This window comes from Streptomyces yaizuensis (assembly GCF_034961445.1).
Lineage (GTDB): Bacteria > Actinomycetota > Actinomycetes > Streptomycetales > Streptomycetaceae > Streptomyces > Streptomyces yaizuensis.
Genome location: NZ_BSBI01000006.1, coordinates 1 through 57,671, shown reverse-complemented (window position 1 = coordinate 57,671; position 57,671 = coordinate 1). Strand labels below are relative to the sequence as shown.

Here is a 57,671-nt window from a genome sequence, read left to right as displayed (position 1 = left end):
ACCGCGAGCAGGGAAGCGCTGCGGGCGGCGGGCGCGGCACCGGCGCGGCGGATCAGCCCGCGCAGCCGGGCCACGACCTCTTCGAGGGCGAAGGGCTTGGTGACGTAGTCGTCGCCGCCGGCGGTGAGACCGGCAATCCGGTCCTCGATGGCGTCCCTGGCCGTCAGGAACAGCACGGGCACCTCCGGCCGCTCCCGCCGCAGCCGCCCCAGGACCGCCGTCCCGTCCATGTCCGGCAGCACCACGTCGAGCACCACCGCGTCCGGCCGGAACTCCCGCGCCACACGCAGCGCGCCCTCCCCGTCCGGCGCGCTGCGCACCTCCCACCCCTCGTACCGCAGGGTCATCGACAGCAGCTCGCTCAGCGCCTGCTCGTCGTCCACCACGAGCACCCGGACGGGGGCGCCGTCCGGCCCGAGCATCTCAGTACGCCCCTGGGGCGAGGTCGCGGTCATGCCGGCCACTCTGTTCCCCGGCCCTGAAAGCGACCTTGCGCGAGCCTGTGAATTCCCTGAGAAACCCACGTCCCGCCGCGCCCGCCGCTACTCGTCGCCACCCGCCGCTATCCGCCGCTGTCCGTCCATCCGGAACAGCCGGGCGGCGTTGTCGTGGCAGACGGCGCGGAGCCAGTCGTCGCCGAGGCCGAGCGCTTCGAGGGCGTGGAGCTGATGGACGTACGGATACGGGATGTTGGGGAAGTCGCTCCCCAGCAGCACCCGGTCGCCCAGCGCGGCGAGCCGGGGCCGCTCCGCCGGCGGGAAGGGCGCCAGCCGTTCGCTGAAGTCGGTGCAGGCCATCGTGGTGTCGAGGTGCACCCCCGGATGGCGCTCGGCCAGATCCAGGAAGTCGGTGTACTCCGGCATCCCCAGGTGGGCGACCACGATCAGCAGCCGGGGGTGGCGGGCGAGCAGCCGCGCCATGGGGCCGGGGCCGGTGTGCCTGCCGGGCACGGGGCCGGAGCCGCAGTGGGTGACGACCGGCACCCGGGCATCGGCGAGGAGCCCCCAGACGGGGTCGAGCGAGGGGTCGTTGGGGTCGTAGGCGCCGACCTGAAGGTGCGCCTTGAAGACTCGTGCGCCCCGGTCGAGGGCGGTTTCGACGTAGTCGGCGGCGCCGTCCTCGGGGAAGAAGGTGGCGGTGTGCAGACAGTCGGGGGTACGGGCGGCGAAGTCGGCGGCCCAGCCGTTGAGCCAGGCCGCCATGTCGGGTTTGTGCGGATAGATCATGGCGGTGAAGGCACGGACCCCGAAGGCCCGGAGGAGGCGTACCCGCTTCTCCTCGCCGTGGCGGTAGGTGATGGGCCACTCCAGGCCGGTGAGGGGGCCGGCGGCGTCGAAGTAGGCCCACACCTTGTCGAGGACGGGGCGGGGCATGAAGTGGGTGTGGATGTCGACGAGCCCGGGCAGCGCGAGCCGCCGCCAGAACTCGCCTACCTGCTGTACCTCGTCACCCGCGTTCTCATCACTCGCGTTCTCATCACCCGTGCTCTCACCGCTTGCGCTCAAAGGAGTGGCTCCGCTCCACGCATCCGACATGCAGGCTGTACCGCTCGTACCAGCGCTTGATCCCGGTCCGCTGGGCGGCCCGGTGCTCCAGATTCTGCCGCCAGACGGCGATGGACTCCTCGTCGCGGAAGTAGGCGACGGTGATGCCCAGCCCGCCGGGGTCGGCGGCGTGCTCGTACCCGAGGAACCCGGGTATCTCGCGGACGAGTTCCTCCAGATGGGCGGCGGTCTCCGTGTACCCCTCGGTGTCCTCGGTGAGGACGGAGGTGAAGACGACGGTGTAATAGGGGGGTTCGTGGGCGGGCACGGGGCGGACGGTGTGCTGGCTCATCCGGCCAGCGTGCGCGGCGCCGATGACCTTGTCCAAGCGTTTTATCCGGCCGCCCTGTCCTAGAAAAGACCGTCCTGGGCGGTGCCGGTGGCGCCGACACCGAGGTCGGCGGTGGGTACGGAGAGCGGGGCTCCGGGGTCGGCGCCGACGAGGGACCAGCCGGACAGGAGCCGGGTGTCGAGGACGACGACCTCGCCGTCGGCGGTCCGCAGATGCAGATCGGGCCCGGCGACGGCGAGCAGGGTCCCCGCGACGGCACCGCCGTCGACGAGTTCCCGGACGACACGGGTGGCGCGGGACAGCCCGGCGAGACCGAACACACCGGCATGGTCGACGGGTTCGTACGGCAGCGGCTCCAGGGTCTCGGGCCACCCCTCCAGCGCACGGGCCCGCCGGTGCGCGTCCCCGACCTCGGCGGCCCGCTCGCCGGCACCGGCGGGCAGGTCCGCGCGGACGGCCCGCTTCTCCGCGTACGGAATCCGGTCCGGCACCCCGAGCGAACGGCTCAGCAGCTCCTCGGTCCGGCGCGCGGCCATCAGCGGACCGCGCCCGAGCCAGCTGAAGACGACAGCCCCCTGCTCCAGCAGCCGGGCCGGGCCGCGCTCCTCGGCCGTGATGCCGACCTTGGCCATGCCGGGGCCGAACCAGGCGAGATAGACGCGGTAGACCCGGGGGTCGTCGGCGATCGTGTCGGCGGCGACGGAGTGCGCCCGGTCCAGCCGCGCGCACTCGGCGCACCGCGCCTGGGTGACCCGCCCGCCGACGGTCGCCGCCAGGGGACAGACATGGCCGCGCGCCCCGACGCAACTCCGCTCACCCTCCGCCCGGAAGCCCAGCGTCCGCCCGGTCGTGAGCGGACTGACCCGCCCGCCTTCCCAGCGCAGAACGGCCAGCCGCGTCCCCTGCGGCCATCCGATCCCGGAGCACCGCCATGCCATACGTACCTCCGGGCGCACTGCCGATCCAACCAGCCGAAAGCGGCGACAGTACCCGAGCCCTCGGCCCCGCCCCGGCCTCGTACACCGACTTCCGGCCGTTCCTGATCCGACCGCTCCCTGGGGATCCGCGCCACGACCCGGGCACTTCCACGGTATGCCCCTGGCCGAATCTCTACGTTCCCCCGGCACCTCGCCGGACGCAGCCCTTCCGCTACGGAAGCCTCCGCCTTTCGGCCGCCGCGGCTGCCGTACGGAGCTGCTCGCCCGCACCCTGCTCCGCGCGCTCCCGGGCACCCCGGGCACCGACCTCCGCCCCGCGCCCATTCCATTACCGACGGTCACTGTCGGGGAAGAGCCCGGCACCGGGCGACGGAGTGAAGACCAAGGAGGCCGGGAAGCGGGGAAGCCGGGAAGCACGCGCATAACGCGAGAGGCCCCGGAAGATCTTCCGGGGCCTCTCGGCTGGTGCACTCGGCAGGATTCGAACCTGCAACCTTCTGATCCGTAGTCAGATGCTCTATCCGTTAAGCTACGAGTGCTTGTGCTTCCCGGGCTTTTCTGCCTGGTCGGCGTTGCGGGAACAACATTACATGACCTGCGCCGTCACGCGAAATCCATTGCTCAGACCGCCTCTGACCTGCGGAAACACGATCTGCGCGGGGTCTGCGGAGCGGCCCGCCGCCGGATGCGCGAAAGCCCCGGGCGGGTGGCTCGGGGCTTTCGTGATCTTGCTGGCGGAGGCGGAGGGATTTGAACCCTCGATGGGCTTTAAGGCCCAAACCGCATTAGCAGTGCGGCGCCATAGACCGGACTAGGCGACGCCTCCAGCACCCCGCGCAGCCGCGCGGTGTGTGCAGATGATGACACAGTCAGGCTCCGTGTCACCAATTCCTTGCCCACGGTACTAGGTGCCCCGGCCACAGGGCAAAGCCCGGGGCCGGGGCGACACGCCCGGGGAAAGTGGGGCGGGGGTGAATCGAGAGGGCCCGGTTTCGCGTGGGGCGAAGGCGCAACGGAGGCGGGTGTGCCGCGTTAGACGGGGTGGCGGAGGACGCTCCGCCCGGACCGTGTCCGCCTCGTGTCAGGAGCCTCCCATGCTGCGCCGTCTCGCCCTCGCCGCGACCGTGTCCGCCGTCGCGCTGGCCACCGCCACGCCCCTCGCCGGAGCGATCCCCCTGCCCCCTCCCGGCGGCCCTGAGCAGGCCCGTGACCAGCTGACCCTCGTGGTCTCCGAGAGCGGGAACGCCCGGACCGACGGGCGGTACGAGCTGTCCTGCGGCCCGGTCGGCGGCACGCACCCCGACCGGGAGGCCGCCTGTGCGCGGCTGGACGAGCTGGCGTGGGCCGGGGAGGACCCGTTCATGCCCGTGCCCCAGGGCACGATGTGCACCCAGCAGGCGGGCGGGCCGGCCGCCGCGCGGATCACCGGGAGCTGGCGGGGACGGCCCGTGGATGCCGTCTTCAGCCGGACCGACGGCTGCGAGATCTCCCGCTGGCAGCGTTTGGAACCGATCCTTCCGAGCACCCGTTCCTAGGGCCCTGCTCAGGGCCCCGCCCAGGGCCCCGAAACGCCCGATGGTCACCGGGTGTCCACACAACCCCGTGATGAGCTACCCCTCATCCGCCGACCCGCCGTCACCCACTGCCCTAGAATCGCCTTCAGTGACAGCCGGGGACCCGAGGGGCAAGATGGGGCCCGCTTGTCCGCACACGCAGTAGGCCAGGGAGGAACCGTCGTCGTGAGCAGTCGGCCATCCCGGGGCGCTGCTCGCCTCGCAGCCATACTCGACGCCCTGCCTGACGGCCTCGTGCTGGTCAATTGCAACGGCACCGTCGTCAACGCCAACACCATCGCCCTGGAGCTGTTCGAGGCCCCCGGGACCGCGCTGGTCGGCCGTGGAGTGCTCGATCTGCTGCCCGTGTTCGACTCGCGGCTGATCCCCGGCTCCATGCGGCGGCCCGAGGCGACCGACGAGCGCGGCCGGACCCGGGCCACCCGGATGGTCGCGCGGCGCACGGACGGCACCGAGTTCCCCGTCGAAGTCACCAGCGCCGGACTTGAGGACGGCCGGGACGCCTACGCGTCGCAGCACGGCTACACCGGCGACGAGCTGCTGATGCTCGTCGTCCGCGACCTCTCGGGGACCCTGGACACCGAAGCCGAGCTGGCCCGTTCCCAGCGGCAGACCGAGATGATCCTGCGGGCCGCCGCGGAGGGCGTGGTCGGTACGGACACCGACGGCCGCGTGGTCCTCGTCAACCCGGCCGCCGCCCAGATCCTCGGCTTCCGCGCCAGCGACCTCGGCGGTCAGGAGCTGCACCCGCTGATCCTGCACTCCCGCGAGGACGGCAAGCCGTTCCCGTACGCGGAGTCCCCGCTCGCGGACACCCTGCGCTCCGGCCGCAAGCACCGGGTGCGCGGGCAGGTGCTGTGGGCCAAGAACGGTTCGCGGGTGCCGGTCGACCTGACCACCGCCCCGGTAAGGGACGGGGACCAGCTGGTCGGCGCGGTGATGACCTTCACCGACCGGCGGCCGGCCGAGTCGCTGGCCAAGCGTCACGCCGAGGAGCTGGAACGGACCACCGAACGGCTCAACGCCGAACTGGCCGACACGGCCGAACGGCTGAACGCCGAGATCGCGGAGAACGCCGAGCGGTTCGCGGCGGAGCTGGCGGACAAGTCCGAGCGGTACACCACCGAGATCGAGAAGCGCGACGAGCGGCACCAGGAGCTGGCCGCCCGGCACGAGCAGCTCACCGCCGTGCTCGGGGGGTCCCTGCGCGGCCCGCTGGAGGAGTTGCGTACGGAGCTGGGGACGCTCGCCGCCGACCCGGCGGGGCAGCTGTGGCCCGAGGCCAACCAGATCCTGCACCACCTCGCCGCCGGGTACGCCCGGATGACCACGCTCATCGACAACGTCCTCGGCTTCCAGCTGCTCGACACCGGTCAGGAACCCCTCACCAAGTCGAAGGTCCTGCTGGACGCGGTCGTCACGGCCGGCGTCGAGGGCGCGGTCGAGCTGATCGGGCCCGGCCGGGCGCAGTTCGCGGTGCACGCCCCGGCGATCGAGGCCGAGGTGGACGCCGGGCGGCTGGCCACGGCCCTCGCGCACCTGGCGGCGGACGTCGCCGGCGTGGACTCGACGGGCAAGGCCCGGCTGCTGCCCGACGGCGGCTATGTGGACTCCACCGTCGTGGTCGCCGCCGCCCAGCGCGGTGACGTCGTACGGATCGAGGTGCGCGGGCCGTTCGCCGGGGGCGATCCCGTGCACGAGCCCATCGTGCGCGGGATCGTCGAGGCGCACGGCGGGGTGCTCCAGACGCACGAGATGCCCGGAATGAGCGGCAGCGCGTACGTCCTTGAGGTGCCGTTGGGCGACGCTGCGGGCGCTCTCGTACCGGCACCGGAGGCCGTGAGCGGCGGGCCGGCGCCTGCCGTCCCCACCGTCCCCGGTCCCGACGCGGCTCTCCCGGGCGGGCCCGCGCTCACCGGCCCACCGGCCGTCGTGGCCGCCGGCGTGGTCGTCGCGCAGGGGCCGGGGACGGCCCCCGAGACCCTTCCCGAGCTGCTGCCGGAGTCCCTCTCGGAGGCCGGTGAGTCGCTGGAGCAGGACGCTCCGGTCGAGGCCGCCGTGGAGCAGGACGGACCGGTCGGAACGGTCGGCGAGGTCGGACTCGTCGGACCGGGCGTTTCCGTGGAGCCCATGGAGCCCATGGAGCCTGCGGCAGGTGCCGGGAGCGGGCGGCGCCGGGGCCGGCGCAGCTCGACCGACGCCTTCCTGGAGAGCCCCGTCTCGGCGGAGGGTTCCGCGTCGGGCGAGGAGTCCTCGCAGCCCACGGGGCGGCGCAGGGCTGTCACGGCGGCGGACGACACGGCCTCCGTGCCGTCGGTCCAGCTGCCGCCCGCGCGGCCTGCCGACCCCACGGCCGCCGTGCCGGACGCCGGCACCACGAGCGACGGTCCGGTCGGGACCGGGCCGGTGGGCACGCCCAGCGGTGGAACCGGTCGGCGCCGGGGCCGGCCGAGCCCCGCCGAGGGGTCCGCGGCCATCGGGACGGACGAGGAGAACGCCACCGACGCCGTCGTCACGGCGGCGGAGGGCGCGGCCGGGCGTGCCGCGCCGGGCCAGGCCGTACCGCCGGGCGGAGTTCCCCCACAGCCCACGCAGTCTTCGCAGCCCTCGCAGCCGCCGCAGTCTTCGCCGTCGCGGCCCGTGCCGCCGGGTGGCGTCGTACCGCCGCAGGCTCCGCCCGGAGCCCGGGGCCCGCGCCCGGTGTCCCCGCAGGGTGTGCCGCCGCAAGGTGTGCCGCCGCAGCCGGTGGCGCCCGCCGCGCTCGGCCTGCCGCAGCAGAACAGCGGCGGCCCGCAGAACGCCCTGCCCGCGCCGTCGCGCCCGGTGCCGCCGGCCGGCATGCCGCAGCCCCTGTCCCCCAGCACGCCCAGCGCGCCCGGCGCTCCCGGCTTCCCCCGGCAGAGCACCGGTACGCCTCCGGGCGACCGGCCCGTCCCGCCGCACGGCGGGGTGCCCGAGCTGTCCGCCGTGCCCGGCGGTGGCCAGGGCGCGGGGCCGGGCGGGGTCGACGCGCAGCAGGCCGGCCGTCGTACCCGGCGGGCGCTGGCGCCCGCGCCGGTGGAGCCCGCCGAAGCGCCCGGCGGGCCTCGGGTCGCCTTCGCACTGCCGCCCGCCGCAGCCGATCGGATGCCGGTCGCGCGGCCGTCGGCCGGGGCCGTAGACGCCTCGACGCCGAGCCGGCACGACGCCGTACGCATCCCTCCGGGCGCCGACCACACGCCGCCGGAGCACCACCCGCTGCCCACGGGCCGCCGTCGGGGACACCCGGCCGGGCCGCAGGAGGACACCAGCGGCGCGGGCTTCACCGCCGTACCCGACGAGATCGTGCCCGAGGACGCCGGGCCCACCGCCGCCACGGACACCGGGCCCGTCGGCATCGCACCCGCCGGCCCGGCACCCGCTGGGCCCGTACCGACCAGGCCCGTACCGGCCGATGCTGCCGGTGTCGTCGGTGCTGTACGCGAGGACACCGGTCAGGGCGTTCCGCCGAGTGCCCCGGACGCGCGGAGCACCGGTTCCGTCTCGCTGCCGCTGCCCGATCTCGAACCGCCGCACCCGGCCCCCGTGCCGCCCGGTGCCCGGCAGCCGCTGCCGGCCGAGGCCCCGCTGCCCCGGCCGCACCCCGCCGACGGCGGGCAGGGGCGGGCGTTCAGCGTCCGGACACTCGGCCAGGGTGTCCAGTCCGCCGCCCAGCAGACGGGTCCTCAGCAGACCGGTGCCGGTCCCCGCGCGCCCCAGGGCTCCTCGCCCGTACCGGCGCAGCGTCCCGCCCCGGCGGCCCAGCAGACCGGTGCCCAGCAGGCTGGTCCTCAGCAGGCCGGCGCAGGTCAGGCACAGCTGGGTTCGGGGCGTCGGCGCAAGCTGTCCACCCCGCCCGAGGGCGAGCGTCCCGAGCCGGCCGCCCGACCGCAGGGTCCGTCCGTGGCGCAGCCGTCGCAGCCCCATGCCTCCCGGCTTCCCCTGGAGCGTTCCGAGGGCCGGGCGTACGCGATCGGGGCGCCCGACGAGGACGCGGCGGAGGGCCCGGAGCCGCTGGACGGTCCCGGTGGCGCCGTCGAGGTCGCCAACCGGCCGCAGCCGCATCCCGTGGACGACGAACTGCCCCCGGAGCCGCTGGACAATCCGCGCAGGCTGCTGGTCTGGCCCGCGCCCGACGTCTCGACACAGCAGGCGCTGAGCGACCGCGGCTACCGGCCGGTGGTCGTGCACTCCCGCGAGGAGGTCGACGCGCAGATCGCCGCGTTCCCGGCCGCGCTCTTCGTCGATCCGCTGACCGGGCCCATCACCCGTACCGCGCTCCAGTCGCTGCGCCAGGCGGCGGTCGCGGCCGAGGTCCCGGTGCTGGTGACGGCCGGGCTGGGGCAGGCGACCCGGGAGGCGGCCTACGGCGCCGACCCGGCCGTCCTGCTGAAGGCCCTGGCCCCCCGCGACAGCGAACAGCACCCCTCCCGGGTGCTGCTGATCGAGGAGCACGAGGAGATCGCGCTCGCCCTCACCGCCGCGCTGGAGCGGCGCGGTATGCAGGTGGCGCGGGCGGGCGCGGACACGGACGCGGTGACGCTGGCGGCCCAGACACGGCCGAACCTGGTGGTGATGGACCTGATGCAGGTGCGCCGCCGCCGGGCCGGGATCATCGACTGGCTGCGGGCGAACGGGCAGCTGAACCGCACCCCGCTGGTCGTCTACACCTCGGCCGGTCTCAACCGCGCGGAGCTGCCCCGGCTCTCCTCCGGCGAGACCGTGCTCTTCCTCGCCGAACGCTCCACCAGCGCGGAGGTGCAGGCCCGGATCGTGGATCTGCTGGCGAAGATCGGGACGAATTAGCCCGCCGCCGGGCAACGGCTGAGGGCAGTGCACTTGTACTGCCCTCAGCCGTCGATGTTTCACGTGAAACCGACGCTGTCCGTGGCCGGTTCACCGGCTCGGCGACCCGCAGTGCGGACCGTTCAGAGCGTGGTCACGTCCAACTCCCCGTCCGCGTACTGCTTCCGGATCAGCTTCTTGTCGAACTTCCCGACGCTGGTCTTCGGTACCACCGGGATCAGCGTCCACCGTTCCGGCAGCTGCCACTTGGCGATCTTCTCGCCGAGGAAGGAGCGGAGCGCGGCGTAGTCGACGGTCGCGCCGTCCTTGAGGACCACGGCAGCCAGCGGCCGTTCACCCCACTTCTCGTCGGGCACCGCGACGACCGCCGCCTCGGCCACATCGGGGTGGCCCATCAGCGTGTTCTCCAGTTCCTGACTGGAGATCCACTCACCGCCGGACTTGATCACGTCCTTGGCCCGGTCGGTGAGGGTCAGATAGCCGTCGGGGCTGATCACCCCGACGTCGCCGGTCTTGAGCCAGCCGTCCGCGCTGAAGCGGTCCTCGGGCCTGATCGCCTCGGCACCCGCGCCGCCGTAGTACGCACCCGCGATCCAGGGGCCGCGTACCTCCAGCTCTCCGGCGGACGTGCCGTCCCAGGGCAGGATGTCGCCGTTCGGACCGACGAGCCGGGGCTCGACCCCCGTCGGGAACCGGCCCTGCGTGATCCGGTACGGCCACTGCTCCTCCGTACTGAGCCCGGCGGGCGGATGGGCCATGGTGCCGAGCGGGGAGGTCTCCGTCATGCCCCAGGCCTGACAGAGCCGTATGCCCAGCTTGTCGTACGCCTCCATGAGCGCGGGCGGACAGGCCGCGCCGCCGATGGTCACGGTCGTGAGGGAGGACAGGTCACGGGGGTGGGCGGTGACCTCGGCGAGCAGCCCCTGCCAGATGGTGGGGACGGCGGCGGCGTACGTGGGCCGCTCCCGCTCGATCATCACGGCGAGCGGGGCGGGCTGGAGGAAGCGGTCCGGCATCAGCATGTTGATGCCGGTCATGAAGGTGCCGTGGGCCAGCCCCCAGGCGTTCACATGGAACTGCGGCACCACGAGCAGCGCGGTGTCCCGGTCGTCCAGGCCCATCGACTCCTGCATGTTCACCTGCATCGAGTGCAGATAGACCGAGCGGTGGGAGTAGACCACGCCCTTGGGGTCCCCGGTGGTGCCGGAGGTGTAACACATGGCGGCGGCGCTGCGTTCGTCCAGCTCGGGCCAGTCGTAGGTGGTGGGCCGGCCGGCTATCAGCTCCTCGTACTCGTGTACCTGCGCTTCGGTGTCGGCGAGCAGCGAACGGTCGCCCGGACCCGACACCACGATGTGCTCGATCGTCGGCAGATGCGGCAGCAGCGGGGCCAGCAGGGGCAGCAGGGAGCCGTTGACGATGACCGCGCGGTCGGCGGCGTGGTTGACGATCCACACCAGTTGCTCGGCGGGGAGGCGCAGATTGAGGGTGTGGAGTACCGCGCCCATGGAGGGGACCGCGAAGTACGTCTCGACGTGCTCGGCGTTGTTCCACATCAGTGTGCCCACGACATCCGACTCGCCGATCCCGAGTTCGTCGTGGAGCGCGTGGGCCAGCTGCGCGGCGCGGCCGCCGATCTCCGCGAAGCTGCGGCGGTGCGGTTCAGCCTCTCCCGTCCAGGTGGTGACCTGGGACTTTCCATGGATCCTGCGTCCGTGCTCCAGAATCCGGCTGATCAGCAGCGGTACATCCTGCATGGTGCTCCGCACGGCGTCCTCCCGGTGGGCGCTAGCGCTACGTGGCAGTAGGGGTGTGCAGATTCTGCGCGCATACCATTTGGTATGTCACTACCTCTGCCCGAGCGCGTGCCACGGATGCCCACTGACCGACCGCCCTTGGCGCCTCCCACCGCCCGTGGCCGGACGGGCCGGGTCTGAACGGGCCGGTCGGAACGGTCGGGACGCGTCAGCGGGAGGTGTCAGCGGACGGGCGCCAGTTCCGGATCTTCGCGGAGCTTGCCCAGCGCCCTCGACACCGCGCTCTTGACCGTGCCCACCGACACCCCCAGCACCTCGGCCGTCTGCGCCTCGCTCAGGTCCTCGTAGTACCGCAGCACGACCATCGCCCGCTGCCGGTCCGGCAGCTTCATCACCGCGCGCCACATGGCGTCGTGCAGCACCTGCTGCTCCGCCGGGTCGGGCGCGGGCACGGTCTCCGGCTCGGGCAGCTCGTCACAGGCGAACTCGTCCACCTTGCGCTTGCGCCACTGCGAGGTACGGGTGTTGAGCAGGGCCCGGCGCACATAGCCGTCGAGTGCCCGGTGGTCCTCGATCCGCTCCCACGCGACATAGGTCTTGGTGAGCGCGGTCTGCAACAGGTCCTCCGCGTCACTCGGATTCGCGGTGAGCGAGCGCGCGGTCCGCAGCAGCACGGGCCCCCGCGCCCGTACGTACGACGAGAACGACGTGTAGCGAGCGTAAGACGCGTACCGTGCGTCGGCCCCGTGCGACTGAGGCGCCGGCAGCGCGGCCCTCGAAGCGTTTGTGCAGACTGGCGTGGTCATGGCCCCACGCTAGGAGCGGCAGTGGAACCTTCGGATCGCCCGGAGGGCCTGAAGACATGTCCGCCTCAGGTTGTACGGCCGGCACCGGCCGCACCTCCTGAAGGTGGACGGGACCCTCAGTGGTGAGGAGCCCGCGTCAGGGATGGCGGGCGGCCCCGGGGGCGCCGGGAAGCACGCCGTTCAACGGTGGATTCTGGCCACGGGGGCGTCCGCGAGGCTCCGTCCCACGGTCAGCCGGTGCCCGCCGTACTCCTCGGTCACCTCTCCCGCGTACTGGTGGATCCGTCGTTTGACCCGCCAGGCGTACGGGTGCAACGCCCGCTCGTCGTACAGCGAGGGCCTGTCGTTCCAGCGGGCGAACCACATCGCCGAGGGCAGGTCACCGGTACCGGCGCGGCGTGCGTGTTCCATGTGCTGTACGCCCGCGTCGGCATGGCTGCGCAGGCCGGGGACGTAGCCGTGGCGGCGCACCTCCCGGTTCCACGCGCGGACGTAGTCGAGGGTGACACCCCCGCATTTCGCGTCGCTCAGGTCGTACGACTTCAGGCTGACGTAGAGGGCGCTGCCCCTGGTGATTCCGAGCGCCCCCGCAGCGCGAATCGCCTCCTGGCCCTCCCTCTCGCCCTGGACGGCGGGAGCGTTTCCGATCACGTCCTGGACCGGTACCGGGGCCGGGGACGCCATCGGGGCCAGGGTCGGGGTCGAGGCCAGGGTCGTGGCCGGGGTCGGGGCCGTGCCGGGTCCCGTCGGTCCCGTCGGCGGCCGACGCGCGGGATCCGCAGGATCCACGGCGGCGGCGGGCGAGCAGGGCGGCTGGGAGCCGGTGAAGAGCGGCAGCACCCTCCAGCCCATGCGGTGGACCCCGGCGACCCAGGACCGGGTGAGCCGGGGCCGGTCCGGGCACTCGCCGGCCCGGCCCGCGTACGGGATGCCGACCGCTCCGTACGGGGACGCCTTCCGCCAGGCGCTCATCACGGCCAGCGCCGGGGCCCGGCAGAGGTCGAAGACCAGGCCCCGGAAGGTCACGGCCGTGTCGGCGGTGGTGTCCGGCAGCGCGTCGGCCGGGGCCTGGGGACGGGTACGGGGGTGGGTGTCGGGGTCCGTGCCCCGGAGGGCGCCGGTCGCCGAGGACGAGGTGTACGCGGCGTCCGCGCGCGGGTCGGGCGGCGGGGACAGCAGCAGTTCGGGGACGCCGATCAGCGCGGTGAGCACGAGAGCGGCGGCGGCCCGGGTGAAGGAGCCGACCCGGCTGGGGGAGCCGGCCCGGGTGGGCGAACCGGCCCGGCGGCGGATGCGCATGGACCGAGTGAACGTCCTGCCCGGGGCCCCGGCCAGCGCTGGGGCCCCGCGCTCAGCCGTCCGCGCCCAGGATCAACCCGGATGTGGGAACGCCGGTGCCCGCCGTGACCAGGACCCTGGCCGCGCCCGGCCGCTGGTTCACCGAGGTGCCCCGGAGCTGGCGGACGGCCTCCGCGATGCCGTTCATCCCGTGCAGATACGCCTCGCCGAGCTGACCTCCGTGGGTGTTCAGCGGCAGGGTGCCCGCCGCGACAAAGTCCGCCGCCTCGCCCGGGCCGCAGAAGCCGAACTCCTCCAGCTGCATCAGCACGAAGGGGGTGAAGTGGTCGTAGACGATGCCGACGTCGATATCGCCGGGGGTGAGCCCCGAGTCCCGCCAGAGCCGGCGGGCGACCACGCCCATCTCGGGCAGCCCGGTGAGATCGCCCCGGTAGAAGCCGGTCATCTGCTCCTGGGCCCGGCCGGCGCCCTGGGCTGCGGCGACGATCACGGCGGGCGGTCGGCGCAGTTCCCGGGCCCGCTCCACACCGGTGACCACGATCGCCTGGCCGCCGTCCGTCTCCTGGCAGCAGTCCAGCAGCCGCAGCGGTTCGGCGATCCAGCGGGACGCGGCGTGGTCGGCGAGGGTGATGGGGCGGCCGTGGAAGTAGGCGGCGGGGTTGCGCGCCGCGTGCCGGCGGGCGAGGACGGCGACCCGGCCGAAGACCTCGGGCTCCAAACCGTGGACATGGAGATAGCGCCGGGCCGCCATGGCGACCCAGGAGGCCGGGGTGAGCAGCCCGAACGGCAGGCCCCAGCCGAGCGCCACCCCCTCCGCCGTCGGCTCCCGGTGCCGCACTCCGGCACCGAACCGGCGCCCGGAGCGCTCGTTGAACGCGCGATAGCAGACCACCACCTCGGCCACACCCGTGGCCACCGCGAGCGCGGCCTGCTGGACGGTGGCGCAGGCCGCGCCGCCGCCGTAGTGCACCCGGGAGAAGAACGACAGCTCACCGATGCCCGCCGCCTGGGCGACGGTGATCTCGGGGCTGGTGTCCATGGTGAAGGTGACCATCCCGTCGACATCGGCGGGGGACAGCCCGGCATCGTCCAGCGCGGCCCGGACCGCCTCCACCGCCAGCCGCAGTTCGCTGCGGCCGGAGTCCTTGGAGAACTCGGTGGCACCGATACCCACGACCGCCGCCCGGCCGCCGACCCCGTCACGGGATCCGGAACGGGATCCGGAACGGGAATGGGGGCGAGCGCTGGAGTGGGGGTCGGGGTCGGGGTTGGGTCTGGGGCCGCCCGGGACATGAGGGCTCATGAGGTGCCCCCGCCGGTGACAGGCTGCTCCGGCGCATTCCGTACCTCCGGTATCCCGAGCGGCGGTGGCGACTTCAGTAACTCCGGCGGCTCCGGCGGCTCCGGCGGGGGAGCTTCCGGCACCGGGGCACGGGCGGCGGGCGGGAGCGTCACCGTGGCCCTCGCCGTGACATGGGTGCCCCTTTCATGGGTGCCGACGACCCGGATCACGGCGTCGTCCCCCGCACGCGAGACGACCGTGCCCCGCAGCACCAGGGTGTCGCCGGGGTGGCTGGGCGTTCCCAGCCGGATCGCCAGCGTCCGGAGCACTGTCCCCGCGCCCAGGGACTCCGTGAGATACCGGCCCACCAGACCATTGGTCGTCAGGATGTTCATGAAGACATCAGGGGCGCCACGCCGCCGCGCCGCCTCCGGATCGTGGTGGACGTCCTGATAGTCACGGGTGGCGATGGCCCCGGCGACGATCAGAGTGCGGGTCACGCGGATCTCCAGCGACGGCAGCTCGCCCCCCGGACCCGGCCCGTCCGGTCCGGCTCCCCCCACCGGATTGACGGCTTCCGGCCCTGGTGCCGGAGCGATGGCCCCCGGACCCGGCGTCGAAGTGGCAGCCCCCGGGCCCGGCGCCGCCTCGGGCGGTGCCCCCGCCTCCTGCCTTCTCCGTGCCTCCGGCTTTCTCCGGGCCCCGATTCGCAGCCCCGTCTCCACCCCCCTCTGCTGCCCCGCCGATGTTCCCCCCGGTGCACCCGTCGCACCGCCCTCCGCCCTGCCGGTCCTCGTCATGCCGCTCCCTCTTCCGCGAGCAGTGCCCCCAGCTCAGCCAGGACTTCGCTGCCGCACCCCAGATACGCGTCCAGCTGCCGCCCCCAGAGGAAGTGGCGGTGGACGGGGTGCTCCAGATCCGCGCCGAGTCCGCCGTGGAGATGCTGGCCGGTGTGGACGACCCGCTTGCCCGCCTCCGAGGCCCACCAGGCGGCGGTGAGCGCGTGCCGGGCGTACGGCAGGCCCTCGTCGTACCGCCAGGCGGCCTCGTACACCGTGAGCCGCATCGACTCCACGTCCATGTGCGCGTCGGCTGCCCGGAGCTGGACACCCTGGTGGGCGGCGAGCGGGCGGCCGAACTGCTCCCGGGTCGTGGTGTGTTCCACGGCGCGGGCGAGCGCGCCCGCGCAGACCCCGGCCTGGAGCCCGGCGAAGGCGATCCGGGCCACGGCCCTGACCTCCTCGTACCCCGCGCCCGGTGGGGCATGGGCCGGGCCGACACGCTCGGCGGGGGTGGCGTCCAGGACGAGCCGCCCGGCCGCCCAGGGGGCCGTGGTCTCCACCGGGACGGTCTCCGCGTCGGCCACCCGGACCCACCACAGGGCCCGCCCGGAGTCCGCGACCAGGACATGGGTGGCGTCCCGGAGCCACGGCACCCACGCCACCGTCCCGCTCAGCCGGGCCTGCGCCGCCCCGCCCGGACCACCGCGCCCGCCCCCGCCCGTCCTGCCGGCCCTGCCCGCCCTGCCCGCCAGGGCTTCGGCGCGGACCGCCGCCGGCTCGGCGATGGCCCCCGTCGCCACCGCCGTGCCGTCCCCGAGGCCCGGGAGCAGGCGCGCCCGCTGCTCGTCCGTGCCCAGCATCGTGAGGGCCAGCAGCCCGTGGACACCGCTCGTCGCGAAGGGGGTCTGTGCCGTCGTCCGCCCCTGCTCCTCCAGCAGCAGCACCAGGCCCAGCAGCCCGATCTCCGGCACTGCCGCCGGCAGTCCCGCCGCGCACAGGGCCCGCCACAGCGTCGGATCCGTGCCCGTGCCCGCCGCCGCGAGCCGGTCGGGCGTGGCCAAGTCGCCGAAGATCCCTGCGGCCAGCCCTCGCGCCGCCGACTGCTCGTCCGTGGGTGTGAAGTCCATCGTCAGCCCTCGCTTCCGGCCACCGCGCGGAAGACCGGAAGCTCTAACTCCGCATCCGCCCGGAAGAACTCCAGCTCCACGGCCATCCCGATCCGCACCTCCCCGCACGGAACTCCGGTGACATTGCTGACGATCCGCACCCCCTCGGCCAGCTCGACCAGGGCCACCGCGTACGGCTCACCGTCCGGGGCGAACGCCGGGAAGGGCGGATGGTGCATCACCACCCAGGAGAAGACGGTGCCGGAGCCGCGCGCCTCGACCGTGTCCCACTCCTGCGAGCCGCATCCATTGCACCCGGGCAGCCAGGGGAATCGGAGCGTCCGGCACGCACGGCAGCGCTGGATCAGCAGCCGGTGCTCCGCGACACCGCGCCAGAACCCCTCGGTGTCCCGGTTGACCACGGGCCGGGGACGCCGGGGCCGCACCGCCGCCCCAGCACCTCCCGCCACACCCCCCTCAGCCCTCGCCGCCCCAGCACCTCCCGCCACACCCCCCTCAGCCCTCGCCGGGACATATCTCAGGACGCGGAAGCGGTGCGTCCCCGCCGGCTCCCCGTCCGCCCGGACATCCATCCGGGTCGTGATGAAGTACCCCGCTCCGAGCCGGGTCCTCTTGCGCTCCGACACCGACTCGATCACCGTCTCGTAGGTGATCCGCTCCCCGGGCCGCAGCGGACGCCCGTACTCCTGCTCGGAGTCGGTGGCGAGGACCCCCGTGCACCCCGCCCCCTCCAGCAGGGCCAGCAGCTCCCCGTACGCCGGTGAGCGGCCCGGATGTCCGGAGAGCCCGCCCATCGTCCACACCTGGAGCATGGTCGGCGGCGCCACCGCCCCCGGTCCCTGGTACGCCGGATTCCGGTCCCCCACGGCCTCGCACCAGTGGCGGATCATCGGCTCGTTGACGAGGTCCCTGCCCACGCCGGTGACGGCCACCACGCCCTCGTACGCCCTGAGCCGCTCGTACAGCAGATCCGGATCCGGAACACTCACCGCCGCCCACCCCCCGAACTGCCGCCGAAACCGCCCCCCGAACCGCCTCCCGGCCCCTGGCCACCCCTTCTGTCCGCCCTCGTCATCCCGAGCCGCGCCGTCGCGACGATCTCCCGCTGCACCTCGCTCACCCCGCCCCCGAAGGTGTTGATCTGCGCCGCCCTGTTCATCCGCTCCAGCTCCCCCACCCGGAAAAATCCGCCCCCGTCGAGCGCGCCGGGGGACCCCGCACGGATCAGCCCCGACTCCCCCGCGATCTCCTGGCACATTCGATACACCTCCACCGCCGATTCGGTTCCCGCGAACTTCACCCCGGCCGCGTCCCCCGGCGCCGGGCCCCCGGCCGCCACATCCCCCACCAGACGCCAGCTGAGCAGCCGCGTCGCCGCCAGCCGGGCATACGCCTCGGCGGCCCTGGCCCGTACCCAGGGCTCGTCGATCCTGCGCCGCCCTGTCACCCGATCGGGTGTACGAGCCCGCTCCAGGACCGCCGCGAAGAAGTCCTCCGCCTGCATGCCGAGCGCGGCCAGCGCCACCCGTTCGTGGTTGAGCTGGCTGGTGATCAGCGCCCAGCCACCGTGCTCCGGGCCGACGAGCCGGTCCGCCGGCACCCGTACCCCGTCGTAGTACGTCACCGTCGTCGTCAGCCCGCCCACCGTCCGGACCGGGGTCCAGGAGAATCCGGGAGCGCCGGTCGGCACCAGCAGGATCGAGATACCCCGGTGCCGGGGCGCCCCCGGATCCGTACGGCACGCGAGCCAGATCCAGTCGGCGTCGTGGGCGTTGCTGGTGAACGACTTCTGTCCGTGCACGACCCAGCCGCCACCACCCCCGCCTTCACCGCCGTCACCCTCACCGCCGTCACCCTCACCGCCGTCGCCTTCCCGCACCGCCCGCGTACGCAGCGACGCGAGGTCCGTCCCCGCCTCGGGTTCGGTGTAGCCGATGGCGAAGACGCAGGTGCCACCGAGGATGCGCGGCAGGAAATAGGCCCGCTGCTCGTCGGTCCCGTACCGCATCAGGGTGGGGCCGACGGTGTTGAGCGTGACCATGGAGACGGGCGCCCCGGCCCGGTACGCCTCGTCGAAGAACACGAACTGCTCGTCGGGGCCGCGTCCCCCGCCCCCGTACTCGACCGGCCAGCCCAGACCGAGCAGCCCGTCCGCCCCCATGCACCGCAGCAGCGCCCGGCGCGCCTCCGTCTCCTGCGGACCGGGCGGGCCGTCCGGCATCAGGGACCTGAAGTACGAACGGAGTTCCGCGCGCAGCCGACGCTGCCGCTCGGTCGGGGCGAGGTGCACGGCGGCTGCCCTCCAGACGTACGGACCAGGGCGGGCGCCGGGGATCCCGGCTCCCCGGGCCGTCCGGCGATCAGATTTCTGACTGTCCGTCAGATATGGCCGGGCTGTCAAGGTCACCGACGGACGCGGAACCGGAGGACAGGCGACGGCGGGAGGGACGAGGACTACGGGGGAGACAAGGGAGTCCGGGGAAGGGGCGGGGAAGGGCCGGGGCCATCCCTTCCTTCTATCGAACTTGTGTACGAAAATGAACGCATGGCCATCACCGACCGGCAGTCCGCGTCCCTGGCCCTCGGCCACGCCCTGGCCGCCGCCGAGCGCGGCTTCCCCGTCCTCCCCCTCTCCCCCACCAAGCTCCCGGCCGTCCGCTCACCGCACCGCGCGTCCCCGGACGCGACCGCCGGAGCGCCCTGCCGGGGCGAGTGCGGACGGCCCGGCCACGGGGTCCACGACGCGACCACGGACCCGGAGCGGGTGCGTGCCCTGTTCGCCGCCGCCCCCTGGGCCACCGGGTACGGCATCGCCTGCGGCCGGGCGCCGCACCACCTGATCGGTATCGACCTCGACGTCCACGCCCACGATGGCCGCCGGCCGCTGGCACAGGGCACCACCGCCGGTTCCCTGACCGCGCTCCACGAGCTGGCGCTGCGGCATCTGTTCACGATCCCGGAGACGGTCACCGTCCTCACGCCCAGCGGAGGCCGCCATCTCTGGCTGACCGGGCCCCCGGGGGTCACCGTGCCGAACTCGGTGGGCCGGCTCGCCCCCGGTATCGACGTCCGGGGCGGCGGTGGCTATCTGGTGGGACCGGGGTCGGTCACCGCGTACGGCGCCTACCGCCTCGCCCCGGGCAGCGCACGGCTGTCCCCCGCGCCCTGCCCACGGGCGCTGCTGCGGTTGGTCGCGGCTCCGGAGCGGCCGCGCGGGCCGGTCCGGAGCGCGGATCCCGGCCGGATCGAGGGACGGAGCGAGGGACAGGGTGAGGGACAGGGTGAGGGGCGGGACGAGGGCCGGGGCGAGGGCCGGGGCGAGGGGCTGGTGCGTTTCGTGCGCACCGCGCACGCGGGACAGCGCAACACCCGGCTGTTCTGGGCGGCCTGCCGGGCGTACGAGAACGGCATCGGGGAGTCCCTGGCCGACGACCTCGCCGCCGCAGCGGTCGACACCGGTCTGAGCGACCAGGAGGCCCGCGCGACGATCGCGTCGGCGGCCCGGCTGACAGCGGGCCGGGGCGCCCGCCGCTGAACACGCCGCCGAGCCCGCCGCCGGTAGCGATTTCCCGTCACCGGCGGCTGGCGGAAAAGCGACTTACCGGCGGTCCGCGAAGGCGGCGGCCGAACCGACCGCACCCGGCCCGAAGCGCGCCCGGACCCGGTCCGCCGAACACTCGACCCGCCGGGCCCGCTCATCGACCGGATCGAGGCTGAGCTGTGTGGTGGCCTGCGCCTCGGGGGCCAGCTCCTCGGCCCGCAGCGCGATCCCCCGCACCCGGGCGCGCTCCAGGCCCAGCGACTCGTACAGGCCATATGCGGCGGAGATCAGCACCGGGCCGTGGTGGGACGGCTCGGCCAGCGTCCGAGTGCGGACCGTGGTGCTCCGGTCGGCGTAGCGGACCGTCAGGGTCAGCCGGCGGGCGATCCGCCCCTCCGCCCGCAGCCTCTCGCCGATCCGTCCGGCGAGGGTGACCACGGCCCGTCGGCGGCGCTCCGGATCCAGCTCGTCGCGGGCGAAGGAGTGCTCCGCGGCCAGCGAACGGGCCGGCTCGCGCGGGGTGACCGGCCGCTCGTCCACACCGTGCGCCCGTTCGTACAGCCGCCGCCCCTGCGCCCCGCCGAGCAGGCGTTGCAGAGTACCGAGCGGGGTGTCGGCGACCGCGCCGACGGTGGACAGCCCATGGCGTACGAGCACACCGGCCAGGGCGGGGCCGACGCCGTACAGGGCGCCGACCGGCCGTGGTCGCAGAAAGGCCGCGACCGCCTCCGGGTCCTGGGGTACATGGGTGATGCCGCCCGGTCCGGTGGCGTCGGCGGCCATGGCGGCGAGGAGGCGGTTGCCCGCCGACCCGATGGTCGTGTCCACCCCGTACAGGGCGAGGGCGCGCATCCGGATCAGCTGGGCGAGGCCGTAGGGGTCGTGGCCGAAGTAGCGCAGGGCACCGGTGACATCGCAGTCGGCGTCGGTGGGCGGCAGCGCCTGGACCCGGGGGGTGATGCCGTGGAGCAGGCCGAGCAGATGCTCGTACAGCCCCGGCGGCTCCGGTGCGGACCCGGCATCGGACGGTGGAAAACCGGCCAGATGAAAGTGGACACGGAGGACGTGGCGGGTCGCCCCGCGCACCTGGGTGATGTTCATGGCGGATCACCCCGCGCTTCCGGGGCTGGTGTACCCGAGGGACGTGAGATCCGGACTCAGATCGGGATTCCGGTCGGGATTCCGGTCGGGATTCCGGTCGGGATTCCGGTCGGGATTCCGATCCGGGTTCCGACCATTGCTCCGGTCGGGGTTCAGCTCCCGGTCCAGGGCTCCCGGGTCGGCGGCGCGCTCCCCGGCGGTCCTCAGGTCGGCCCAGGGGTGGAGCGTGGCGCCGGTCTCCTGCCGGATGCCGCGCCGGACCCGCGCATGCGCGGTGCCCGCAGGTCCGGCGGCGGGGCCGAGCAGCCGGTTGACGGCCTCGGGCCCGCCGTCCCGCCGGGCCACCGCCAGCGCCTCCAGGTCCCAGACCCGGGTGCCGACGACGGTGGCCCGCCCGCCGCGCCGCTGCACGGTGCCGCGCACCAGCAGCAGCCCGGAGTGGAAGACCGTATGGGCGCAGTCGTCGTGGCTGTCCTCGAAGAAGGCGAGGTCGACCAGGCCGGATCCGTCGTCGAGGGTGACGAAGATGATCCGCTTGCCGGAGGCGATGGGCGGGGTCTGGGTGGCGGCGCGCACCCCGGCGACGAGGACGGTCTCCCCGGCGGTACGGTCGCCGAGCCGCCGGGCGGAGGTGGCGCCCAACTCCCGCAGCAACTGGTGGTGGTAGTCCATGAGATGGCGGCTCACATCGATGCCGAGCACCCGCAGTTCGGCGCCGAGGGCTTCGCGTCCGGTCATCTCGGGCAGCCCGGCCCTCAGCCCGGCGCCCCCGTCCAGCCCGCCGGACCCATCCATTCCGGCAGGCCCGTCCACTCCGGCCGTCTGGAACGGCAACTGGCCATCGCCAACCGGCCGCCCCCGGTACTGGCGGTGCAACTCGCCTATCCGCAGCAGCAGATCGCGCCGGGTGACCCCCGGCCCGGCGAGCGACGCCAGGGCCCCGATGTCGGCGAGACGTTCGGCGGTGGGCCGTCCGGGGCGGGCGCGCTGCCAGAGGTCGGAGAGCGAGTCGTACGGCTGACCTGCGGCGATACGGGAGATCTCGGCCTCGCCGATGCCCCGTATCCCGGCGAGGGCCAGGCGTACGCCCCAGGTGCCGTCCGGGTCCCGTTCGACGGTGTGGGTGGGTCGGGAGCGGTTGACGTCGACGGGCAGGACGGGGATGCCGTGTCTGCGGGCGTCCGCGACGATGACACGTTTCGGCCACATGCCCGGGTCGTGTTCGAGCAGTCCCGCGTAGAGGGCGGCGGGGTGGTGCGCCTTCAGCCAGGCGGACTGGAGGGCGGGCACGGCGAACGCGACCGCGTGGGCGCGGGAGAACCCGTACGCCCCGAATGCCTCGACGATCTCCCAGACCGTCTCGCGCGTGGCGGGCGGATATCCCCGGGCGGCGGCGGACCGGTGGAACCACTCCCGTACCCGCGGCAGCCGCTCGCGGTCGCTCAGCGCCCGCCGGGCCTGGTCGCAGAGGCCGCGGTCGCACCCGGTCAGCACACGGAGGATCTCGATGATCTGCTCGTGCCAGATGACCACGCCGTACGTGTCGGAGAGAACGGTTACGAGGTCGCGGTGCGGGTAGGAAGGGGCGCCGCCGTGGCGGGCGGCGACGTAGCGCTCCGGCATGCCGCCGGCGACCGGCCCCGGGCGGAAGAGGCTGATGTCGGCGATGACGTCCTGCGGGTCGCGCGGCCGCAGCCGGCTGAGGAGGTCCATCTGGCCGGGGGACTCCAGCTGGAACACGCCCAGGGTGTCGGACGCCTGGATGAGTCCGAACGCGGCGGGGTCGTCCAGGGGCACCTGACGGGGGTCGTCGAGGTCGACGCGGCGGCCGGTGACCCGCGCGATCTCGGCGGTGGCGTGGGCCATGGCGGACTGCATCCGGACGCCGAGGACATCCAGTTTGATCATTCCCAGGTCCTCGACGTCCTCCTTGTCGGCCTGGACCATCGGGTAGCCGCCGGTGGGCGTGGGCTGGACGGGGAGCCGGCCGAGCAGGGAGGCATCGCTGAGGATCACTCCGCAGGGGTGCATGGCGATGCCCCGGGGGAGGGCGTCCAGCCCTTCGGCGAGTTCGAAGAGGAGCCGGTACGGGGCGGACCGGGCGGCGAGTCCGCGCAGCTCGGGCAGTTCGGCGAGGGCGGCGGTGATGTCGGATGCGCGGATATGGGGAAACGATTTGGCGATCCGGTCGACCTCGGCGGGGGCGATGCCGAGGGCGAGGCCGGTGTCCCTGAGCGCGTGGCGGGCCCGGTAGGTCTCGGGCATGCCGGTGATCGCGACCCGCTGCCGGCCGAAGCGTTCGATGATCCGGTCGTAGACCTCCAGCCGGCGGGCGGATTCGACGTCGAGATCGATGTCGGGGAGGTCGGTACGGCGGCGGGAGAGGAAGCGTTCGAACAGCAGCCGGTGTTCGAGCGGGTTCGCGGTGGCGATGCCGAGAACGTGGTTGACCATGCTGCCGGCGCCGGAGCCCCGGGCGGCGACCCTGATACCCAGCTCCCGGATGTCGGACACCACTTGGGCGACCGTCAGGAAATACGTATCGAACTCCAGTTCGCCTATGACGTCCAGTTCGTCCGCCAGACGCCGACGGGCGTCGGCGTCCCGGTCGAGGCCACGGCGGACCAGCCCGGCGGCACAGCGCTCGCGCAGCACGCGGGCGGCGTCGGCGGTGCTCCGGGCGCCGACCGTCGAGGGCTCGGGCAGGTGCCGGCGGCCGATGCCGAGACCGGTACCGGGGTCCAGCCGGCACAGCTCACCGGTCTCCACGGTCCGCGCCAACAACCGAACCGCCCGCTCCGGCCCGAGGCCCGCCGCCCGCACGATCCGTTCGGCGACCTCGCCCATGGCCGCCGGGTCCTTCAACCAGCGTTCACCGGAATCGATCGACCGGGGGTCGACGGGACGCAGCAGCCGGGCGGCGTCGAGGACATCGGCGAGCCGGTGCTGCGCGGGGTCCGCGTACCGGACCGCGTTGGTGAGGACGGCGGGGACGGCGACCCGGTCGGCGAGCAGCAGCGTCCGGGCGGCGAGCCGCAGCGAACCGGGGCCGGTGCCGGGACGCCCGTGCCACACGGTCTCCAGCCGCAGCGCGTCACCGAACAGCTCCCGCCAGGGCACGAGCAGCCGCCCGGCAAGATCGTCCCGCCCGGCGGCGAGCGCCCGCACCGGCTCGGACACCGGTCCGAGCAGAACGATCAGCCCGTCGCGGTCATGGCGGCGCAGCTCCCGCCAGGACAGCACCGGGCGTCCGCCGACGGGGTGCGCATGGGCGGCGGAGACCAGCCGGCAGAGCGCGGCCCAGCCACGCGCGTCCCGGGCGAGCAGGGTGACCCTGGGACCGTCCTCACGGATGTACGCGCCACCGCGCACAGGATTGCGACGCCTGCGCTCCCGTCCGGGGGTGACCGGCGGAATGAACGCCTCGACCGCGAGATCCACCCCGAACACGGGCCGCACCCCGCCCAGCCGGGCCGCCTTGGCGAACCGCACCACGCCGCCGACCCCGTCCCGATCGGTGAGGGCGACCGCTGCCATTCCCCGCCGGGCCGCCCGTGCCACCAGGTCACGGGGGTGGGAGGCGCCGTAGCGGGCGGAGTAGCCGGAGGCGACATGCAGATGCGTAAAGCCCTCCATGTGCCACCTCCAGCCCTACTCCCCTCTACCCAGTTCACCCGATTTGTCCCTAAAAATCTCTCGAATTTATGTTCGATTACCTGGGAAGCGTAACGCGCCATTCCGGAACCAGGCCAAAGGATCTTCCCCAGGCGGGGGGCAGGGCCGCCGATGGGGGCCGGTGGGGGTCGCACCCGCCGATGCCCGGCGACCGGCGACCGATCAGTCGCCCGAGTACCCCCAGAAGTAGATCTCCTGCGGCTCACCCCGCTCGTCGTGGAGCACGGCGCACCGGCCGTACCAGCGCCAGTGTTCGAAGGAATCGAACTGCGGCACGTGCGCCCTGGTGAGCTTCCGCGCGCCCAGGACGCGCAGCGCCTCGTCCTCAGTCACCTGTTTCAGGGTGTGGTAGTCGGGCTCCTCGTCCGGACCGATGATCCTGTGCAGGTCGAGCACGGAATGCGTCCCCGAATCCTGGACCACCTCGTCGTCCCACAGCTCCGCCTCCGTACGCGGCCACGGCCGACCGCGCTTCCCGGACCACCAGTAGTACTCCCGCGCCTCGAAGACCTGCCGCCGCAACTCGGCGAACGCCGCCCCGAGGTCTTCCTGATACGGCACGGAGTAGCCCCAACCCGACGCTCCCACAAGGCCCCCAACCCGTATCCCATCGAACGGGTGGACGCTAGCAACGGCCGCTGACAGCGACTCCGGCACGACCCCGCGCCTGACTCATACGGTTGAGGCGGCCTGCATCCCGGCCGGTCGCGCCCCTCGGCAGACGAGCATGCCGCCCAGACACCCGATGCGGAACGCGCCCTCCACCCGGATGGTCTCCTCGACCCGCTCGCGGGCGCGCTCGACGGTCTCCCGGAACGGGACACCCATCCGATCCGCCCAGGCTTCGTACGAGGCCAAGTGGGCGACCACCGGTTCGGCGTCGGTCACTGTGATCACCCCGGGAAGGGGGATCGTGCGGATATCGGCAAAGACAGCGCCGAGGATCCCCGGAGCGTCCTCCAAGGTGAAACGAGCGGACAACTGCACCCGGGCCGGCCCTTCCGGGATGCCCAGCACATCCCCGGCGGCCCGACTCCAGAGGTTCTCCAGTTCCCGCTTGTCGGCCCGGCTGTTGGTGGAGACGACCACCGTCCCGCCGGGAGCCAGGACCCGCCCCAATTCGCGCACGGCCTGGGCCTGGTCCTCGACGTGATACAGCATGTGCAGCGCGAGAACCGCTCCAAGTGATCCATCCACGATGGGGAGTTGCTGAACGTCCGCGACGACGGCTCCGGGGATGTCGCCGACAATGCCCGGGGAGACATCCATGGGGACCACGGTCAGGTCGGGCCGGTCCTCACGTATCCGCCGCACGAACTTCCCGTTGCCGCAGCCCACATCCGCGACCGGTCCTCGTACACCCGCCAGCTCGTTCACGACGACGCCCGGGAGATCGTGGCGCGGGGTCTGCCACTGATAGAGCGACTGGCGAGCGGCCAGATGCCGGCCGGTGTCGTACGCCTTGGTCGAGAGGAGACCACGGTCGGTGACCGAGGGGTCGTTGGTGGGCTGGGCGGTCATCGCGGCTCCGTGGGGCGAGTGGGGCGAACGGTCACCTCGTGGATGTGTTCACGAAGATCGACCACCGGCTGTGCGTCACGGTACGGTCCGCTCCCCAGGAGCGCGGCCAGTTTGCGAAGCCTGATGGTGATGCTGGCGGTGTGCCCATCGGCATCGAGAACCTCTGAGAGTTCCGTCCCTGCTCCTTCCACCTCCCCGCTCGTGAGGTAGGCGGTGGCCAGGTCCAGATGAGCAGCGCGCACGTCGCCGGGTGACCGCTCTTCTTCCGGCCCGGCCCGGTACAGGTCCACCGCACGGTGGGACGCGGCGACAGCCGACTGAATCTGTTCGCGGCCCCCGACCGTCAGCAGTGTGGTGCCGGTGTAGGCCCACTGCTTTGCCTCGGAGAACGAGAAGACCCCGGACAACTCGTCCGGCTCCGCGACGCTCCGTGCCTCATGGGCCAGCGTGAGGCAACGCAACGCAGGTCCACAGCCCGCCCGATTCGCTGGAAGCTTACGGGCCCCGATCCCTCGCCCCACGGCAGCTCCAGCCCAAAACCGCTCCACCGACCTTGGCGCCTTGAGCGCCATCAAGACAGTCCAGGGACGGTACGAATTCACCGCTCAAGTTCAGGTCGTCTCGCCCGACGGTCGTACGCATGGCGCCGCGAGCCTGTTGGCAGTCCTGTGGGAGTACACACGGATCGTTGTGGATCACATGATCGGCGCCGCCGGAGAAGCTGAAATCAGGTCCGCTTCCTAGTTACCAGCCGGTCCATCACAGCTGAAGGTCCACGGATCGGCTGGCCGCTTGAGGGTCTAACTGCGTGACGACGCCGGCGCACAGCAGCGAACGACTGTGGACTTCGACTGACTATCCCCGCAGGTGAAGGGATCATCAGCCCAGGGCGGCACCCCCACCCCAGTTGCTTCGGGACAAAGAGGTCTGTGCCCCTTCCGTACCGATCCAGCGGGGCACCATGGTGGCCAGCAGGTACGCCCACGCGAACGACCCCTGACCGTCCTACCTGGTCAGGGGCCGTTCTCATACTGCGGTGGGTGTGGGATTTGAACCCACGGTGACATCGCTGCCACGACGGTTTTCAAGACCGTTCCCTTAGGCCGCTCGGGCAACCCACCCCGCCCCGGGGCTTCAGCGGCCCCGGAGCGGGTCCAGCGTACCGGCTTGGGAGGGGGCGGGCGGGACGGGTGGTCAGTTGTCGCCCGTGCGCTGGCCGAGGGTGACGTCCGCCGTGTTCCGCTTGCCGTCGCGTTCGAAGGTGAGCTTCACCTTGTCGCCCGGCTTGTGGTTCCAGATCTCGCCGATCAGGGTGGGGCCGCTGTCGATCGGCTTGTCGTTGAAGCGGGTGATGACATCGCCCTCCTTCAGCCCCGCCTTGTCGGCCGGGCCGTTCGGGGTGAGGGCCGTGCCGTCGACGCCCTGGGAGGTGATCTCGGCGCCCTCGCCCTGGTCGACCATGTTGACCGTGGCGCCGATCACCGGGTAGACGGGCTCACCGGTCTTGATCAGCTGTTCGGCCACGTTCTTCGCCTGGTTGATGGGGATCGCGAAGCCCAGGCCGATCGAGCCCGCCTGGGACTGGCCGCCGCCGCCCGTGGACTGGATGGCCGAGTTGATGCCGATCACCGCGCCGCGCGAGTCGAGCAGCGGGCCGCCCGAGTTGCCCGGGTTGATCGAGGCGTCGGTCTGCAGGGCGCTCATGTACGAGTTCCTGCCGCCGGAGCCGTCGCCGGACGCCACCGGGCGGTTCTTGGCGCTGATGATGCCGGTGGTGACCGTGTTGGAGAGGCCGAAGGGGGCGCCGATGGCGATTGTGGAGTCGCCGACCACCACCCGGTCCGAGTTGCCCAGTGGCAGCGGAGCCAGCCCCGAGGGGGCGTTCTTCAGCTTGAGGACCGCCACGTCGTAGCCCTGGGCCCGGCCCACGACCTCGGCCGCGTACTCCTTGCCGTCGGAGAACGTCACCGACAGGGTGCCGCCGTCCGCCGCGGAGTCCACCACGTGGTTGTTGGTGAGGACGTGGCCCTCCTTGTCGTAGACGAACCCGGTGCCGGTGCCGCCGCCCGGGGCCCGGCCGGGCGGGCCGCCCAGGTCGCCGGCGCCACCGCCGCCGGAGTTGGCCTGGATGGTGACGACGCTCGGGAGCGCCTTCGCCGCGACGGACGCGACCGTGCCCGGGTCGCGCTTGAGGTCCTTGGGCAGCTCGCCGGCGGTCAGCGTGGTCGACGTGCCGTCGTCGCTGCGGTTCGCCTGCCAGTAGCCGAGGCCGCCGCCGACACCGCCCGCCACCAGGGCGGAGATCAGCACCGCGGCGATGAGGACACCGGAGCGCCGGCGGCGCGGCGGGGCCACGGGGTGGTCCGGGGCCCCCCAGGCCGGGCCGTTCGTCCCGTACGCGGGAAGGGCCGGCGGCTGCGGGGGCCAGCCCGCGCCCTGGTCCCCGGGGCCGGGCTGCGGGTAGGCGGCGCCCACGGTGTCCTGAGGCGCCGGAGCGGGGTACGGCGGCTGCGCGACCGGCTGGTACGGGGGCGGCGGAGCCGCTGCCGCCTGCTGCGCGGGGGCGGCCGGTGTCTGCGGAGCGGCCGGTGCCGTCGGCGGGTGCGGCGGTGCTCCGGGCGCGTCACCGGAGGCCGGAGCCGGTGCCACGGGCCCGTCGGGAGCCGGGGCCGGCACGGGAGGTACGGATGGGGCTGCGGGCTGCGCGATCCCCTCAGTGCCCTCGTTCTCGGTGCTCACAGCTCTCTCCTCAGGTCCGCGTGATCAAGTCCGGTGGGTGTCCCGGGGTCTCTCAGGGTGTCCCTGACAAGCATTTCCCACGAGTCGTCAGGCCACTGTAAGCGGGACCTGTGGGTCTTCCCGTACTCCTTTACTTACGATTACTTGCCACATAACGGACACTCATGGGAGAAGGGGCCAGGAGCCCGGACGTCCCCCTTCGCACAGCCCTCCCCCCGCGCGGTGACACCATGACGCGGTGACTCAAGCACGGCAGCACCACATCCAGGTCGTCGCCCACCGAGGAGCCTCCGAGGACGCCCCCGAGCACACCCTCGCCGCGTACATGAAGGCGATCGACGACGGCGCCGACGCACTCGAATGCGATGTGCGTCTCACCGCGGACGGCCATCTCGTCTGTGTCCACGACCGCCGGGTCAACCGCACCTCCAACGGCCGGGGTGCCGTCTCCGCGCTGGAGCTGGCGGATCTCGCCGCCCTCGACTTCGGCACCTGGAAGGGGCACGAGGACGCCACCGAGGGCCCCGACTGGGGCGACCCCTCCCTCACCTCCGTCCTCACCCTGGAGCGGCTGCTCGAACTCGTCGCGGACTCCGGCCGCCGGATCGAGCTGGCCATCGAGACCAAACACCCCACCCGCTGGGCCGGCCGGGTCGAGGAACGGCTGCTCGGGCTCCTCGACCGCTTCGGGCTCGCCGCTCCGCCGACGGCCGCCGAGTCCTCCGTACGGATCATGAGCTTCTCCGCCCGCTCGCTGCACCGGGTCGCGGCGGCGGCGCCCACCGTGCCCACCGTCTACCTGACGCAGTTCGTGGGCCCCCGCATGCGGGACGGCCGGCTGCCCGCCGGGGCCCGCATCGCCGGACCGAGCATCCGTATCGTGCGGAATCAGCCAGGCTGGATCGAGCGGCTGCACCGGGCGGGGCACCAGGTCCATGTCTGGACGGTCAACGAGCCCGAGGACGTCGAGCTGTGCGCCCGGCTGGGGGTGGAGGCCATCATCACCAATAGACCCCGGCAAGTCCTCTCCCAACTGGGCCGCGGGTAAACCCCCGCAGCAGGAGTCACTCGTCTCACCCGGAGTGCACCGGCGCGTTCGAACTGTGCCCGAACGTCAGCTGTGCGTCACAGTTCCCCTCTCGAACGGTTTCCGGTCCAGTCCATTGGGGCATTCACACCGTGGCGTGGGGCAAAGGAGGTCTCGGGGGTGGCGTTGGTGGTGGCACAAGAAGTGCCCACGTCGTCGAGCATGGCCGTACCCCATGGCCCTGCGGGCGTGGGAGAAGCACGGCACCGGATGCGCGCCGAGCTGCGCGGCGGAGGGGTGCCCGACACCGTGGTGGACGACGCGGTCCTGGTCCTGTCCGAGCTGCTCAGCAACGCCTGCCGGCACGGCAGACCGCTGGGGCGCGCCGACGTGGGCGAGGGGAACATACGCGCGGCGTGGCGCCTGGACCGTACGGGACGGCTGACGATCGAGGTGACGGACGGCGGCGGACCCACCCGCCCGGTGCCGTCCACGCCGTCGGTCACCGCCCGGGGCGGTCGCGGGCTCAGCATCATCGGCGCGCTCGCACAGGCGTGGGGGGTGCGTGACAGCGCCGCGGGCGAGGTCACCGTGTGGGCGGTTCTTCAGGAAGGGCGCCGTCACGACGATTTCGCTACGCGCGTCACTCCCGCCGGATTCGGGCTGCTGGACACCTACGACGAGCGCGGCTGAGGGGCGCACCGGCCCGGCCCGGTCGCACCGGGGGCATATCCCGTAGGCCCCGACGCACCGGCGGACGCGGGTGGGTGCCCACGCTCGTGGACGCGGGTGGGTGCCCGTACCGGCGCCCACCCGCATCGGCACGTGCGTACCCGGGACCGGGCAGGTGCCCGGGCAGGCGACCAGGCCCACCAGGTGCGTACGCGAGCCATGCGCCCCGCGCCCGGGCTCTCTCCGGTGCCGCGGCCACCGCCGCACAGCGGACGGCTAGGCTCGCGGGCGGACAGGACCGCCGATCGGAGCAGGCCGGGCCTTCGGCCCCGGCACTCGTCCGGCAGTCACGACACCCAGCAGCACCGCCGTACTCGGGAGAAGCCGCACCATGGCCAAGAAGCGCCCCCAGACCAAGGCATCGAACGCCCGGCAAAAGGACCGGGGCATCGGCGCCCATGACTCCGTGCCCGTGGTCGGGGCCCGGGAAGCCTGCCCCTGTGGCTCGGGCCGCCGCTACAAGGCGTGCCACGGCCGCGCCGCCGCGCACGCGGTGACCGAGCTGGTGCAGCGCCCCTTCGAGGGCCTGGCCGGGGAGTGCGACTGGGTCGCCCTGCGCGAGTTGGTGCCCGCCGCCACCGTGCGTCTCACCCTCAAGGACGGGCTGCCCGACGGCGTGCCCTCGGTGACCCTCGCCACCGTGCTGCCGATGGCCTGGCCCGCGCTCCGCCGCGACGACGGCTCCGTCCTGCTCGGCCTCCAGAACGACACCTCCTCCGGCGACCTCAGCCGCGACCTCGCGGACACGCTGAGCCGGGCCCTCGTCGCGGAGCCGGGCAGTCCGGTGGCCGGCGAGCGGGTCCTGGGCGACGGTCCCCGGCTCCAGGACCTCCTCGACCCGGCCGCCGGCTTCGCGCCGGAGGTCCACGAGGGCTTCGAGTTCTGGGTGCAGGACGCGTCCGACGACGCCTCCCCCGAGGTGGCCGCGTCGCTGGAGCGGGCGAACTCGGCCGCGATCCCGACCGTGAAGCTCTCCGGCGTCGACTCCGCGTACTGGTGCGAGACCCCGGAGAAGAACCACCTGCGCTGGGTGATGCCCCACCCGGAGGAGAAGCTGCTGGACGCGCTCGCCCGGCTGCGCGCCGCCGGTGCCGACGCGCTCGGTGAGGGGACTCGGCTCGTCGGTTCGTTCCGTGCCCATGGGCTGATGGTCCCCGTCTGGGACCTGCCCAGCGACATGGGGGCCGAGGAGTGCGAGAAGCCCGCCGCCGCGTTCGCCGAGCGGCTGGCCGACGCGCTCGCGAAGGACGTTCCGCTTACGGCCGAGGAGCGCCGGGCCCGCGGTGGGCTGACCCATGGTCAGGTCACCCTCAGCTGAACGGAGGCCCGGCCCGGGGCCCCGCGCCCCGGGCCGGGCCGGACCGGGGCGCCGGTGGAGCGATGGTCGAGCGGCGGTCGAGCGCCGGTGAAAAATCGGCGTGACTCCAGTCACAACTCGCTCAAAGGGAAGCTGAATCCCTGTCCGAATACCCGAGATCGAATTTGCGAACCGCAGATCTCTTGTTACCGTTCTAGAAGCCCGGTCGCTGGTGCATCCCCCGTCGCCAGCGATCGGGCGTCTCCATTTCCCGACGCAGCAACGGAATGGATCCCTCCGCTGACACTCCGTCAGCGATGGCCTCGCACAGGGCAGTTGTCGCACCCTTCCCCGCCACCCACGCCCGGCGCCCGGTCTTCACGGCCTCTTTACCCAGCCCTCACATCGCCTTCCCGCTCTTCTCTCCGGACCGCCCGTCCGAAGAAACTCCCGAAGGCCCCCGAATTTCATGATCATGTCATCTTCGGGGCGGCGGGAAACCCGGGGAGATCACCACTGATACCCCTGTCCACCTCTTCTTCCCGGTCTGTACCAAGGCCCCGGCCACGGTGACGCCCGCAGCGGCCGGGCCCATCCCCCGGGGATCGCCCGGTCCCTTCCCCTGCCCTTCCGCGCCGGCCCCGGTCATCGGCGGCTCCCGGACCACTCGCGCCCGGCCGCGCCGAAGCCCGTCACCCGTGCCCCTCCCGAGTACGCCGAGGGACAGGAACGGGCAGGGTCCCGCACAGGGCGCGCACCGAGCGGCGGACCGAGCGGACCGGGCGGATCAAGCGGACCCAGCGGACCGGGCCGGCATCGGGGCAGGTCCCGCACCGCGCGCGGAGACCCGGGAGCGTCTTCGGGGGTCGTTCGCCGGACAGCGGCCGGTCTTCGGCCCGCTTGATTTCGGCCGACTCTCGCGACCTTGACCGGCCATGGGTTTTCCCGTAGTGGCGAGTTCGGCGGACGAGCCGGCTCCGGATGGCGCCCCGGCCCGGGCCCGGCATCCGACGCGGAGCCGGTCCCACCCGGACACCGGAGGAACACCGGCCCGGCCCGGCCCCGGCGGCCGCTCCCGGACCCCGGCCGAGGATTCCGGAAAACCCCGGCAGGGCTCCTTCGCGAGCCCTTCGACCCCCACCGCCCCTCCGGTCGACGGCGCTCCCCGACCACCCCCCTGGGCCCTCCCGCCCCCGCCGCCTCTCCCTCACCCGGCGGCCCCGGCCCGTACCCCTCCGTACACACAACAACCCGGACAGCCGAAAGCCCGCCGGGCCCGTCGCAGCGGAGCGACAGACCCGGCGGGCCGGTGAGAGAGAACGAAGAGAGAAGAAGAGAGAAACGAGAGAGAGGAGAAGGGGAAGGGGCGGGAACGGGGGCCCCGGCGGTCCGGGGCCCCCGGCTCAGTAGGCGAGCCTGCTGCCGCCGTCCGGCGCGTTGATGCTCGCCGCCACCAGGGCGTCGACCACCGTCTCCACCCGGGGCACCCAGGGCCTCGCGGACCCGGGCAGCGGCGCCCGCTCCCACCGGACCTGGCCCGCCCCCGTCTCCGACGGCGGCAGCACCACATAACCGCCCTCGCCGTGGAAGCGCAGCGAACTCGGCACGCAGTCCTTGGCGAAGAGCAGCTCACCGAGTTGTTCCAGGCTGTACGGGGCGACCAGCACCGACCAGCGGGTGGGCGTCGCGACCACCGGGCCCAGCCGCAGTTCCAGCCGGTCCAGCTCCGCCAGCGCACGAGCCCCGGCCACCGCCGGCAGGCTCACCGCGCACGGCGCGCTCCCACCGGTGGCCAGCACGACGGGCGCGGTCGGTCTGTTCGTCCACCACCAGCGCACCATCCGCTCGTCGGTGGTCGCCGCGAGGACGCCGGGGTCGAAGGGATGCGCCCCGGGCACCACGCATTCGAGGTCCGGGCAGGCGCAGCCCGGCCCGCGCTCACCGCGGGCACCGGAGGTCTTCCGTCCTACACCGGGAAGTACGGGCCAGCCCCACTCCGTGGCGCAGGTGAGCGCCACGTCCAGCTGTGCCGGCTGCGCAGGCCCCCTCTTGCGCCCGAACCGGAGCCAGCGTCGCCTTCCGAGGATCTCGCGCATATGCGCTCGTTCCTTTCCGTTGAACGCCGAGGTCCACATCACACCATGCATGCATGTCTTGACTGTGCGTACAGAAGTACAGATAGGTACCGGACGTACGGTGCATACCGATCGGCGTATCACTGCCCGATCGCCGGCGGCCTGGACGGCCCTCGCTTCAGCCGCGACAGGATCGCCGCCGAGGGCCGGACGTGGGCCGTACTCCATCACACACGGAACCAGCGGTGGCGCGCACTCCGACGCGCGCTCTCCACGTCGGCCCGCTGCGGTGATCGCCCCCGTACAGCTGGGGGATCCGCCATGAAGTTCTGGCGGCGGCCTACGGCCTTAAGGACGCGAGACCCGATCGCCAGGTTCCGGGGCGGTCCCAATTGCCCCTGGCCATCACTGTTTACGTACCCACCACGTCCGGTATGACGCTTTCCGCGGGGCTCCCGGGGCACGCGGCCCCGGAGAGGTCCACCGTGGGATCCTCCGCCGAACGCCTTCAGTCGACCTCAATTGGCCGCCCTCAATGGCATTTTTCAGCCAAGTTCAAGATTGCCCCAAGGGTGGTTCAAGGTCCCATAGACACCATCAATCCCACTGGTGCAATGCTGGACATCCCCTTCCTTCTCCGTGTAGATGTGGATGCATGGATAGCGGCGCAGAATGACATGAATGACATGGGGGTTTGCCATGGTCCTGAGTGAAATGCGCCAACAGGGAAGCCGGCCTCGATGAGCGCCCCCCATCTGCCGAAAGTGGCCGGAATCAACTCTTCACTTCCCCCACCTGCGCACACTGCCGCAGCTCTCTCCGCCCTCCCCGCCACGGCCACCGGGGAGCCGGGCGGCGCCCCGTCCGCACCCGTCCCCGTGCCGGGACCGGTGTCCCCGGACCGGATGGTCCAGGACCGGCTCGCCGGCTGCGTCACCGATCTGGCCACCCTCCACGATCTGACCGAACGCCTGGCCAGGACCCGTTCGCTCGACTCGGCGCTCCAGGAGCTGCTGCACGCCGGAGCCGCCCTGGTGGGCGCGCGCCGGGGCCTCGTGATCCTCGAACCGCCGCCCTCGACCCCGTACACCGGGACCGGCCGGCTCGGTGAACGCCGACGGCCCGCGCTCACCCGGGGACTGGGACTGACCCACGCCGAAATTGGCCATATCGAGACAATCCCCAGGTCCGCCACCGCTTATGGCCGAATCCTGGAGAGCCGGGACCACTCCCGATGGGACGGAACCGCCACCAAGGACCCCGTAACAGTCACAGGACAGGTACCGGGCAAGGAACCTGCATCCGCCGGAAACCCCGTACCGGGGGAGAGACGGGCGGACGCGAACGGCGGCGATGTCCTCGGGGATCTCGCCACCGGCCCCCGGGGCCGCGACGTCGCCCTCCGTCTCGGCTGCGCCGCCTGCTGCACCCAGCCGCTCGCCACCGAGACGGCCGGCACCCTGGGCGCGGTGGTCTGGCTGTACGACGAACCCGGCGCCCCCACCGAGCGCCGCCGCCGGCTCGCCGGGCTCTACACCCGGTACGCCACCGAGCACCTGGCCCGGCTGCTGGAGGTGGAACAGGCGCGCGAGACGGTGACGGCCGTCACCGAGGAACTGCTGCCCAGCCGACTCCCCCAGGTGCCCGGCGTCCGGCTCGCCGCCCGGCACCGCGCCGGGGCGCACGGCGGCGGGGACTGGTATGACGCCCTTCCACTTCCCGAAGGGGCCCTCGGGCTCGCCGTCGGCTCGGTCGGCGGATCGGGCCCCGGCACCCCGGCCGTGATGGGCCGGCTGCGGGCGTCGCTGCGCGCCTACGCGGTGATGGAGGGCGAGGATCCGGTCGCCGTCCTCTCCGACCTGGAGCTGCTGCTGCGGCTGACCGAGCCGTCCCGTACCGCGACCGCGCTCTTCGCCCACGCCGAGCCGGCGGCCGGACGCATGGTGCTGGCCGGGGCGGGGCACACCCCGCCGCTGGTGATCGGGGAGCGGCGCACCGAGTTCGTGGAGACCTCCCTCTCCGCGCCGCTGGGGATGCTCGCCTGCTGGGAGGCGCCGAGCGTGGAGCTGTCGCCCGCGCCCGGCGAAACGGTGCTGCTCTACACCGACGGCCTGCTGCGGCAGACCGGCGACACCATGGACCGGGCCTTCGCCCGGCTGCACGCGGCCGCCGCGAGCGTGCCACGGGCGGCCCGCGAGACCCCCGGGGCCGTCGCCGACCATGTGCTCCAGGCGATGCTGCCGCCGGACGGAGGCGCGGGGGACGAGGATGTCGTCCTGCTCGCGGCCCGATTCGGCTGAAGCCCCTATTCCGTGGCCCCTACCCCCACACCTCACCCTTACACCCGCTTTGTCTCGCTTCTCACACCTCGTGAACCCGCCCCCGGGTCCCACATACGATGGAGAGCGGTCCAGTGTTGTATCGAGGAGGCAGACGTGGCCGAGGAGCTCACCCCGAGTACCCCGGAAGAAGAAGAGCAGCAGATCAAGCCGCGTAAGAACGGTCTGTATCCGGCGGTGTCCGACGAGCTGGCCGAGAGCATGGCGAGCGGCTGGGCCGACACCGATCTGCACGATCTCCAGCCGATAGCGCAGGCCCCGCACACGGCCGAGCGCCGCGCGGCCCTCTCCCGGAGCTTCCCGGGTGAGCGCCTGGTGATCCCCGCCGGCAATCTGAGGACGCGCTCCAACGACACGGAGTACTCCTTCCGCGCCGCCACGGAGTACGCCTACCTCACCGGCGACCAGACCGAGGACGGCGTCCTGGTGCTGGAGCCCACGGGCGACGGCCACCGCGCCACCGTCTATCTGCTGCCCCGCTCCGACCGCGAGAACGGCGAGTTCTGGCTCTCCGGCCAGGGCGAGCTGTGGGTCGGCCGCCGGCACTCCCTCGGCGAGGCCGAGCAGCTTCTCGGCATCCCCGCGAAGGACGTCCGCGAGCTGGCGGACCAGCTGCGCGAGGCGACCGGCCCGGTCCGGGTCGTGCGCGGCCACGACGCCGGCATCGAGGCGGCGCTCACCGACAAGGTGACCGCCGAGCGGGACGAGGAGCTGCGGGTCCACCTCTCCGAGGCGCGGCTGGTGAAGGACGCGTTCGAGATCGCCGAACTCCAGAAGGCGTGCGACTCCACCGCGCGCGGCTTCGAGGACGTGGTGAAGGTCCTGGACAAGGCCGAGGCCACCAGCGAGCGGTACATCGAAGGAACGTTCTTCCTGAGGGCCCGCGTCGAGGGCAACGATGTCGGCTACGGCTCCATCTGCGCCGCCGGCGAGCACGCCACCACCCTGCACTGGGTCCGCAACGACGGCGCGGTCCGCTCCGGCGAGCTGCTGCTGCTCGACGCCGGTGTGGAGACCACCGAGCTGTACACCGCCGACGTCACCCGCACCCTGCCGATCAACGGCCGGTACAGCGACCTCCAGCGGAAGATCTACGACGCGGTGTACGACGCCCAGGAGGCGGGCATCGCGGCGGTGCGGCCGGGCGGCAAGTTCCGCGACTTCCACGACGCCTCGCAGCGGGTGCTGGCGGAGCGGCTGGTCGAGTGGGGCCTGCTGGAGGGCCCGGTCGAGCGCGTGCTCGAACTGGGTCTTCAGCGCCGCTGGACGCTGCACGGCACCGGTCACATGCTCGGCATGGACGTGCACGACTGCGCCGCGGCCCGTACCGAGTCCTATGTCGACGGCACGCTGGAGCCGGGCATGTGCCTGACGGTGGAGCCCGGTCTGTACTTCCAGGTCGACGACCTGACCGTGCCGGAGGAGTACCGGGGCATCGGCGTCCGGATCGAGGACGACATCCTGGTCACCGAGGACGGCAACCGGAACCTGTCGGCCGCGCTGCCGCGCCGGTCCGACGAGGTCGAGGCATGGATGGCGGCGCTGCGGGGCTGATCGCTCAGGATCGCTCCGGATCACTCCGGATCACTCCGGATCACTCCGGATCACTCCGGATCGTTCCGTACAGCTCCGTACAGCTCCGTATAGCTCTGGCGATGACGGGCGGACACGTGGAGGACACGGGTCCGCCCGTCCGCGTATCCGCCCGTCCACGTAACCGGGTATCCGCGTAACCGGGTATCCAGAGGGCCGCGAGAAGCCGCGTGTCCGAAAGCCGCGTGTCCGAAAAGGCCGCGAAGGGCCGTGCGTCCGGTGGCGGGGCGGCTACGACACCTTGAGCAGCGCGCCCTCCTGCCACTTCAGCACCTTGTCGAAGCTGACCACCGCACCGTGCCCCGGCCGGTTCCCGAAGTGCACATGGTCGGCCAGCTGCTCGATCAGGCACAGCCCCCGGCCGCTCTCGGCGGTCACCGGGACCTGCTGCGCCCTGGTGTGCGCGCAGCCGGCCCGCCGGGCGGGAAAGCCGGGACCGGAGTCGGCCACCTCGATACGGCACTTCTCGCCGTCGAGGTACGCGGTGACCCGGTACGCCCCCGAGTGGTCCCCCGGCCCGTGGTCGCCCCCGTGCTCCACGGCGTTGGCGCATGCCTCGCTGAGCGCGACGGAGAGGTCGAAGGAGACGTCGGGGTCGACCCCCGCGGTCTCCATCGTGCCGACCAGGAGCCGCCGTGCGAGCGGAATGCTCGCGGCCTCGCGCCGCAAGTGGAGAGACCACCAGATGCTCATGCTCCAGCCTCCTGGCCGCGGCTCGACATACCGATACGTATTGCCCGTGGGAGGTGAACCATAAGCGCGCGGTCACGCTGATTGCGCTCATTCGGCCGACGGCGCGGCCGCGCCGTTCCCGTACCCGCCGGTCGCACCCGCGCGGCGGTCGTCGGCGGCTCGCCGGCCATGGCCGAAGACGGACGTTCCAGCCACCGCGCGGGACGGTGTTGCGGCCCTGCCGTAGGGCCCCGTGGAGCGCGGTGGGATGATGACCCGGCCATGTCGTCCCCTTTGTCGTCGGCCCCGCCGCCCTTCCCACCCGCGCCGCCGGGCCACTCCGGCAGTGCGCGCGCCGAGGCCGGCCCACGGTTGCTGAGGGCCGCGGTGTTCACCGCGGTCTGTGTCGCGCTGTCCGCGACGGGGCACGTGCTGGCGTCCTGCGCGGCGGTCCCCTGGTGGACCCTGGCCGTCGGTTTCCTCGGGGTGTTCGCCCTCGTCCTGCCGTTCGCCGGCCGGGCGCGCGGGCTGTTCCCGGTCGTCGTCGCGCTGGGTACGGGGCAACTCGCCCTGCACGCGCTGTTCGGCCTGGGACAGCGGCACGGTACGGGGACGGGCGTGAGCGGCGCGGCCAACGGCGACGACGCGCTGATCCGGCTGGCGGCCGAACTGGTCTGCGGGGCCGGACCGGCGGCCCTGAGCGTGGCCGAGGCCCATGAGGTGGTCGCCCTGGCCGGGCTGACCCCGCCGGGTGCCGCCGCGCACCCGCCGGCCGCGCCCGCGGCGGACGCGGCCGGACTGCTGCCCTCCGTACCCATGCTGCTGGGCCATCTGCTGGCGGCGCTGGCCACCGGCTGGCTGCTGCGGCGGGGCGATCTCGCACTGGCCCGGCTGGTCCGGCTGTCCGAGCGCTCGGCCCGGTCCGCGCAGGAGACGACGGCCGGCGCGGCGGATGTCGCCCGGCTGCGTCCGCTGCGGGCGGCGCTGGCGCTCGTCCGCGCGCTGCGGGCCGGTCTGCTGCCGGCCGCCGCCGGTCCCCCGGGCTCCCGCCGCATGGGGGCACAGCCCTGCCCGCCGGTCTCCGGCGCGGCGCTCCAGCACACCGTGATCAGGCGCGGGCCGCCCGCCCCCTGCGTTCTCGCCGCCTGATCCGGCCCTCTCGACGGGAGTGGGGCCGGCGTGCCCGCGTGGCACACCCCTGTCCTCCTCACTTTCTGTGGAGTCTTCGCATCATGACCGCTATGCCTGCCTTCAACGCCCCCAGCGCCCCCAGCGCCTCCGACGCGTCCGACGCCTCCCACCGCTCCTCCCGTGCGACGCGTCCGGGCGGGAGCCGCGCCCGGGTCCGTGCGGTGATCACCGCCGGGACCGCCGCCGGGGTCGTCCTGCTCTGCTCGGGACCGGCGTTCGCGCATGTCGGCGTGCAGCCCCAGGGCGAGGCCGCCCGGGGCGGGTACGCCACGGTCAACTTCAAGGTCCCGAACGAGCGTGACTCCGCCTCGACCGTGAAGCTGGAGGTCAGCCTCCCCACCGACCGGCCGATGGCGTCGGTGCTGCCGCAGCCCGTCCCGGGCTGGAAGGTCGAGGTCACCCGGAGCGAGCTGGCGAAGCCGCTCACCGTGCACGGCAAGAAGATCACCGAGGCGGTCTCGAAGATCACGTGGACGGCCGACGGCTCGAAGATCGGGCCGGGCCAGTTCCAGCAGTTCCCCGTCTCGCTGGGGCAGCTCCCCGAGGACACCGACCGGGTCGTCTTCAAGGCGCTCCAGACCTATGACAACGACGAGGTCGTGCGCTGGATCGAGGAGCCCCGGGAGGGCGCGGAGGAGCCGGAGTCGCCGGCTCCGGTGCTGGCCCTGTCGGCCGCCTCCGACGACCACCACGGAGCGGGCGCGAAGACCGCCAAGGACGCCGGCAAGGGCACGGAGTCTGAGGACGGCGGGCACGGCGACCACGACGCCACCGCCTCGAAGACGTCCGGGGCCTCCTCGGCGTCCTCCGACGACGACGCGTCGGACCCGACCGCCCGCGTGCTGGCCGTGGTCGGCATCCTGGTCGGTGCCGCCGGCATCGCCTTCGGCGTCCTGGCCGGCCGCCGCCGCGCCTCGTGATCCGCCCGCCCCGGCACCCGCTGCCCGTACACACCTCAGGGACGACACTCCATGCGTAACCCGCGTACCTCCCGCACCCTGCGTAACTCCCTCGCCGCCGTGGTCGCCGCAGCGGCCGTCCTCACCCTCTCCGCCTGCTCCAGCGGCTCCGACCCGTCCGACGACGGCGTCCTCCAGGTCACCGGCACCCAGGAGCCCAAGGCCGCCACCGTGCTGGACCGCCCGTACCCCAAGCCGAACCTGGTGCTCACCGACACCCGCGGCAAGAAGTACGACCTCCGCGAGGAGACGAAGGGCAAGCCCACCCTGGTCTTCTTCGGCTACACCCACTGCCCCGACGTCTGCCCGACGACGATGAACGACATCGCCATCGCCGAGAAGACGCTGTCCCAGGCCGACCAGGACAAGCTCCAGGTCGTCTTCGTCACCACCGACCCCGAGCGGGACACCCCCGAGGAGCTGGGCAAGTGGCTGCCCAGCGCCGGGCACAAGTCCTTCGTCGGGCTCAGCGGCGACTTCGCCACCATCCAGGCAGGCGCCAAGCAGATGGGCATCGGCATCGACCCGGCGTCGAAGGAGAAGGACGGCTCGGTCGTCTCCATGCACGGCGCCCAGGTCGTCGCCTTCTCCCCGAAGACCGACGAGGGGTACGTCCTCTACGGCGAGGGCACCACGGCCGACCAGTTCGCCGAGGACCTGCCCAAGCTGATCCGGGGGGAGAAGCCGTGACCCCGCCGATCATCAGGGCCAGGACCAGGACCAGGGCCCTGGCCGGCGTGGCACTCTGCGCCGCGCTGACCCTCACCGGCTGCTCCGCCGCGGCCGACGACGGCCCGGACAAGGGGTCCGGCGGCGACCGCTCCGGCCTCTCGGTCGACGGCGCCTTCATGCCCCGGCCCGTCAGCGACATGGCGGCCGGCTTCCTGACCGTACGGAACGCCGGTGACACCGCCGACAAGCTGACCGGCGTCACCAGCCCGCTCTCCGACGACGTGACCATCCACGAGTCGAAGGACCAGCGGATGCGGCAGGTCAAGGCGTTCGACATCCCCGCCCGCGGGGAACTGGCCCTGGAACGCGGCGGCAGCCACATCATGTTCATGGGGCTGGACCAGCGTCCGGAGGAAGGCGACACGGTCACGGTGCGGCTCAGCTTCGAGAAGGCCGCCCCGCTCACCGTCGAGCTTCCGGTCAAGGACACCTCGTACCGACCGCCGGCGCACTGAGGACGAGGGGACGGACCACCACACCATGACCGCCACCACCGCCCCGCGCCTCGGACCGCTCCCGGTCCGGCCCGCAGGCAGACCGCTGCGCGCACTGCTCGCCCTGGTCGTGCTCATCGGCACGGCCCTCGGCGCGCTGCTCGCCGCCGCCGGGCCCGCTTCGGCCCACGCGGCCCTGACCGGGAGCGACCCCGAGGACGGGGCGGTGGTCGCCACCGCCCCCCGCGAGGTCACCCTCACCTTCTCCGAACAACTGGCCATGGGGAAGGACTCGATCCGGGTCCTGGAACCCAGCGGGAAGCGCGCCGACACCGGCACTGTCCGCGATCTGGCCGCCTCCGGCACCGTCGGATACGGGGTGGAACTGCGCCCCGGGCTGCCCGACGGCACGTACACCGTGGCCTGGAAGGGCGTCTCCGCCGACAGCCACCCCATCGCGGGGGCGTTCACCTTCTCCATCGGGGCACCCTCCGCGACGGAGGTGGAACTCGCGGGCCAGGAGCCCGGGGGCGGCGCCGTCGGTCTCCTGTACGACCTGGCGCGCTATGCCGCGTACACCTCGTTCGCCCTGATGACCGGGTCGGTCGCGTTCATCCTGCTGTGCTGGCGGCGCGGGGCCGCCGAACGGCCGCTGCAACGGCTCGTCGCCCGGTCGTGGGTCGCGCTCACCGCGTCCACCCTGGCCATGCTGCTGCTGCGCGGCCCCTACACGTCGTCGGGGACGCTCGGCGACGTCTTCGACCTGGCCGGGCTCCAGCCCGTCCTGGAGACGAAGACGGGCGCAGCGCTCGTCTCCCGGCTGCTGCTGCTCGGCGTGGCGGCCCTGTTCATCGCGGTGCTCTTCGGGGCGTACGCGAAGGAGGCGCGGGAGGCGCGGGACGTCCGTCCGGCGGGTGCGCGGGAGCGGGACCTGACCTTCGGGCTCACCGTCGGCGGGGTGGTGGTCGCCTCCGGGATCGCCGCCACCTGGGCGCTCTCGGAGCACGCGTCGACGGGGATCCAGACCGGGCTCGCGATGCCGGTGGACGTGCTGCACCTGCTCGCCGTGGCCTGCTGGCTCGGCGGTCTCGCGGCGCTGCTGACGGCGCTCCACCGGTCGCCCTCGCTGGAGCCGGCGGCGGCCCGCCGGTTCTCGCGGGTCGCGTTCGCCAGTGTCGCCGTCCTCGTGGTCACCGGGCTCTACCAGTCGTGGCGGCAGGTCGGCTCCTGGTCGGCGCTGACCGGTACGGAATACGGGCGGTGGCTGCTGCTGAAGGTGGCGCTCGTCGCGGTGATGGTGGGGATCGCGTGGTTCTCCCGGAGCTGGACGGCGCGGCTGGCACGGCCGACGGCGGACGCCCCGGCCGAGGCAGACTCAGAGGCTGAGACGGAGACGGAGACGGAGACGGAGACGGAGACGGAGACGGAGACGGAGACGGATTCCGGCGCCGATACCGAACCCGGCACCGACGGCGGTGCCGACCCCGCGCGCGCCGCCCAGCTGGCCCGGCAGCGGGCCGCCGTCGCGACCGCCCGCCGCAGGAAGGAGCGCGACGCCGACCCCGGCCGTGCCGGACTGCGCCGCTCCGTCCTCGCCGAGGCCGGTGTCGCCGTCGTGCTGATGGCCGTGACCACCGTACTGACCACGACGGAACCGGGCCGTACCGCCGAGGCCGCCGAACGGTCCGGCGCCACCGGGCAGGCGGCGCCGGACGCGGCCCGGGGCCCGGTCGAGCTGAAGCTGCCCTTCGACACCGGTGGCCCGAACGGCAGCGGTACGGCGCGCCTCACCCTGGACCCGGCCCGTCCCGGAGGCAACACCCTGCATCTGTGGGTGGACGGTAAGGACGGCACGCCCCTGGACGTCGCCGAGCTGAAGCTCTCCTTCACGCTGGAGGCCAAGGAGATCGGCCCGCTGCCGATCACCCCGGACCGGCTGGCGGCGGGACACTGGAGCAAGGGTTCCGTCCAGATCCCGATGCCCGGCGACTGGAAGGTCCAGGTGACCGTGCGGACCTCCGACATCGACCAGACGACGGTCACCGGCAAGCTCAGGATCGGCTGACGGACGTGAAACCCACGAGCACCGCAATCACCGGCACCACCGACCCGTCCAAAGCGGCGGGCGGCGCGCGCGAGGAAAAGGAAACGGACACCCCGGGCGGTGTCTCCCGGCGCCGGCTGCTGCGCACCGCCGGCGCGGCGGGCGCGGGCGGTCTGGCGCTGGGCGCCGCGGGCGGCGCGGTGGCGGCCGCGGCCGGAGGCGACCCGGCGCCCACCGCGCTGGCCTCGGTCGGTGCCACCGCCGTCGCCTTCCACGGCCCGCATCAGCCCGGGATCACCACCCCGCTCCAGGCGCACGGTCATCTGGCCGCCTTCGACCTCGCGCCGGGCGCGGGCCGCAAGGAGGCCGCCGGCCTCATGCGCCGCTGGTCGGCGCTGGCGACGGAGCTGATGGCGGGCGAGCCCGCCGGGACCGGCGACACGGGGGTCGCCCTGGACGCGGGACCCTCCTCGCTGACGCTGACCTTCGGCTTCGGCCACGGCTTCTTCGACCGGACCGGGCTGACGGACCGGCGCCCGGGCGGGCTCGATCCGCTGCCGCTCTTCTCCGCCGACCGGCTCGACCCCCGGCGGTCGAACGGCGACCTCTGGGTGCAGATCGGCGCCGACGACGGCCTGGTCGCCTTCCACGCGCTCCGCGCGGTCCAGCGGGCGGCGGGGGACGCGGCCCGGGTGCGCTGGCAGATGACGGGCTTCAACCGTTCGCCGGGGGCGACCGCCCGCCCGATGACCACCCGCAATCTGATGGGCCAGGTCGACGGCACCAACAACCCGCGCCCCTCGGATCCCGATTTCACCCGGCGGATCTTCGTTCCCCCGGCCGCCTCCCCCGGCGCCCCGGACGCCTGGCTGGCCGGTGGCTCGTACGCGGTCGTCCGCCGGATCCGGATGCTGCTGGACGACTGGGAGGGGCTGGACCCGCGTGAGCAGGAACGGGTCATCGGCCGCCGCAGGGCGGACGGCGCCCCGCTCACCGGTGGGACCGAGACCACCCCGCTCGACCTGCACCGGCTGGGTCCCGACGGCCTGCCGGTGATCCCCGCCAACGCCCATGCCCGGATCTCCGCGCCGGAGCAGAACAGCGGGGCGGCGATGCTGCGGCGCCCGTTCTCGTACCACGACGGCATCGGCCCGGACGGCACACCGGATGCCGGGCTGCTCTTCGTCTGCTGGCAGGCGGACCCGCTGCGGGGCTTCGTCCCGGTGCAGCGGAAGCTGGACCGGGGGGACGCGCTCTCACCGTTCGTGCGGCACGAGGCGAGCGGTCTGTTCGCGGTCCCGGGCGGAGCGGGGAGGGGCGAGTACGTGGGCCAGCGGCTGCTGGAGTCCTGACCTGCCGCTGTCGCGCCGTACGACCCCCGGGCCGTATCCCGGCCGGGAGTCCGGCGTTCACGGGAGACGGGATACGGGATACAGGGTCCGGGATACGCGGTCCGGGACACGCGGTCCGGGACACGGGTGCGCACGGCCGTCCGGTCCGTGGTCGGCGGGACCGGCGGCCCCGCGACTCCTACTACGCTGACCGCATGTCAGCCACGCGCTACACCTACCTGGGACCCGAGGGCACCTTCACCGAGGCCGCCCTCCGTACGCTGCCGGAGGCCGCCACGCGGGAGCTGGTCCCGATGGTGTCCGTACCCGCCGCCCTGGACGCGGTGCGCAACGGGGACGCGGCGGCGGCGCTCGTACCGATCGAGAACTCGGTCGAGGGCGGCGTCACGGCCACCCTCGACGAGCTGGCGTCGGGCGAGCCGCTGATGATCTACCGCGAGGTGCTGCTGCCGATCACGTTCGCGCTGCTGGTCCGGCCGGGCACCACCCTCGCCGGGGTACGCACGGTGACCGGGCACCCGGTCGCCCAGCCACAGGTCCGCAACTGGCTGCGGCAGCATCTGCCGGACGCCCTGTGGGAGTCGTCCGCGTCCAACGCCGACGGCGCCCGGCTGGTCCAGGAGGGCAAGTACGACGCCGCCTTCGCGGGCGAGTTCGCGGCGGCGACCTACGGCCTGGAGGCCCTGGTCACCGACATCCACGACGCGCAGAACGCGGAGACCCGCTTCGTCCTGGTGGGCCGCCCGGCGCGGCCGGCCGCGCCGACGGGGGCGGACCGCACCTCGGTCGTCATCTGGCTGCGTGCCGACCGCCCCGGCGCCCTCCTTGAGCTGCTCCAGGAGTTCGCGGTGCGCGGGGTCAGTCTGATGCTGATCCAGTCCCGTCCCACCGGGGAGGGGATCGGGAACTACTGCTTCGCCGTGGACGCCGAGGGGCACATCTCGGAGCGGCGGGTGGGCGAGGCCCTGATGGGGCTGAAGCGGATCTCCCCACGGGTGCGCTTCCTCGGTTCGTATCCGCGCGCGGGGGTGGCGCCGGACGAGGTCGGGCAGCCGCGCCCGGGGACCTCGGACGCGGACTTCACCGAGGCGTCGGACTGGCTCGCCCGCAGCCAGGACGGCCGGGCCTGAGCCCACGCCCTGCGCCACAGCTGAGCCCACGGCCTGAGCCACACCCGGCACGAACCCACAGCACCCGGTACCCCGCACCAGCCCGGAGGTGTGTTTCACGTGAAACACACCCGCCCACCGGCCCACCCCCGCCCGCCAGTGCGATGACCGGAACTGTCCTACCTGCCGACTTTCTCCATCCACAGAGTTATCCACAGGCGCCCCTCGCAGCCTGGGGACAAGTCGACAACATGGCGTCCCGCGACCCTGTCCAGACGACTCGCCGTCCCGGCCGCTCGACCTCCCTGTCGAGGTCCACGCCCCTGACCGGCCCTTCTTCCGTCACCCTGATTTCATTGATCAACTCTTGAGAGCGAGCAATTACCACCTGAATGCCCCCGTAGGGAGGGTTTGAGCGCAGATTCCGCCCGCCGCACGGAGATCGCGGAATGACCTCCTCCGCCCCGCACGGCACCCTCACACGCGATCCACAAGTTTTCCGCACAGCCTGTGGATAACTTTTCGGAATCCCACGGCCCTGTGGACAAGGGCAGCCCAAGTACCCCACGCCACAACGGATATGGGTCAAATTCCGGCCCCACCGACTGCCCCGTACCGGCGAACGACCGTGCTCCCGCTTGACGCCATCACCCACAACAACCGCATTCCCCACCTCCACTGCCCAATGTGGCGAAATCTACCAATTTGGGGAAAAAGCCATGTGCACCGTTGAACGCGTGGCCGGGCCGGGAGCGGGCACCGGTAGCCTGGTGGGGTGATTGACCTTCGCCTGCTTCGTGAGGACCCCGACCGTGTTCGCGCCTCCCAGCGCGCCCGTGGAGAGGACGTCGGACTCGTCGACGCCCTGCTCTCCGCCGATGAGCGACGCAGGTCGTCCGGCGTCCGCTTCGACGAGCTGCGCTCCGAGCAGAAGCAGCTGGGCAAGCTGGTCCCCAAGGCGTCCCCCGAGGAGCGGGCGGAGCTGCTGAAGCGGGCCGAGCAGCTGAAGGCCGACGTCAAGGCCGCCGAAGCCGCGCAGCACGAGGCCGAGGAAGAGGCCCGCGGCCTGCTGCTCCGTCTCGGCAACATCGTCCACGAGGGCGTGCCGGTCGGCGGCGAGGACGACTTCACCGTCCTGGAGACGCACGGCACGATCCGCGACTTCGCCGCCGAGGGCTTCACCCCCCGGGACCACCTGGAGCTGGGCGAGGCGCTGGGCGCGATCGACATGGAGCGCGGTGCAAAGGTCTCCGGCTCGCGCTTCTACTACCTGACCGGCGTCGGCGCCCTGCTGGAGCTGGCCCTGGTGAACGCGGCGATCGCGCAGGCCACCGAGGCCGGCTTCATCCCGATGCTGACCCCGACGCTGGTCCGCCCGCGCGCCATGGAGGGCACGGGCTTCCTCGGCCAGGCCGCCGAGAACGTGTACCACCTGGAGAAGGACGACTACTACCTGGTCGGCACCTCCGAGGTCCCGCTCGCCGCGTACCACATGGACGAGATCATCGACGCGGAGAAGCTGCCCCTGCGGTACGCGGGCTTCTCGCCCTGCTACCGCCGCGAGGCCGGGACCTACGGCAAGGACACCCGGGGCATCTTCCGTGTGCACCAGTTCGACAAGGTCGAGATGTTCTCGTACGTGGCCCCGGAGGACGCCGAGGCCGAGCACAAGCGGCTCCTGGAGTGGGAGAAGCAGTGGCTGACCGGCCTGGAGCTGCCGTTCCAGGTGATCGACGTGGCCACCGGCGACCTCGGTGCCTCCGCCGCCCGTAAGTACGACTGCGAGGCGTGGATCCCCACCCAGGGCAAGTACCGCGAGCTGACCTCCGCGTCGAACTGCGACAGCTTCCAGGCCCGCCGCCTGTCCATCCGGATGCGGGACGGCAAGAAGGTCCAGCCGCTGTCGACGCTCAACGGGACGCTCTGCGCCGTACCGCGCACAATCGTGGCAATCCTGGAGAACCACCAGCTGGCCGACGGCTCGGTCCGGGTGCCGCCGGTGCTCCGCCCCTACCTCGGGGGCCGGGAGCTGCTGGAGCCGGTCGCCCGGTGAGCCCCTTCCCGTACGGTCTGATCGCGACCGATCTCGACGGCACCCTGCTGCGCGGCGACGACACCGTCTCGCAGCGGACCCGGGACGCGCTGGCCGCCGCCACGGCGGCCGGGGCGGCCCATATCGTCGTGACCGGCAGGTCCGTGCCCTGGACCCGGCACATACTGAGCGACCTCGGCTACCGGGGGCTCGCCGTCTGCGGCCAGGGCGCCCAGCTCTACCACGCCGGGGAGAACCGGCTGCTGACCTCGCTCACCCTGGACCGGCAGCTCGCCGGCCTCGCCCTGGCGAAGCTGGAGTCCGAGGTGGGCCCGCTGGCCCTGGCCGCGAGCCGGGACGGGCTCACCGGCGAGGTCCTGGTGACCCCCGATTTCCTGGTCCACGACGGGCCGCTGCCGGTGGTGCCGCTGGCCGACCCGGCCGACCTCTGGACCGCCCCGCTGAACAAGATCTACATCCAGCACCCCACCCTCGGCGACGACGAGCTGACCGCGGTCGCCCGGCGGACCGTCGGCGGCCTGGTGGACGTGGTGATGGCGGGCCCGCGCGTGGTGGAGATCCTTCCGCTGGGGCTCAACAAGGCCACCGGGCTCTCCCTGGCCGCCCGCCGGCTGGGGCTGCGCGCGGCGGACACCATAGCCTTCGGCGACATGCCCAACGACATCCCCATGTTCGGCTGGGCGGCGCACGGGGTCGCGATGGCCAACGCGCACACGGAGCTGAAGGCGGTGGCCACCGAGATCACCGCGTCGAACGACGACGACGGCATCGCGGTGACGCTGGAGGCCCTGCTCGCGGCCTGACGCACAGCCCACGAGGAATGCGCAAGCGCCGGTCCCCCACCCCTTCCGGGCGGGGGACCGGCGCTTTCACGCGTCAGCCGAGAAGACGAGGTCCCGGGCCGCTCACTCCTCGCCCGCGAGCTTCAGCACCCGCAGCCGCTGCCCCGCGTACCAGGTGGCGGCCACGGTGACGACGGACAGCAGCACGACCGCCGTCGGCAGGCCGACGTCGGAGGTGACCAGATCACCGGTCGCGGTCCGCTCGCCGAGCGCGAGGGCCCACTGCTGGATGCTCAGCGTGCGCGCGCCCGGGACCAGGCTGCCGAAGAGGGACTCCCAGATCAGCGCGTAGATCATGCCGATGACGACCGCGTTCCGGCTGATCGTGCCGATGAGCAGGAAGAGCGCGGCGTACGCGATCGAGGCGACGAGCGCGGCCACGGTGTAGGCGACCGCGATCTGCTGCCCGTTCCCGTTGAGGATCATTCCGGCGATCATCGTCGGTACGGCCGAGAAGACCATCGTCACGGCGATCGCGACGGTCAGCTTGGTCAGGATGATCGTCGGCCGCTTCACCGGCTTGGCGAGGAGGTAGACGATCGAGCCGTCGTCGATCTCCGGCCCGATCGAGCCGGTCCCGGCGATCACACCGATCAGCGGCACCATCGTGGCCAGCGCGAACTGCCCCAGGACGGCGTCGGCGATCTGGTCGTCGGCACCGTTGAAGAACCGGACCGCCGCGGCGATGAGCAGCAGCAGCGCGGGCAGGATGAAGAGGATCGCGGCCCGGCGCCGGCCGAGCACGGCCCGGTAGGTGAGCCGGGCGACTGTGGGGTTGTACATGAGCCGTCACAGCTCCTTTCAGGCCGTTACGAGATACGAGAAGACGGATTCCAGGGACTCGTCCGAGGGCGAGACCGTGAGCAGGCGGATCCCGTTGGCCTGGGCGACCTTCGGCAGCAGCTGCGTGAACCGGCCGAAGTCGACGGCCTGGATCCGCAGCCCGCCCTCGGCGAGGTCCACCTCGATCCCGGCGGTGGAGGGGTCGGCGATCAACGCGGCGGCCAGCGCGCGGTCGTCGCTGGAACGCACGGAGTACCGGTGCGGGCGGTCCTTCATCAGCCGGCGGATCTTGCGGAAGTCGCCGGAGGCGGCGTGCCGCCCGGCCACGATCACCTCGATGTGCGAGGCGAGCTGCTCGACCTCCTCCAGGATGTGCGAGGAGAACAGGACCGTACGCCCCTCGGCCCCCATCCGCCGCAGCAGCTCCATCAGCTGCATCCGCTGACGCGGGTCCATGCCGTTGAAGGGCTCGTCGAGGAGGAGCACGGACGGGTTGTGGACCAGCGCGGACGCCATCTTCACCCGCTGGCGCATGCCCTTGCTGTACGTCGAGATCTTGCGGTCCTGCGCGTACTCCATCTCGACCGTGGCCAGCGCGGCCTGGGCGGCCCTGGCGTCGAGGCCGTGCAGCTCCGCGTTGGCGACGACGAACTCGCGCCCGGTGAGGAAGTCGTACATCGCCTCCCGCTCGGGCACGACGCCGATCTTCCGGTAGACGGACTCGTTCCGCCAGATCTGCTCCCCGTCGAGGGTGACGCTGCCGGTCGAGGGGGCGAGGAAGCCGCCCATCATGTTGATGAGGGTGGACTTGCCCGCTCCGTTGGGGCCGAGCAGTCCGGTGACCCCGGGGCCGATGGTCATGGTGATGTCGTTGACGGCCACGACATTGCCGAACCACCGCGAGGTGTGGTCGATCGTGAGAGTGCTCATGGGCGCTGCCCGTTCCTGGGAAGGGTGGTGGCGGTGGACACGGCGGTCGCCCGGGGGGCGACGGCGGCCGTCACAGCCCGGCCTTCGCGTAGCGGCGCATCAGAGCGGCGTACGAGCCGGCGCTCAGCGCGAGGATGACCAGCACATAGAGCAGGCCGAGGCCGGTGCCGGGCGCCCCGTCCCGGAAGTCGGACTGAGCGCCGAGGAACGCCTGCGACACACCGCCGATCAGGCTCGTCGGCGAGAAGAGGCCGAACCACGGGATGACGTCGCTGGAACCGGAGGAGTCGGCGATCAGCTGGACCACCGTGACGGCCATCGAGGTGGTGACCAGGGTCGCGATGATCGCGGCGACGCCGAAGCCCCGGCGCGGGGTGAGCGCGGCCAGCACCAGGCCGATACCGCCGAAGAGGAGGGAGAGCAGCACCACTCCGACCAGCCCCTGTCCGAAGCCCTCGGTCTGGTCGGCGAAGTCCATCTTGGCGAGCAGCGCGCCGAAGTAGAGGACCAGCAGCGGCGCGGTCGTGAAGATCAGCAGCGCGGAGACCATCGCGCCGTACTTGGCGGTGACGTAGTCGAGCCGCTCGATGGGGCGGGAGAAGTACAGCGGAATCGTACGGAAGCGCAGGTCGCGGGAGACGGACTGCGGGGCCTGCGAGGCCAGGTAGAGCCAGATCACCGGCTGGAGCGCGAGGGCGTAGTCGCTGTACTCGATCGGCAGTGCCTTGGCCTTGGTCGCGACGGCGACCGCGACGATGATGGCGGCGGGCAGCACCATGATCGCCGCGAGGATCATCGGCATGATCTTCGACTTGGCGGAGCGGCCCAGTCCGTAGGAACCGCGCAGGGACTGCACGAACAGGGAGCGGCGCGCGTAGGCGCGGCCGAGCCTGCGGCCCTCGTAGTTGCGGTATCCGATGTTGTGGATCCGGGTGGTCTCGGGGACCGCCCCGGGGGTCTGGCTGCTCATCGGGCCTGTACCTCCGTCGACTGCCGCTCGCCCTGGTGCGCCGCGTCGGGGCGGAACACCTCGGCTATGTGATGACGCCGCTGTTCCATGCGGACGAGACCGAGGCCGAGGCCGGCGACGAGGTCGCGGACCAGGTCGTAGGTCTCCTCGCCGGCGGCCTCGACGAGCAGGACGTGCCCGGCGCCGGGCAGCCCCTCCTCCGTCGCCCGGTGGAGGGTGACCCCGGCCGCGGTCAGCCGCTCCCGGAGGGCGGCGGTGCCGTCGGGGTGCTCGTCGCTGTCGGTGACCTCGACGGCGAGGGTCGTGGTGGTGCGCGTGAAGTCACTCGTGGAGCTGGAGCGCAGCAGCGAGCCGCCGTCGATGACGACGACGTGGTCACAGGTGCGTTCGAGTTCGCCCAGGAGGTGCGAGGTGACCAGGACGGAGATGCCGAAGTCGGTGTGGATCCGGCGGATCAGGCCCAGCATCTCGTCGCGGCCGACCGGGTCGAGGCCGTTGGTGGGCTCGTCGAGGAGGACCAGCCGGGGATCGTGGACCAGCGCCTGCGCCAGCTTCACCCGCTGCTTCATGCCGGTCGAGTAGCCGCCGATGGGCCGGTAGCGCTCCTCGTACAGACCGACGTGGCGCAGGGTGTCGGCGGTGCGCTCACGGGCCGCCGTCGGGGACAGACCCGACATCCGGGCCATGTGGACGACGAACTCGGTGGCCGAGACATCGGGGGGCAGGCAGTCGTGCTCGGGCATGTAGCCGACCCGCTCACGGATCTCGGCGCCGCTGGTCGCGACGTCGAGACCGAGCACGGCAGCCCGGCCCTCCGTGGCGGGGGCGAGCCCCAGCAGGATCTTGATCAGGGTGGACTTGCCGGCTCCGTTGGATCCCACGAGGCCGGTCACGCCCGGCCCGATGTCCAGGGAGAGCCGGTCGAGTGCGGTCACTCGTGGGTACCGCATGCTGAGGCTTTCGGTCACGATCACAGTCACCGTTCGACCGTAGTGGCGCGGGACACGTCAAGGCGTCAGCCCTGACGGCTGGATCGGCATCCCCCTCAGGGGGGACCTGTCCCTAGGTGGTCGATACCAAAGAGGACAGCGCGGGCCGGGGTCGGAGCGACCAAAGAAGCGGGCCCGCCGCCGAAGGACGGGGCCCCGCGGCCGTGGAGGCGGTCTTGACGCGGTCGGCGGGCCTGGCCAGATTCATGGCTGTCACACCGTGCCGACGGACGGCCGTACGACCGTACGCCGGTACGCCGGCACGCCGGTACGCCGGTACGCCGGTACGCCGGCAGGACATGCTCGGCCAGGTGCGGAAAGGGGTCCGGGAGACATGGGTGGACAGGGCACGCGGGAGCGCCGGGTCCGGGCGGGCGGAATCGAGCTGTGCGTCGCCGAGATGGGTGACGCCGCCGACCCGACGGTCGTGCTGGTGCACGGCTACCCGGACAGCAAGGAGGTGTGGTCCCGGGTGGCGGAGCGGCTGGCGGACCGTTTCCACGTGGTGCTGTACGACGTACGGGGCCATGGCGGGTCGACCGCTCCGAAGCCGCTGCGCGGCGGGTTCACGCTGGCGAAGCTGACGGACGACTTCCTGGCGGTCGTGGACGCCGTCAGTCCGGACGGGCCGGTCCATCTGGTCGGGCACGACTGGGGCTCGGTCCAGGGCTGGGAGTTCGCGACGCTCGCCCGTACCCGTGGGCGGATCGCGTCCTTCACCTCGATCTCCGGGCCCGCGCTGGACCACTACGTCCACTGGATCAGGGACCGGGTGGCCCGGCCGACGCCCCGGCGGGCCGCCGCACTGCTCCGGCAGACCGGAATGTCCTGGTACATCGGACTGTTCCACGCCCCGGCCCTGCCCGAACTCCTGTGGCGGGGGCCGGTGGGGAAGGTGTGGCCCGATGTGCTGAGGCGGCTGGAGCGGCTGCCCGACGACGGCTATCCGACCGCGTCGCTCGCGCGGGACGCGGTGCACGGCCTCTGGCTCTACCGCGACAACGTCCGGGCCCGGCTGCGGGATCCGCGCCTCGACGCGGTCGCCCACGCCCCGGTCCAGGTGATCGTCCCGACGGGGGACGGCTTCCTCTCCCCGGCGCTCCAGGACGATCTGGAGCGCTGGGCGCCCCGGCTGACCCGGCGCACCCTGCGGGCGCGGCACTGGTGTCCGCGTACCCGGCCGGACCAGCTGGCGGAGTGGATAGCCGAGTTCGCGCTCGCGGCGGTGGCGGGCCCGGAGGGCGCGGCGGGCGCGGAAGGTCCTTCTCGGGCGGCCGGCAGCCGGGGGCCCCTCCTGCGGCGGGCGGCACGGAGTAGGTTCCGTTTCCCGGCCCGGAAGACGGCCTCGGAACCGGCCCGGCGACCGGCCCGGGACCCGCGTGCGGAACGGTTCGGCGGCCGGCTGGTCCTGGTCACCGGGGCAGCGAACGGAATCGGCCGGGCCACGGCGCTGGCCTTCGCCGCCGCCGGGGCCCGGGTGGTGGCCGTGGACCGGGACGGGGAGGGCGCCGCCAGGGTCGCGGGCGAGGCCCGTACGGCCGGGGCGCAGGCGGCCTTCGCGGAGACCGTGGACGTGGCGGACGCGGAGGCGATGGAGAAGCTCGCCGAGCGGGTCGCCCGGGCGCACGGCGTGGTGGACGTCCTGGTCAACAACGCGGGCATCGGGGTGTCCGGCCCCTTCCTCGCGACCCCGCCCGAGGAGTGGCGGCGGATCCTCGACGTCAATCTCTGGGGCGTCCTGCACGGCTGCCGGCTCTTCGGACGGCAGATGGCCGCGCGCGGGCAGGGCGGGCACATCGTGACCATCGCGTCGGCCGCCGCCTATCAGCCGTCGCGGTCGCTGTCCGCCTACGGCACCACCAAGGCGGCCGTGTTGATGCTCAGTCAGAGCCTCCGTGCCGAACTGGCCGGGAAGGACATCGGCGTGTCCGCCGTCTGCCCGGGGCTCGTGCTCACGGGCATCACGGCGACCACGCGTTTCGTCGGGGTCGACGCGGCGGAGGAGCGGCGGCTGCGGGAACGGGCGGGACGGCTCTACCGGTTCCGCTCGTATCCGCCGGAGAAGGTGGCCGACGCGGTGGTGCGGTCCGTACTGGATAACCGGGCGGTGGTCACGGTCACCCCGGAGGCGCGGGCCCTGCTGGCGCTCTCGCGTTTCGCGCCCGGGGCCGCCAGGGCGCTGGCCCGGCTGTGACCGGACCGGTGACGGCGGTCCACGGGCCGTGCCCGGGGCGGATGTTCAGCAACCCCGTGGCACGGCCCGTGTGTTGTCCACAGAAACGGGAATTACCCTGTGGATAACTCGCCTTGGCTGTGGATCAAACCTGTGGAACGACTTTTCTTTCCGGTCTTTCCAGGCTTCCGGTCTTTCCGGTTGACCAGGTGGTTCAGGCGGGCCGGACGCCGGCGAGCTGCGCCGGGGCCTCGGTGGCGATCCGCTCGAAGACCGCCGGATCCGACGCGAAGTCGGAGTCGGGAATCGGGGCGTGGACGACGATCTCGGTGAAGCCCAGCTCGATGTGACGGCCCGCGAAGTCCACGAACGCGTCCAGCGACTCCAGCGGCGCCCCCCGGTCCGGGGTGAAGCCCGTGAGCAGCACCTTCTCCAGCTCCGTCGCGTCCCGGCCGGCCTCCGCGCAGATCTTCCCGAGCTGTTCGAGCTGGAGCCGCAGCGCCTCCCGCGACTCCTCGGGGGTCCCCGTCTCGAAGATCTTCGGATCGCCGGTGGTCACCCACGCCTGCCCGTACCGGGCCGTCAGCCGCATCCCGCGCGGCCCGGTCGCGGCCACCGCGAACGGCACCCGGGGCCGCTGCACGCACCCGGGGATGTTGCGGGCCTCCACCGCCGAGTAGAACGCCCCCTCGGCATCCACCGACGGCTCGGTCAGCAGCCGGTCCAGCAGCGGCAGGAACTCGCCCAGCCGGTCGGCCCGCTCCTTCGGCGTCCACGGCGTCTGCCCCAGCGCGGTCGCGTCGAAGCCCTGGCCGCCCGCGCCGATGCCCAGCGTGAACCGGCCGCCCGAGAGATCGTCCAGCGACATCAGCTCCTTGGCGAGGGTCACCGGATGCCGGAAGTTCGGCGAGGTCACCAAGGTCCCCAGCCGGATCCGGCCGGTGACCCCGGCCGCCGCGGCCAGCGTCGGCAACGCTCCGTACCAGGGGCCGTCACGGAAAGTACGCCACGACAGATGGTCATAGGTGTAGGCGGTATGGAACCCGAGCTGTTCGGCGCGCAGCCACTCATCACGGCCACCGCTGTGCCAGGGGCGGACAGGGAGGATCACGGTGCTCAGACGCATGACGCGAGCGTACGCGCACCAGTGGCCCCGGGAGCACTCCCGCGTCCCCCCGTCCCTCCCGTATCCGGCGCCGAGCCGTACGGGAGAATGGACCGGTGACCCCAGCAACCGCCCCCCGGCCCGTCCCCCGGCTGATCGCCACCGATCTGGACGGCACCCTGCTGCGCGACGACAAAACGGTCTCGGAGCGCACGGTCGCGGCCCTCGCCGCCGCCGAGGAGGCCGGGATCGAGGTCTTCTTCGTCACCGGCCGGCCGGCCCGCTGGATGCACGTCGTCAGCGAGCACGTCCACGGCCACGGCCTCGCGATCTGCGCGAACGGCGCCGCCGTCGTGGATCTCCGGGACGGCGGCCGGGTCCTCACGGTCCACCCCCTGGAACGGCCGACCGCCCTCGCCGTCGTCCAGGCCCTGCGCGCCGTCGCCCCCGGGGTCTCCTTCGGCGTGGAGACGACGGTCGGCTTCCACCACGAACCCGTCTACCCCCGGATGCAGGCCTACGACCCCGGGATGATCGTCGCCGTCGCCGAAAAGCTCCTGGAGGAGCCCCCGGGCGGCGGCGCCCCCGTCGTCAAACTCCTCGCCCACCACTCCGAACTCGCCCCGGACGCCTTCCTCGGCCTCGCCCGCGAGGCCGCCGGGGAACTGGCGTCGCTCACCCGGTCCAGCCCCTCCGCCCTGCTGGAGATCAGCGCCCCCGGCGTGAGCAAGGCCAGCACCCTGGCCCGCTGCTGCGCCGAGCGCGGCATATCCGCGGCCGAGGTCGTCGCGTTCGGCGACATGCCCAACGATGTGGAGATGCTGACCTGGGCGGGCACGTCGTACGCCATGGGGAACGCGCATCCCGACGTGTTCGCGGCGGCGGGGCGGCTGACCGCCGCGAACAATGACGACGGGGTCGCGGTCGTCATCGAACGCATCCTGCACGACCTGCCCGACACCTAGGGCCACCGTCCACCCGCCCCTGCGCGCGGGCGGCCTCGCGCTGACCGGGCCGCGTCGGTACGTGTGCGACGCGCTCGTCCGGGCCCCGGGCTGCCTGTCCCGCGTCGGTACGGGTGCCTCGGCCTCCCGTCCAGGGCCCCGGCTGTCCGGCCCGTGTCGGTACGGGGTCCCGCGCCTTCCCTTCCCCCGGCGGGGGTACCGGCTGCCCTTCGCGTGGTCCGTGGGCGGGGGTGCAGGGTCGCCCCCGCAGGGGATCGGCGGAGCCCGACCCGCACACAACCTCGTGAGTACGCTCGCCGACCCCGAGGAGGTGAGCCCGGAGGCCCCGCCAACCCGCACCACCACCCGCGCCCGGGACAGGCCGCACAAACCCGCCCCGTCAACGTTGACCCGCACACAACCCGCCTCGCCGTCGACCCGAGCAAATCCCGCCTCGCCGACGATCACCCGGCAAAAAACAGCCCCGCCGGCGATTGAGGCGCGGGGGCGACCCTGCACCCCCC

Annotated in this window: 43 protein-coding genes, 3 tRNA genes and 1 pseudogene (1 of these 47 running past the window's edge); 19 read left to right on the top strand and 28 right to left on the bottom strand. The window is 72.8% G+C overall.

The features are described 5' to 3' along the window. The 6 genes from SYYSPA8_RS16060 to SYYSPA8_RS16035 form a co-directional block, all read right to left on the bottom strand. On the bottom strand, positions 1 to 455 hold the 5' portion of the coding sequence (locus SYYSPA8_RS16060; RefSeq protein ID WP_323447859.1) for a response regulator transcription factor. 298 nt of this gene lie to the left of the window's left edge; the window shows 455 of its 753 coding nt (coding positions 1-455); its start codon is at positions 453 to 455; its stop codon lies off the left edge, out of view. Between the two features lie 87 nt (positions 456 to 542). Continuing rightward, positions 543 to 1,505, bottom strand: a complete 963-nt coding sequence (locus SYYSPA8_RS16055; protein WP_323447858.1) for an amidohydrolase family protein — start codon at positions 1,503 to 1,505, stop codon at positions 543 to 545. Further along, the gene (locus SYYSPA8_RS16050; protein ID WP_323447857.1) at positions 1,489 to 1,836 is read right to left on the bottom strand and encodes an antibiotic biosynthesis monooxygenase family protein; all 348 of its coding nucleotides are present in this window, start codon (positions 1,834 to 1,836) and stop codon (positions 1,489 to 1,491) included. The genes SYYSPA8_RS16055 and SYYSPA8_RS16050 overlap by 17 nt, the downstream gene beginning before the upstream one ends. Before the next feature lie 59 nt (positions 1,837 to 1,895). After that, positions 1,896 to 2,774 carry a DUF2797 domain-containing protein gene (locus SYYSPA8_RS16045; RefSeq protein WP_323447856.1) on the bottom strand — a complete coding sequence of 293 codons (879 nt, stop codon included), beginning with the start codon at positions 2,772 to 2,774 and terminating at the stop codon, positions 1,896 to 1,898. A 463-nt stretch (positions 2,775 to 3,237) separates the two neighbouring features. Then, positions 3,238 to 3,313: transfer RNA gene (locus tag SYYSPA8_RS16040), tRNA-Arg, on the bottom strand. A gap of 193 nt (positions 3,314 to 3,506) precedes the next feature. Further along, a tRNA-Ser gene (locus tag SYYSPA8_RS16035) sits at positions 3,507 to 3,600 on the bottom strand. 268 nt (positions 3,601 to 3,868) lie between these two features. On the opposite strand from SYYSPA8_RS16035, the gene SYYSPA8_RS16030 reads away from it, so the two are divergent. After that, positions 3,869 to 4,309 carry an SSI family serine proteinase inhibitor gene (locus SYYSPA8_RS16030; RefSeq protein WP_323447855.1) on the top strand — a complete coding sequence of 147 codons (441 nt, stop codon included), beginning with the start codon at positions 3,869 to 3,871 and terminating at the stop codon, positions 4,307 to 4,309. A gap of 204 nt (positions 4,310 to 4,513) precedes the next feature. Next, a complete protein-coding gene (locus SYYSPA8_RS16025) occupies positions 4,514 to 9,172 on the top strand; it encodes a PAS domain-containing protein (protein WP_323447854.1) in 4,659 nt (1,552 codons plus the stop codon). A gap of 122 nt (positions 9,173 to 9,294) precedes the next feature. Here SYYSPA8_RS16025 and SYYSPA8_RS16020 read toward each other — a convergent pair whose 3' ends face one another. The 8 genes and pseudogenes from SYYSPA8_RS16020 to SYYSPA8_RS15985 all read right to left on the bottom strand — a co-directional run bounded on the left by SYYSPA8_RS16020 (position 9,295) and on the right by SYYSPA8_RS15985 (position 18,515). Then, on the bottom strand, positions 9,295 to 10,941 hold the full coding sequence (locus SYYSPA8_RS16020; RefSeq protein ID WP_323447853.1) for a long-chain fatty acid--CoA ligase: 1,647 nt from the start codon (positions 10,939 to 10,941) through the stop codon (positions 9,295 to 9,297). Between the two features lie 209 nt (positions 10,942 to 11,150). Beyond that, the gene (locus SYYSPA8_RS16015) at positions 11,151 to 11,735 is read right to left on the bottom strand and encodes a SigE family RNA polymerase sigma factor (protein ID WP_323447852.1); all 585 of its coding nucleotides are present in this window, start codon (positions 11,733 to 11,735) and stop codon (positions 11,151 to 11,153) included. A 180-nt stretch (positions 11,736 to 11,915) separates the two neighbouring features. Next, positions 11,916 to 13,034 carry a DUF1906 domain-containing protein gene (locus tag SYYSPA8_RS16010; RefSeq protein WP_323447851.1) on the bottom strand — a complete coding sequence of 373 codons (1,119 nt, stop codon included), beginning with the start codon at positions 13,032 to 13,034 and terminating at the stop codon, positions 11,916 to 11,918. A 52-nt stretch (positions 13,035 to 13,086) separates the two neighbouring features. After that, positions 13,087 to 14,238: pseudogene (locus SYYSPA8_RS16005) on the bottom strand (lipid-transfer protein); the annotation flags it as partial. Between the two features lie 95 nt (positions 14,239 to 14,333). Then, complete coding sequence (locus SYYSPA8_RS16000) at positions 14,334 to 14,816, bottom strand: hotdog family protein (RefSeq protein WP_323447850.1); 483 nt, start codon at positions 14,814 to 14,816, stop codon at positions 14,334 to 14,336. Positions 14,817 to 15,112: 296 nt separating this feature from the next. After that, positions 15,113 to 16,225 carry an acyl-CoA dehydrogenase family protein gene (locus SYYSPA8_RS15995; RefSeq protein ID WP_323447849.1) on the bottom strand — a complete coding sequence of 371 codons (1,113 nt, stop codon included), beginning with the start codon at positions 16,223 to 16,225 and terminating at the stop codon, positions 15,113 to 15,115. Positions 16,226 to 16,227: 2 nt separating this feature from the next. After that, on the bottom strand, positions 16,228 to 17,214 hold the full coding sequence (locus SYYSPA8_RS15990) for a bifunctional MaoC family dehydratase N-terminal/OB-fold nucleic acid binding domain-containing protein (protein ID WP_323447848.1): 987 nt from the start codon (positions 17,212 to 17,214) through the stop codon (positions 16,228 to 16,230). Continuing rightward, entirely contained in the window at positions 17,211 to 18,515 is a 1,305-nt protein-coding gene (locus SYYSPA8_RS15985; protein WP_323447847.1) for an acyl-CoA dehydrogenase family protein, read from the bottom strand. Before SYYSPA8_RS15985 ends, SYYSPA8_RS15990 begins: the two co-directional genes overlap by 4 nt. Positions 18,516 to 18,770: 255 nt before the next feature. Here SYYSPA8_RS15985 and SYYSPA8_RS15980 point away from each other — a divergent pair, with 255 nt between their 5' ends. Then, positions 18,771 to 19,760: a bifunctional DNA primase/polymerase gene (locus tag SYYSPA8_RS15980; RefSeq protein ID WP_323447846.1), complete on the top strand. Its 990-nt coding sequence runs from the start codon at positions 18,771 to 18,773 to the stop codon at positions 19,758 to 19,760. 63 nt (positions 19,761 to 19,823) lie between these two features. Here SYYSPA8_RS15980 and SYYSPA8_RS15975 read toward each other — a convergent pair whose 3' ends face one another. The 7 genes from SYYSPA8_RS15975 to SYYSPA8_RS15945 form a co-directional block, all read right to left on the bottom strand. Continuing rightward, positions 19,824 to 20,867, bottom strand: coding sequence for a DNA polymerase Y family protein (locus SYYSPA8_RS15975; RefSeq protein WP_323447845.1), 1,044 nt, complete (start codon positions 20,865 to 20,867; stop codon positions 19,824 to 19,826). A gap of 6 nt (positions 20,868 to 20,873) precedes the next feature. Beyond that, positions 20,874 to 24,503, bottom strand: coding sequence for a DNA polymerase III subunit alpha (gene dnaE, locus SYYSPA8_RS15970; protein ID WP_323447844.1), 3,630 nt, complete (start codon positions 24,501 to 24,503; stop codon positions 20,874 to 20,876). Positions 24,504 to 24,704: 201 nt separating this feature from the next. After that, on the bottom strand, positions 24,705 to 25,103 hold the full coding sequence (locus SYYSPA8_RS15965; protein ID WP_323447843.1) for a hypothetical protein: 399 nt from the start codon (positions 25,101 to 25,103) through the stop codon (positions 24,705 to 24,707). Positions 25,104 to 25,214: 111 nt separating this feature from the next. Beyond that, a complete protein-coding gene (locus SYYSPA8_RS15960; RefSeq protein ID WP_323447842.1) occupies positions 25,215 to 26,063 on the bottom strand; it encodes a class I SAM-dependent methyltransferase in 849 nt (282 codons plus the stop codon). Continuing rightward, positions 26,060 to 26,470 (bottom strand): hypothetical protein, encoded by a 411-nt coding sequence (locus SYYSPA8_RS15955; protein ID WP_323447841.1) that lies wholly within the window; start codon positions 26,468 to 26,470, stop codon positions 26,060 to 26,062. Before SYYSPA8_RS15955 ends, SYYSPA8_RS15960 begins: the two co-directional genes overlap by 4 nt. A gap of 627 nt (positions 26,471 to 27,097) precedes the next feature. Then, positions 27,098 to 27,184: transfer RNA gene (locus SYYSPA8_RS15950), tRNA-Ser, on the bottom strand. 73 nt (positions 27,185 to 27,257) lie between these two features. Further along, entirely contained in the window at positions 27,258 to 28,802 is a 1,545-nt protein-coding gene (locus SYYSPA8_RS15945; protein ID WP_323447840.1) for a S1C family serine protease, read from the bottom strand. A gap of 238 nt (positions 28,803 to 29,040) precedes the next feature. Between SYYSPA8_RS15945 and SYYSPA8_RS15940 the strand changes: the two genes are divergently transcribed. From SYYSPA8_RS15940 to SYYSPA8_RS15930, 3 genes are all read left to right on the top strand, one after another. Next, on the top strand, positions 29,041 to 29,850 hold the full coding sequence (locus SYYSPA8_RS15940) for a glycerophosphodiester phosphodiesterase (protein WP_323447839.1): 810 nt from the start codon (positions 29,041 to 29,043) through the stop codon (positions 29,848 to 29,850). A gap of 72 nt (positions 29,851 to 29,922) precedes the next feature. After that, on the top strand, positions 29,923 to 30,522 hold the full coding sequence (locus SYYSPA8_RS15935) for an ATP-binding protein (protein WP_323447838.1): 600 nt from the start codon (positions 29,923 to 29,925) through the stop codon (positions 30,520 to 30,522). A gap of 370 nt (positions 30,523 to 30,892) precedes the next feature. After that, positions 30,893 to 31,879 carry a DUF5926 family protein gene (locus tag SYYSPA8_RS15930; protein WP_323447837.1) on the top strand — a complete coding sequence of 329 codons (987 nt, stop codon included), beginning with the start codon at positions 30,893 to 30,895 and terminating at the stop codon, positions 31,877 to 31,879. A 1,382-nt stretch (positions 31,880 to 33,261) separates the two neighbouring features. On the opposite strand, the gene SYYSPA8_RS15925 is transcribed toward SYYSPA8_RS15930, so the two are convergent. Then, complete coding sequence (locus tag SYYSPA8_RS15925; protein WP_323447836.1) at positions 33,262 to 33,954, bottom strand: bifunctional DNA primase/polymerase; 693 nt, start codon at positions 33,952 to 33,954, stop codon at positions 33,262 to 33,264. Positions 33,955 to 34,673: 719 nt separating this feature from the next. On the opposite strand from SYYSPA8_RS15925, the gene SYYSPA8_RS15920 reads away from it, so the two are divergent. Together SYYSPA8_RS15920 and SYYSPA8_RS15915 are read left to right on the top strand one after the other, a co-directional pair. Then, positions 34,674 to 36,233 carry a PP2C family protein-serine/threonine phosphatase gene (locus SYYSPA8_RS15920; RefSeq protein WP_323447835.1) on the top strand — a complete coding sequence of 520 codons (1,560 nt, stop codon included), beginning with the start codon at positions 34,674 to 34,676 and terminating at the stop codon, positions 36,231 to 36,233. A gap of 135 nt (positions 36,234 to 36,368) precedes the next feature. Continuing rightward, complete coding sequence (locus tag SYYSPA8_RS15915; RefSeq protein ID WP_323447834.1) at positions 36,369 to 37,826, top strand: aminopeptidase P family protein; 1,458 nt, start codon at positions 36,369 to 36,371, stop codon at positions 37,824 to 37,826. Positions 37,827 to 38,096: 270 nt separating this feature from the next. On the opposite strand, the gene SYYSPA8_RS15910 is transcribed toward SYYSPA8_RS15915, so the two are convergent. Beyond that, complete coding sequence (locus tag SYYSPA8_RS15910) at positions 38,097 to 38,558, bottom strand: ATP-binding protein (protein ID WP_323447833.1); 462 nt, start codon at positions 38,556 to 38,558, stop codon at positions 38,097 to 38,099. Between the two features lie 366 nt (positions 38,559 to 38,924). Between SYYSPA8_RS15910 and SYYSPA8_RS15905 the strand changes: the two genes are divergently transcribed. The 9 genes from SYYSPA8_RS15905 (at position 38,925) to SYYSPA8_RS15865 (ending at position 49,214) form a co-directional block, all read left to right on the top strand. Continuing rightward, a complete protein-coding gene (locus tag SYYSPA8_RS15905; RefSeq protein WP_323447832.1) occupies positions 38,925 to 39,686 on the top strand; it encodes a hypothetical protein in 762 nt (253 codons plus the stop codon). Positions 39,687 to 39,769: 83 nt separating this feature from the next. Beyond that, complete coding sequence (locus tag SYYSPA8_RS15900) at positions 39,770 to 40,648, top strand: YcnI family copper-binding membrane protein (RefSeq protein ID WP_407706013.1); 879 nt, start codon at positions 39,770 to 39,772, stop codon at positions 40,646 to 40,648. Between the two features lie 51 nt (positions 40,649 to 40,699). Then, positions 40,700 to 41,377: an SCO family protein gene (locus SYYSPA8_RS15895; protein ID WP_323447831.1), complete on the top strand. Its 678-nt coding sequence runs from the start codon at positions 40,700 to 40,702 to the stop codon at positions 41,375 to 41,377. Further along, a complete protein-coding gene (locus tag SYYSPA8_RS15890) occupies positions 41,374 to 41,874 on the top strand; it encodes a copper chaperone PCu(A)C (protein WP_323447830.1) in 501 nt (166 codons plus the stop codon). The genes SYYSPA8_RS15895 and SYYSPA8_RS15890 overlap by 4 nt, the downstream gene beginning before the upstream one ends. 25 nt (positions 41,875 to 41,899) lie before the next feature. Further along, on the top strand, positions 41,900 to 43,918 hold the full coding sequence (locus tag SYYSPA8_RS15885) for a copper resistance CopC/CopD family protein (protein ID WP_323447829.1): 2,019 nt from the start codon (positions 41,900 to 41,902) through the stop codon (positions 43,916 to 43,918). Between the two features lie 5 nt (positions 43,919 to 43,923). Further along, the gene (efeB, locus tag SYYSPA8_RS15880) at positions 43,924 to 45,249 is read left to right on the top strand and encodes an iron uptake transporter deferrochelatase/peroxidase subunit (protein WP_323447828.1); all 1,326 of its coding nucleotides are present in this window, start codon (positions 43,924 to 43,926) and stop codon (positions 45,247 to 45,249) included. Positions 45,250 to 45,443: 194 nt separating this feature from the next. Further along, positions 45,444 to 46,379 carry a prephenate dehydratase gene (pheA, locus tag SYYSPA8_RS15875; protein WP_323447827.1) on the top strand — a complete coding sequence of 312 codons (936 nt, stop codon included), beginning with the start codon at positions 45,444 to 45,446 and terminating at the stop codon, positions 46,377 to 46,379. Positions 46,380 to 47,133: 754 nt separating this feature from the next. Beyond that, entirely contained in the window at positions 47,134 to 48,411 is a 1,278-nt protein-coding gene (gene serS / locus SYYSPA8_RS15870) for a serine--tRNA ligase (protein WP_323447826.1), read from the top strand. Next, entirely contained in the window at positions 48,408 to 49,214 is an 807-nt protein-coding gene (locus SYYSPA8_RS15865; protein ID WP_323447825.1) for an HAD family hydrolase, read from the top strand. The genes serS and SYYSPA8_RS15865 overlap by 4 nt, the downstream gene beginning before the upstream one ends. A 102-nt stretch (positions 49,215 to 49,316) precedes the next feature. Here SYYSPA8_RS15865 and SYYSPA8_RS15860 read toward each other — a convergent pair whose 3' ends face one another. The 4 genes from SYYSPA8_RS15860 to SYYSPA8_RS15845 form a co-directional block, all read right to left on the bottom strand. After that, positions 49,317 to 50,036: an ABC transporter permease gene (locus SYYSPA8_RS15860; protein WP_323447824.1), complete on the bottom strand. Its 720-nt coding sequence runs from the start codon at positions 50,034 to 50,036 to the stop codon at positions 49,317 to 49,319. Between the two features lie 18 nt (positions 50,037 to 50,054). Then, positions 50,055 to 50,966: an ABC transporter ATP-binding protein gene (locus SYYSPA8_RS15855; protein WP_323447823.1), complete on the bottom strand. Its 912-nt coding sequence runs from the start codon at positions 50,964 to 50,966 to the stop codon at positions 50,055 to 50,057. Between the two features lie 70 nt (positions 50,967 to 51,036). Continuing rightward, positions 51,037 to 51,936 carry an ABC transporter permease gene (locus SYYSPA8_RS15850; protein WP_323447822.1) on the bottom strand — a complete coding sequence of 300 codons (900 nt, stop codon included), beginning with the start codon at positions 51,934 to 51,936 and terminating at the stop codon, positions 51,037 to 51,039. Continuing rightward, positions 51,933 to 52,910 (bottom strand): ABC transporter ATP-binding protein, encoded by a 978-nt coding sequence (locus SYYSPA8_RS15845; RefSeq protein WP_323448143.1) that lies wholly within the window; start codon positions 52,908 to 52,910, stop codon positions 51,933 to 51,935. The genes SYYSPA8_RS15850 and SYYSPA8_RS15845 overlap by 4 nt, the downstream gene beginning before the upstream one ends. Before the next feature lie 349 nt (positions 52,911 to 53,259). Here SYYSPA8_RS15845 and SYYSPA8_RS15840 point away from each other — a divergent pair, with 349 nt between their 5' ends. Then, positions 53,260 to 55,119 carry an SDR family oxidoreductase gene (locus SYYSPA8_RS15840; RefSeq protein WP_323447821.1) on the top strand — a complete coding sequence of 620 codons (1,860 nt, stop codon included), beginning with the start codon at positions 53,260 to 53,262 and terminating at the stop codon, positions 55,117 to 55,119. A gap of 193 nt (positions 55,120 to 55,312) precedes the next feature. Here SYYSPA8_RS15840 and SYYSPA8_RS15835 read toward each other — a convergent pair whose 3' ends face one another. Then, entirely contained in the window at positions 55,313 to 56,224 is a 912-nt protein-coding gene (locus tag SYYSPA8_RS15835) for an LLM class flavin-dependent oxidoreductase (protein ID WP_323447820.1), read from the bottom strand. Between the two features lie 95 nt (positions 56,225 to 56,319). Here SYYSPA8_RS15835 and SYYSPA8_RS15830 point away from each other — a divergent pair, with 95 nt between their 5' ends. Continuing rightward, positions 56,320 to 57,168: a Cof-type HAD-IIB family hydrolase gene (locus SYYSPA8_RS15830; protein WP_323447819.1), complete on the top strand. Its 849-nt coding sequence runs from the start codon at positions 56,320 to 56,322 to the stop codon at positions 57,166 to 57,168. The last annotated feature ends 503 nt before the right edge of the window (positions 57,169 to 57,671 follow it).

Coding starts and splice junctions, on each gene's coding strand:
- SYYSPA8_RS16050 (WP_323447857.1), bottom strand. CDS start 1,836: ATGAGCCAGCACACCGTCCGCCCCGTGCCCGCCCACGAACCCCCCTAT.
- SYYSPA8_RS16045 (WP_323447856.1), bottom strand. CDS start 2,774: ATGGCATGGCGGTGCTCCGGGATCGGATGGCCGCAGGGGACGCGGCTG.
- SYYSPA8_RS16030 (WP_323447855.1), top strand. CDS start 3,869: ATGCTGCGCCGTCTCGCCCTCGCCGCGACCGTGTCCGCCGTCGCGCTG.
- SYYSPA8_RS16015 (WP_323447852.1), bottom strand. CDS start 11,735: ATGACCACGCCAGTCTGCACAAACGCTTCGAGGGCCGCGCTGCCGGCG.
- SYYSPA8_RS16010 (WP_323447851.1), bottom strand. CDS start 13,034: ATGCGCATCCGCCGCCGGGCCGGTTCGCCCACCCGGGCCGGCTCCCCC.
- SYYSPA8_RS15995 (WP_323447849.1), bottom strand. CDS start 16,225: ATGGACTTCACACCCACGGACGAGCAGTCGGCGGCGCGAGGGCTGGCC.
- SYYSPA8_RS15980 (WP_323447846.1), top strand. CDS start 18,771: ATGGCCATCACCGACCGGCAGTCCGCGTCCCTGGCCCTCGGCCACGCC.
- SYYSPA8_RS15975 (WP_323447845.1), bottom strand. CDS start 20,867: ATGAACATCACCCAGGTGCGCGGGGCGACCCGCCACGTCCTCCGTGTC.
- dnaE (WP_323447844.1), bottom strand. CDS start 24,503: ATGGAGGGCTTTACGCATCTGCATGTCGCCTCCGGCTACTCCGCCCGC.
- SYYSPA8_RS15960 (WP_323447842.1), bottom strand. CDS start 26,063: ATGACCGCCCAGCCCACCAACGACCCCTCGGTCACCGACCGTGGTCTC.
- SYYSPA8_RS15930 (WP_323447837.1), top strand. CDS start 30,893: ATGGCCAAGAAGCGCCCCCAGACCAAGGCATCGAACGCCCGGCAAAAG.
- SYYSPA8_RS15925 (WP_323447836.1), bottom strand. CDS start 33,954: ATGCGCGAGATCCTCGGAAGGCGACGCTGGCTCCGGTTCGGGCGCAAG.
- SYYSPA8_RS15920 (WP_323447835.1), top strand. CDS start 34,674: ATGAGCGCCCCCCATCTGCCGAAAGTGGCCGGAATCAACTCTTCACTT.
- SYYSPA8_RS15910 (WP_323447833.1), bottom strand. CDS start 38,558: ATGAGCATCTGGTGGTCTCTCCACTTGCGGCGCGAGGCCGCGAGCATT.
- SYYSPA8_RS15900 (WP_407706013.1), top strand. CDS start 39,770: ATGACCGCTATGCCTGCCTTCAACGCCCCCAGCGCCCCCAGCGCCTCC.
- SYYSPA8_RS15895 (WP_323447831.1), top strand. CDS start 40,700: ATGCGTAACCCGCGTACCTCCCGCACCCTGCGTAACTCCCTCGCCGCC.
- SYYSPA8_RS15885 (WP_323447829.1), top strand. CDS start 41,900: ATGACCGCCACCACCGCCCCGCGCCTCGGACCGCTCCCGGTCCGGCCC.
- pheA (WP_323447827.1), top strand. CDS start 45,444: ATGTCAGCCACGCGCTACACCTACCTGGGACCCGAGGGCACCTTCACC.
- SYYSPA8_RS15860 (WP_323447824.1), bottom strand. CDS start 50,036: ATGTACAACCCCACAGTCGCCCGGCTCACCTACCGGGCCGTGCTCGGC.
- SYYSPA8_RS15855 (WP_323447823.1), bottom strand. CDS start 50,966: ATGAGCACTCTCACGATCGACCACACCTCGCGGTGGTTCGGCAATGTC.
- SYYSPA8_RS15850 (WP_323447822.1), bottom strand. CDS start 51,936: ATGAGCAGCCAGACCCCCGGGGCGGTCCCCGAGACCACCCGGATCCAC.
- SYYSPA8_RS15840 (WP_323447821.1), top strand. CDS start 53,260: ATGGGTGGACAGGGCACGCGGGAGCGCCGGGTCCGGGCGGGCGGAATC.
- SYYSPA8_RS15835 (WP_323447820.1), bottom strand. CDS start 56,224: ATGCGTCTGAGCACCGTGATCCTCCCTGTCCGCCCCTGGCACAGCGGT.